This is a genomic window from Pseudomonas sp. SIMBA_068, from assembly GCF_046534705.1.
Taxonomy (GTDB): domain Bacteria; phylum Pseudomonadota; class Gammaproteobacteria; order Pseudomonadales; family Pseudomonadaceae; genus Aquipseudomonas; species Aquipseudomonas putida.
Genome location: NZ_JAWRYI010000013.1, coordinates 57,672 through 113,846, shown reverse-complemented (window position 1 = coordinate 113,846; position 56,175 = coordinate 57,672). Strand labels below are relative to the sequence as shown.

Sequence of the window (56,175 nt, the reverse complement as noted above, 5' to 3'; positions counted from 1 at the left end):
AGATGGCCGTCTGCGGGAGTGGTCGATGGTTCAGGCAAGCAGTCACGCCGAGGGCGGGCACGCGGGGAAGCAGGGGGCGGCGCGGTCGCTGGGCCTGCTCGTGGCGGCGGTCGGGGTGGTTTATGGCGATATTGGCACCAGCCCGTTGTATACCCTCAAGGAAGTCTTCACCGGCGGCTACGGGGTGCCGGTCAACCATGATGGCGTGCTGGGGATCCTGTCGCTGATCCTGTGGTCGCTGTTATGGGTGGTGTCGTTCAAGTATGTGATGTTCATCCTGCGCGCCGACAACCAGGGCGAGGGTGGCACCATGGCGCTGACCGCGCTGGCGCGGCGGGCTACGGCCGCCTACCCGCGGTTGCGTACGCTGATGGTGATCTGCGGTTTGATCGGCGCTTCGCTGTTCTATGGCGACAGCATGATCACCCCGGCGGTATCGGTGCTCTCGGCCGTGGAGGGCATGGGCCTGGCGTTTGACGGAATCGACCACTGGGTGGTGCCGATTTCGCTGGTGGTGCTGGTGGCGCTGTTCCTGGTGCAGAAGCACGGCACCGAGAAAATCGGCAAGCTGTTCGGCCCGATCATGGTCACCTGGTTCGTGGTGCTGGGCGCATTGGGCGTGCACGGCATCTCACAGAGCCCGGAAGTGCTCAAGGCCTTCAACCCGGGCTGGGCGGTGAACTTCTTCGTGGTTCACCCAGGCATGGGCGTAGCCATCCTCGGTGCCGTGGTGCTGGCGCTGACCGGTGCCGAGGCGCTGTATGCCGACATGGGGCATTTTGGCCGCAAGCCGATTGCCCGGGCCTGGTTCATCCTGGTGCTGCCCGCGTTGGTACTCAACTATTTCGGCCAGGGTGCACTGCTGCTGCAAAACCCGGAGGCGGCCCGCAACCCCTTCTACCTGCTGGCGCCGAGCTGGGCGCTGTTGCCGTTGGTCGGGTTGGCCACAATGGCCACTGTGATCGCCTCGCAGGCGGTCATTTCCGGGGCCTTTTCCCTGACCCGCCAGGCCATCCAGCTGGGTTACATTCCGCGCATGCAGATCCAGCACACCTCCAGCGACGAGCAGGGGCAGATCTACATTGGCGCCGTGAACTGGACGCTAATGGTGGGCGTGGTGCTGCTGGTGATCGGCTTCGAGTCGTCCGGCGCCCTGGCGGCGGCCTACGGCGTGGCAGTAACCGGCACCATGCTGATGACCACCATTCTGGTGTCGGCGGTGATGCTGCTGTTGTGGAAGTGGCCGCCGGTGCTGGCAGTACCGATCCTGGTGGGCTTCCTGTTTGTGGATGGGCTGTTCTTCGCCGCCAACGTGCCGAAAATCTTCCAGGGCGGTGCCTTCCCGGTGCTGGCTGGCGGTGTGCTGTTCCTGCTGATGAGCACCTGGAAGCGCGGTAAGCAGATCCTGGTGGAGCGCATTGACGAAGGTGCGCTGCCATTGCCGCTGTTCATCAGCAGTATCCGCATTCAGCCGCCGCACCGGGTCGAAGGGACGGCGGTGTTCCTCACTGCCCGGTCGGATGCCGTGCCCCACGCCTTGTTGCACAACATGCTGCATAACCAGGTGCTGCACAGCCAGGTGGTGTTGCTGACTGTGGTCAGCGAGGACCGGCCGCGGGTACCGGAGCAGGAGCGCTTCGAGGTGGAGGCTTATGGTGACGGGTTCTTCCGAGTGCTGTTGCACTTTGGCTTCATGGACGAGCCCGACGTGCCGGCGGCATTGAAGCTGTGCCATCTGGACGATCTGGACTTCACCCCGATGCGCACCACTTACTTCCTCAGCCGCGAGACGGTAATCGCTTCGCGGCTGGAGGGGATGTCGCGCTGGCGGGGCAACCTGTTCGCGTTCTTGCTGAAGAATGCCAACGGGAACCTGCGCTTCTTCAACCTGCCGCTGAACCGGGTGATCGAACTGGGGACCCAGGTCGAGATCTGAGTTGGCAAGACTCGACGCGGTCCTACATTGACCGCGTCAATCTTCCAACGGTGAGAGCTCAGTTCTGTTCAGCGACGCTGGACTTGCCCTGGCGTGTCTCGATCTCACCAATCAAGCGCTTGGCCAGCGCCGGGTAGTTCTCATCAAAGTGGTGCCCCCCAGGCAGCTTCAGGCGCTCACCCACCGCGGTCTTTTCGGTGCAACCGCTTTCGTCGGTCTCTTCCACGCCATACACGCACACCACCTTGGCGGCCGGCAGCCTGGCCATTTCCGGACCGGTTGGGGCTTCCTGGCCTTCCTTGCCCAGCCAGCCCTCGACCTCGATCTCGAAGCTGCCGCTGCGGGCAAAGGCCAGCAGCATCACCGCGTCGATGCGTTGCTGGTCCTCCACCGGCAGGCGGTTGTAGATTGCCGGCAGCACATCGGCACCGAACGAATAGCCGGTCAGTACAAAGCGCTTGGTACCCCACTTCTGCCGGTAATGTTGCATCAGCTCGGACAGGTCGGCCGCACTTTGCTCCGGGGTCTTGTGCTGCCAGTAATAGCGCAGCGTGTCGATACCCACCACCGGGTAGCCCAGCTTGGCCATTTCCCCGGCGACATCGCGGTCCAGGTCACGCCAGCCGCCGTCACCGGAGAGGAACAGGGTGACTGTGTCGGTGGTCTGCCCGGCCGGCACTTCGACCACGGGGATGGCCAGGGCGTTGCCATCGTGGCCTACCAGGGCCTGGGTCAGCTGGGCCTTGAGCACTTGTGGCAAGTGGATGTCGTAGTCACTGATGCTGGTTTCGGCATTGGCCTGGTCGCGCACGAATGCGGCACTGGCGTCATCCGGGTTGTCGTTCCAGGCGACGTTCCAGTGGCCATGGGCAGCCGCTTTGGGCAGCGGTGCCTGGCAGCCGGGTTGCTCGACGGTGAAGTCCACGGAAATTGCCCGGGCCTTGTCATCGTTCTGGCTGGCCAGCCAGCGCCAGGCCTGGGCGGCGCCAGGGCCGATACCAGCGACCAATGTCGGCTTGTCCGACAGCTCGGCCAGGGCCTGGTCCATGACCTGTTGCTGCTTGCTGCAGTCGTTAGGCGGCAAAACCACCTGCACCAGCTGGGCTTCACCGGCCTGGCTCAGGTCGAGCAGCTGCTTGTCCGTCAGCGCCTGATCCTGTGGCACACCGATGGCCACCCGGGCCTTCGGGTGCACGCCTGGGGTCACGCGGGTGATGCTGGCGCCATTGCTGCTCAATTGCTCCAGGCGCGCCTCGGGGGCCGGGCGCGTCCACAGCCAGAATGCCAGCACCCCTCCCAGGGCGGCCAGCAGCAGAGGAACCAGCAGGTACAGCCAAAAGCGTCGGGTCATCAACGTTTCACCAATCCAGTCAGGCCGCCTGCAATCAGGGCGGCAGTATCGGCCAGTGCCACAAGCGGGTCGAGCCCGGCCGGCACGGCCATGTAGCGGGGTTCCCAATCCGGTTGGAATTTGTCCTTGAAGCGTCGAAGCCCCTGGAAGTTGTAAAGCTGTTCGCCACGGCGGAACACCATCGAGCCCAGGCGCTGGGTCAGGGGCGCGCCACGCCGCGGCTGCAGGCCTGAAAGCGGCACCATGCCCAGGCTGAAGCGGGAATACTCATGGCTTTTGTAGTGCAGGATCAGGCCGATCATCATGAACTCCATGGTCAGCTTCGGTGCCTCGGGGTGCGCACGCATCAGGTCGAGGCTGGCCAGCTCGTTGCTGTGGGTCTCCAGCAGGTTGGCGAACGCCACCGGCCGGCCCTGGAAGCGGATCAGTGCGATGCGGAAGTGCTGCAGGTACTCCGGGCTAAAGCGCCCCAACGAGAAGCCTTTTTCGCGCACGTTTTTACCGTCGAGCCAGGCATCGGAAATTTCCTTCAGCTCTGCCAGCGGGGCGTGGCCAGGTTCGTGAATTTCCAGGCTCAGGCCATCGCGGCCACCGCGGTTCCACGTGTAGCGCAGGTCCTTCATCTCTTTGCCCTTGGCTTCGAGGTCGAAGCGGCGCAAGTCCACCCGGGCTTCTTCGCCCAGCTTCAGTGCGGTCAGGCCAATGTCCATATAGAACGGCAGGTTTTCGGCGCGCACCTGGTAGAACACTGGCCGGGCGTGGTGCAGGTCGCACAGGTCACGGAACTGCCAGATCATTTCGGCGCGTTCCTGGGCCGGGCCGATCGGGTCGTACAGGGCCACCAGGCTACGGCCGCGACGGGCGTACATAAGGAAGGCATTGTCGCGTGGGTGAAACAGCAACGCCTTGTCGCCGGTCAGGGCCAGGCCGCCGTCGGGCTGGTCGGAGGCCAGCAGGATACGGTTGGCGCGCTGCAGTTCTTCGTCGTCGGGCAGGTGGATCACCGGCGGCGCGGTGCGCAGCAGCCAGGTCAGCGCCAAGGCAGCCAGCAGCAAGGCGCTGCCCATGGCGGCGCGCAGGCCGCGCGGGGCATCGGCGTCGAGGGTGAACTGCCACCACAGCTGATGGCTGTAGGGCACATCCTGGTAGGCAAACAACAGCAGCCACACCGATGCGCCGACCGCACAGGCACTGGCCACCAGGAACACTGGCGAAAATGGCAGCTCCAGCAGGCGGCTGGGGCGGTAGAACGAGCGACGGAACAAGGCTAGCAGGGCTGCGGTGAAGGTCAGCAGACAAGCCTCTTCCCAGTCAAAGCCCTTGAGCAGCGACAGCAGGGCACCGACCAAGAGCAGCACGGTGGTCAGCAGCCAGGCCGCGGACAGCCGCCGGCGCAGGCCTTGGGCCAGCAACAGGCACAGCACGCCGATCAGGCTCGCGCCAAAGTGCGAGGCATCGATCAGCCGGTGCGGCACCAGGAAGCCCATGTGCTCCAGGCGCGTGTCGATCTCGGGCGTGACGCCGGAAAACAGCAGCACCACCCCAGACAGGAATACCATTATCGACAGGATGGGGGCGGCCATCCCGGAGGCGGCCTTGATGGCCTGCTGTGCGAACAGCAGGCGCCGGGCTTCATTGGCCAGTAGCAGTACGCAGGCCAGCAGCAGGGGCAGCACCACATAGATCAGCCGGTAAAGCAGCAGGGCGGCCGCCAGCGGCGCGGCACCGAGCTGGTCGGCAAAAGCCGCCAGCAGGATGGCTTCGAACACCCCGACGCCGCCCGGTACGTGGCTGAGCACGCCTGCGGCCAGGGCTAGCAGGTACACCAGCACAAACGCGCCAAAGGGTGGTGCTTCAGGCAGCAGCAGATACAGTACGGTGGCGGCCGCTGCCACATCCAGCGCGGTAATCAGCAATTGCAGGGCGGCCAGGCGCGCGCCCGGCAGCCGCAGTGTACGGCGGCCCAGTTGCACCAGCAGGTTATTGGCCAGCGGTTGTTCGGCCAAGCGCCGGCGGTACAAGCCGAACACCAGCAGGGCGGACGCCACCAGCACGGCGGCGGCGATACCTGCCAGCAGGCCAGGCGCCAACCCCAGTGCGGTCGAGGCTGCCGGCAGGTCGCTCAAGGTTGCCAAGGCGGCGAGGGGGGGCAGCGCGCAGCCTAGCGACAGGCTGGCAAACACGGTCATGCGTGCGACTTCGCCAGCGCCCAGCCCCTGGCGTGCATACAGGCGGTAGCGCACCGAGCCACCCGAAAGCATCGACAGGCCGATGGCGTTGCCAATGGCAAAGGCGCTGAAGCCGCCAAGCATCAGGCTGCGTGCCGGCAGTTTCACGCCGGCATAGCGGCTGGCCGACCACTCGTAACCCAGCAGGATCACGAAGCCGATCACGGTCGCCAGCAAGGCGCCCAGCACTGACTGGGCCGGTACGCTGAGCATGGCACCGTGCAAGGCATGGATGTCCAGCTCGCTCAGCAGGTGGCGGCAGGCAATCAACGCCATGGTGAACAGCACCAGGGTCACTGCCAGGCCGATGGGCTGGCGGTAGCGGCTCACGCGTTCGAGCAAGGGCAGACGCTGCACGGCACCGGGTAGCGCCGAGGCCAGTGGCACCGGAGGTTCGGGGTTGTGAGAAGTCATGGGGTGCCTCGGGCCTGCAGCGCGAGGTTGAGGGGAGGTACGGCCAAGTGAAAGTCCCTTAGGAAAACGTACCCAATGTTACTCCGGCCTCAGGCGCTTTCAGCGGCTTGGCAGGGTTAAAGATAGTTCATCCTGGGCACGATGCCTCAAGCCTGCGGGTTGGCTGGAGGGCGGGGAAAATCGATGCGACGAAAAGCAGGGAGGGCAGAAGCAACAAACCCCGCGCTGCTGTTAAACAGGCGGGGTTTGTTCTGACGAATATGGTTGCGGGAGCCGGATTTGAACCGACGACCTTCGGGTTATGAGCCCGACGAGCTACCAGGCTGCTCCATCCCGCGTCAGTGGGGCGGATTCTACAGCGTGTGGTTTGTATGTCAAGCGCTAAGCTTTGATTTGTCGATGTTTTTCCGATGGCACTTTTCAGCCGACAAAGAAAAAGGCCACTGCGTTAACAGTGGCCTTTTCTTGAACTTGGTTGCGGGAGCCGGATTTGAACCGACGACCTTCGGGTTATGAGCCCGACGAGCTACCAGACTGCTCCATCCCGCGTCTGTGGGGCGCATTCTACAGTTTGCTGAGGGTGTGTCAAGCGCTAAGCTTTGATTTATCAAAGGTTTTTCGGTTTTACTTTTTTTAAGGCAAAGAAAAAGGCCACTGTATGAACAGTGGCCTTTTCTTGAATCTGGTTGCGGGAGCCGGATTTGAACCGACGACCTTCGGGTTATGAGCCCGACGAGCTACCAGGCTGCTCCATCCCGCGCCTGTGAGATCGAATTCTACGGATTTACGCCACAGTGTCAAGCAGTTTCATTGAAAAACCCTTTTTTGTTCAAACCCTTAGCGCTCGTCAGCAGCAAGCGGCTCAGGCGTGACGGGGCTTTCAGGCAGATTGTCGGGTGATGCAGCGGGTGAGGTGTTTCAGGTAGGTCGCATGCGATACTATCTGTATGAATTTACAGTGCTGACGGCCATCCATGTCTTTGCGCAAGATCATCCACGTCGACTGCGATTGCTTCTACGCCGCGATCGAGATGCGTGACGACCCCCGCCTGGCCGGGCGGCCCATGGCGGTTGGGGGCTCGCCTGAGCACCGTGGGGTGATCGCTACCTGCAACTATGAAGCGCGTGCCTATGGTGTGCGCTCGGCCATGTCGTCACGGCATGCACTAAAGCTGTGCCCCGACCTGTTGATCGTCAAGCCGCGCTTCGAGGCCTACCGTGAGGCCTCGCGGGAAATCCATGCGATCTTCCGCGACTACACCGAGCTGATCGAGCCTTTGTCGCTGGACGAAGCCTACCTGGATGTAAGTGACAGCCAGTGGTATTCGGGTAGTGCCACGCGCATCGCCGAGGATATCCGCCGGCGTGTCGCCCGCACCCTGCATATCACCGTGTCGGCGGGCGTGGCGCCAAACAAGTTCCTGGCCAAGATTGCCAGTGACTGGCGCAAACCCAACGGGCTGTTCGTGATTACCCCGGGCGAGGTGGAGGCCTTTGTCGCCGCTTTGCCGGTGGCCAGGCTGCATGGGGTGGGCAAGGTGACGGCAGATAAACTGACGCGGCTGGGCATCGAAACCTGCCTTGACCTGCGTGAATGGTCGCGCCTGGCACTGGTGCGTGAGTTTGGCAGCTTTGGCGAGCGTTTGTGGGGGCTGGCGCGGGGTGTAGATGAGCGTGCAGTACACAATGACAGCCGCAGGCAGTCGGTCAGCGTGGAAAACACCTACGACACCGACCTGCCGGACCTGGCCAGTTGCCTGGCGCGGTTACCCGAGCTGCTGGAGAGCCTGAACGAGCGCATCGCCCGTATGGACAGCAGTTATCGGCCGGACAAGCCGTTCGTCAAGGTCAAGTTCCATGACTTCAGCCAGACCACCATGGAGCAGGCAGGGGCCGGGCGGGACCTTGAAAGTTATCGGCAGCTTCTGGGGCAGGCGTTCGCCCGGGGTGGCAAGCCGGTGCGCTTGCTGGGGGTAGGGGTGAGGTTGCGCGATTTACGCGGAGCGCATGAGCAGTTGGAGCTGTTTACGCCTGAATGAAAAGGGGCCGCATAGCGGCCCCTTCTTTTACTGCACGCCCGGATCTGCCACCAACCGGCCAGTGGCCTTGGTCAGCGATTGCAGAAATTCCTGCTGCAGCTCCGGATCGTTGCGAGTCAGCTCGATCAGGCTTTGTTCCATTTCACTGGCTTCTTCTTCAAGGCCCAGCTCCGACAGACGCTTCACCCGATGTACCCACTGGCCGACATCATCATCTTCGAGGTCGTCGAAGATCAGCTCATGGGCTTCGAGCAGCTTGTTGCGCAAGGTGGCGCTGACCAGCAGGCTGGCATCACCCCGCACCGCGTTGTCCTCGTCGAGTACCTGAAGGTGCAGGGTGCCGACGTGGTTGAGGTTCTGCTCGGAGAACGGGCTGTCGAGCAGGTTCAGGCGCAGCACGCCGTTCCTGTCGGTGGTCAGCTCGTGGGTCATCTTGCCGGCCTTGACCTCGACCAGGCGTTCGCTCCAGGGCACGCTGGTCGATTCCTCGCGCTTGCCTTTCTGCACTTCGCTGATCCCGGCCAGGTTCTGCTGGGCACGCCCGTTGGACGGCACGTTCATGAACGGGTTAAGCCCGTCCACGCCATAGCTCAGCCAGTCATGGGTGATGCTTTCCGGCAGGTTGCCCAAGGCGAAGACGTTGACCACGTTGGCGCCGACGCCCGCTACCACGGCCACTGCACCCAGCGGGATCTCGTAGACCTCCCGCCAGGGCTGGTAAGGCGTGTAGCGGTCATAGCGACGGGTGACTTCGAACTCGGTGACTTCGAAGCGCTTCTGCTCATGCACGCGCACACGTCGTTGCGGCAGCTCCATCACCTTCGGCTCGCCGACATCGATCTGCAGGGTGTGCTCGAGCAATTTGCGCTCGACGCGCTCCTCGTGGTCGCTGCGCTGGGACATCTGGTTGGCGCAGCCGCTGACGAGCAGGGCGCCGCACAGTGCGGCGCCCCCCAGGGTAAAGGTACTTCGCTTGAACATGATCACTCGTGCATTGGTTATCAGCGGCGAACGCGGGCCTGCAGGAAGCTCAGCACTTCATTGAGCGGCAACGCCTGGGCGTCCTGCTCGGTGCGGTGCTTGTACTCCAGGTTGCCTTCGGCCAGGCCGCGATCGCTGACGACGATGCGGTGTGGGATGCCGATCAGCTCCATGTCGGCAAACTTGATGCCTGGGCTGGTCTTCTTGTCGCGGTCGTCCAGCAGCACTTCGAAGCCGGCGGCGGTCAGTTCGGCGTACAGCTTGTCGGTTGCCTCGCGAACCACCTCGGTTTCGTAGCGCAGCGGTACCAGAGCGATCTGGAACGGGGCCAGGGCATCGTTCCAGATGATGCCTTTGTCGTCATAGCTCTGCTCGATGGCAGCGGCGACGACGCGGGACACACCGATACCGTAGCAGCCCATCGACAGAACCACCGGCTTGCCGTTCTCTCCCAGTACCTGGCACTTCAGCGCTTCGCTGTACTTGGTGCCCAGCTGGAAGATGTGGCCCACTTCAATGCCGCGCTTGATCACCAGGGTGCCCTGGCCATCCGGGCTTGGGTCGCCTTCGACCACGTTACGCAGGTCGGCGACCTGTGGAACCGGCAGATCGCGCTCCCAGTTCACGCCGAAGTAGTGCTTGTCGTCGATGTTGGCGCCGATGCCGAAGTCGCTCATCAGGGCAACCGAACGGTCGATGATGCATTCCAGCGGCAGGTTCAGCGGGCCGAGCGAGCCGGCACCGGCGCCAATGGCGTCGCGCAGTTCGGCTTCGGTGGCCATGACCAGAGGGTCGGCAACCTGTTCCAGCTTGGTGGCCTTGATTTCGTTCAGCTCGTGGTCGCCGCGAACGATCAGGGCAATCAGCTTGCCTTCTTCAGCGCCGCGCACGATCAGGGTCTTGACGGTCTTCTCGATCGCCAGGCCGTGGTTTTCAACCAGTTGTGCGATGGTCTTGGCATCTGGCGTGTCGACCAGGCGCAGCTCCTCGGTAGGGGCAGGGCGCACGGTTTCACGCGGGATGGCCTCGGCCTTCTCGATGTTGGCGGCGTAGTCGGAACTGTCGCTGAAGATCACGTCGTCTTCGCCGGATTCGGCCAGCACGTGGAATTCGTGCGAGTAGCTGCCACCGATCGAGCCGGTGTCGGCCTGCACTGGGCGGAAGTCCAGGCCCAGGCGGGTGAATACGTTGCTGTACGCCTGGTGCATGCGGTCGTAGGTTTCCTGCAGGGAAGCCTGGTCGGCATGGAACGAGTAGGCGTCCTTCATGATGAACTCGCGGCCGCGCATCAGGCCGAAGCGCGGGCGGATCTCGTCACGGAACTTGGTCTGGATCTGGTACATGTTGAGCGGCAGCTGTTTATAGCTGGACAGCTCGTTACGGGCCAGGTCGGTGATGACTTCTTCGTGGGTCGGGCCAACGCAGAAGTCGCGCTGGTGGCGGTCCTTCAGGCGCAGCAGCTCAGGGCCGTACTGTTCCCAGCGGCCGGACTCCTGCCACAGCTCGGCAGGCTGGATGCTTGGCATCAGCACTTCCAGGGCGCCGGCGGCGTTCATTTCCTCACGCACCACGGCCTCGACCTTGCGCATTACCCGCAGGCCCATCGGCAGCCAGGTATACAGGCCGGAGGCCAGTTTGCGGATCATGCCGGCACGCAGCATGAGCTGATGGCTGATGACCACTGCGTCGGCAGGGGTTTCTTTCTGGGTGGCGAGCAAATATTGACTGGTGCGCATGGTTAGCCGTGTCGATTGCCTAAGACGTTGAAATAGCCCCGCATTGTACGGGGGCGAAACGAAGGCGTACAGGATGCCCCAGGGCGGGCCGCTTGTCAGCCAAGAAAAAGCCCGGCGAGATCGCCGGGCTTTTTCAAGTGCGGGGCACTGCAAGCCAGGCTTACAGGATGCTCAGCGGGTACTCCACGATCAGGCGCAGTTCGTCGATCGATGGGGAACCGTAGTAGACGCCATCGCCCGAACGGTAGGTGGCCTGACGTACGCGCAAGCTCAGGTCCTTGGCAGGGCCGCTTTGCAGCACGTACTTCACGTCGATGTCGCGTTCCCATTCCTTGCCGTCGTCGGTGGTGCGGGTAGTTGCACCAGTACCGCGCACGTAACGGGTCATGAAGGTCAGGCCTGGTACGCCGAATTCGGCGAAGTTCAGGTCGTAGCGTGCCTGCCAGGACTTTTCGTCTTCGGCGTTGAAGTCGGAACGGGCCACCGAGTTGGCCAGGAAGACCGTACCGCCACCGTCGACGCCGTAGGCGTAGTCGCCGTCGCCGCTGACTTTCTGGTAGGCCAGGGTGAAGGTGTGGGCGCCAATGTTGTAGGCGGCCGAGAGGCTGGCTGCAATGTTGTCGAGTTCGTTGCTGCCGTCGGCCTTGCTGACGAATGCGCCGGTCAGGTTGTTGCCGATGGACTTGGTGTCATAGATGTTGAAGTCGAACACCAGGCCTTGCTTGTCGCTGATCGGCAGCGCCCAGTTGATGTTGCCGTACCATTTGCGGAAATGGTCTTCGATGTGCGAGTAGTAAACGCTGGTGCTGAGGTTGTCATTAATGGCGTAGGTGCCACCAAAGACGTTGGCCTCGGTCATGTTCAGGCTGTCGTGGTAAGTCTGTGCCTGGGCGTTCATGGCAGTGAAGTGACCCGCGTGCAGGGTCAGGCCATCGATCTCGTTGCTGGTGATCAGGCCGCCTTCGGCAACTTCCGGCAGCAGTCGGCTGTCGTCGGTAGCCAGCACTGGCAGGGCGGTGAACTGGTCACCCCATTTGAGCACAGTGTTGGAGATGCGCATTTTCACTGCGCCGCCGCCTTCGGAGTAGTCATCCTGCGAGCGACCGTCGGAACCTGTCGGGAACAGGCCGGTGCCGGCACGGCCCCTGCCGCTGTCCAGTTTGAGGCCCAGCATGCCGATGGCGTCGACACCGAAGCCTACGGTGCCTTGGGTGAAGCCCGATTCGAAGGTGCCGAGGAAACCAAGGCCGGTTTCTTCAACGCGGCTCTGGGTGCCAGGCGCGTTGTTACGGAAGTCACGGCTGAAGTACAGCATGCGGGTCTTGACGTTCAGCTTGCTGTCTTCGATGAAACCTTTGGACTCGTCTTGTGCCGAGGCCATTGCCAACTGCGAGGTCCCTGCCGCAACGGCCAGGGCGATCATGCTCCACTTCATCACGCGCATCGTGATTTGCTCCTTTGGTTTTTAGGAAGAGTACCGCCGCGCCCAAGTGTTTTAGTTATAGGGTGCAGCTCTTTCTTGTTATGTCGGCGAAAATGTATAGCACGCTGACTGTTGTTGGCGATATGGCTATATAAACTCTTTGCGGAACTTTTTTGCCATGTCGCTTTTAGGTATTTCCATGTCGCAAATCACGCCCCGGTTTATGGGCCGTATAACGCCAGCGCTGTTCCTGTCACCGTAACGAATCTGTAACTACGGATTCTGGTTGAGGAAACTCCCTGGTAACCAATGCCGCTGTTGTTATTTGTCGCGTACACCTGCCACTGCAGATGTCGTGCCGACTTGGCGTGAAGGGAATGCAACAAGCGTGCTCAAAATTCGCAACACTTCATGAAATTTTCACAAAATCTGCTACCGAGGGTCGGAAAGTGCCGTAAACACGGGGCGAAGGCTACCTCAGGGCATGATGGAGTCGAGAATCATTAAAATTTGAAAGGCTGTCATGAAAGTCAATGTGTTACCGCAACTTGTTCATCCAGAGTCGTTTGTGGGGTGACAAGTGTGGTGGCGGCGCGCAGACGGCCTCATTTTGGTGCGAAAAGTAGCGCTGTGTTACCGGGAATGTGCAAGGTATCCTTGCAGGCCTGTTTTCCGCTTGAAAGCGGGTTGTTTTTGCCTGAAGGAGATATGCCGTGTTCGTCCTGGATTCGCGTTTGCAGCAGGATTCCCTGGTGCTGGGGGAGTTTGCGTTATGCCAGCTGTTGCTGAGCAAGGATGCCAACTACCCATGGTTCATCCTGGTGCCCAAGCGCGCCGGCATCAGCGAGCTGTTCGAGCTGGAAGCGGCAGAGCAGCAGCAGTTGTGGCAGGAAACCACCCTGCTGGCTGAAGCACTGAAGGCCAGCTACGGCGCCGACAAGATGAACGTGGCCACCCTGGGCAATGTGGTCAGCCAGTTGCACATGCACGTGATCGTGCGCCAGCGTGACGATGCCGCCTGGCCAGCACCGGTGTGGGGCAAGTGCCCGGCCGTGGCCTACCGCGACGACCAGTTGCAAGCCATTCGCCAGCGCGTGCGTGGGCTGCAGCTTGCTGGCTATCAGGAGGCCTGACATGTCGCTGGAATTGCGAATCGTCGAACTGGAAACCCGCCAGGCGTTCCAGGATGACACCCTGCAGGCGTTGAATGATGTGGTGGTCGAGCAGGCGCAGGTGATCGAGCGGCTGAAATTACAGGTGGCCGAATTGATCAAGCGCCATGAAGAGATGGTCGGCCAGTACGGCACCGAGGGGGAAGAGGCGCCGCCGCCTCATTACTGATCACACGAATCCTTGTGGGCGCGGGCCTGCCCGCGGCCACAAGGAGCGCTATCGCAAGACAATCAGCGGCGGGTAACTGCCACCACATCTTCGGCCTGCAGGCCCTTGTCGCGGTGCATCACCGAAAACTCCACGCGCTGGCCTTCGACCAGGATGCGGTGGCCTTCGCCGCGTATGGCACGAAAGTGCACGAAGATGTCATCACCCGAATCGCGGGAGATGAAACCAAAGCCTTTCGAGGTGTTGAACCACTTCACCGTGCCGGTATCACGGTTGCCAGTATCCTGGGCGGCATGCTGGATGCTGCGTGCCTTGCGCGGGCTGCGGGCAAAACCCACCGCCAGGTGCAGGGCCACGGCCAGTACCGCACAGACCAGCGCCGCGAGGTTGCCCATTTCCGGGCGAGCCAGCAGCGTCAGGGTCTGCAGCACCACCGCCACCACCAGCAGGGCGCAGGCAAGGTGCTGCAACTGCTGCCGGGCGCCGCGGTAGTACAGCGGCACGACCGGGGCCAGGACCAGGTTGAGCAGGCCGAGCAGGGCAAGGTAAACCGCGTCGGGTTGTTGCAGGAAGGGTGTTGCATCGGTTTTCAGGCTCGGTATGAGCGATAGCAGCAAGGCTGCCACGCCCGTCACCAGATGGACGATCTTGAACATGGGGTTGGCTCACAGTTGAGAAGGCCGATCACAGGAAGAGCTGGCAGCACGGTGCGCATGAGGTGTAGGGCGCGAACACGTGACAAGCCAGCCTATGCACCCGGCAATAACAGTCCGCACGGGTGGCACGGTGCCTATTTAACAGCAAAGGCGAAGGCTACTCAAACCGCAGGCCTCAGTGGGCGATGTGTTGCGCCATGTCACAGGCGGTGTGGGTCAAGTGTTGCTACAGTGGTCGGCGTCCGCTTGAGTCTCAAGCCTTATGGAAAGGGGAACTTCAATGGCAATCGATATCGGTATCAGTGAAGAAGATCGCAAGTCCATCGTCGATGGGCTGTCCCGCCTGTTGTCGGATACCTACGTGCTGTATCTGAAAACCCATAATTTCCACTGGAACGTCACCGGTCCGTCGTTCCGCACCCTGCACCTGATGTTCGAGGAGCAATACAACGAACTGGCACTGGCAGTCGATTCGATTGCCGAGCGCATCCGTGCCCTGGGCTTCCCTGCGCCGGGGTCTTATGCATTCTATGCACGGCATTCCTCTATCCAGGAGGAGGAAGGCGTACCCCCGGCGGACGAGATGATCCGCCAGCTGGTTCAGGGCCAGGAGGCCGTGGTGCGTACTGCGCGCAGTATTTTCCCGGTAGTGGACAAGGTCAGTGACGAGCCGACTGCCGACTTGCTGACCCAGCGCATGCAGGTGCACGAGAAAACCGCGTGGATGCTGCGGGTATTGCTCGACGGCAAGTAATCAACAGGCGGCGCGTCCCCGGCAGGTGCAGCACAAGGCTGCGCCTGTCGGTAACTGTGCGGGAAGACTTTGCCGCTGCTCTAAACCTGCTGCCCAGCGCTTCATTGGTCACCTGTTACCGGTGACGAGGAAGTAGGGCGCATGATGCAAGCGAGCAAGCGTGTGGCTGGCCAAGGGAGCTGGCCAGGAAGACAGTGCATTGATCCGTTCAAGGCAGATTTCGATATGTTGCAGACGCAGCCGGTATCACGTTCGGTGCGGCTCAACGGTTTTTCCACCTGCCTGCGTCTGGAGGCCGTCTACTGGGGCATCCTGGAACGCATCGCTGCCGCCAACCGCTGTTCGGTCAGTGCGGTGTTGTCCTACGTGGACCGCGAAGTGCACCTGCGCCAGGGTGGAGTGCGCAACTTCAGTGGGCTGATTCGGGTAATCTGCGTTGCCTGGCTGCAAGACCCGCCAAGTGTGCGCTGATCGCCTGGCGGGCTGCGCAGTGCTTGCTAACCATATATAATCCCGCTTTTTGCTGCCCTGGCAGCGAGCGTTGTGGTTGACGAGAGACACCCATGCCCCTTTATGACTATCAATGTGCATCCTGCGAGCACCGCATGGAAGCACTGCAGAAGATCAGCGCCGCGCCGCTGACCGATTGCCCGGCCTGCCAGGCGCCGGCGCTGAAGAAGCTGCTGTCGGTGCCAGGCTTCCGCCTGAGCGGTAATGGTTGGTACGAAACCGACTTCAAGACCGGGGCGAAAAAGAATCTTGCAGGCGGCGACAAGGCCGACTGAGTTGAATGCTGTGACCGGGTCTTGCAGTATTAGCCCTCCGGGCGGCCAAGGCCTCCACCGAATACACGAATCACGAGAAGCGAAACCACCATCATGATGCGCAGCCATTATTGCGGCCAACTGAACGAGAGCCTGGACGGCCAGGAAGTCACCCTTTGCGGCTGGGTCCATCGTCGCCGCGACCACGGCGGGGTGATCTTCCTCGACATCCGTGACCGCGAAGGCATGGCCCAGGTCGTGTTCGACCCGGATCGCGCCGAAACCTTCGCCGCCGCCGACCGCGTGCGCAGCGAATACGTCGTGCAAGTCACCGGCAAGGTGCGCAAGCGCCCTGACGGCGCGGTGAATGCCAACATGGCCTCCGGTGCCATCGAGATCCTTGGCTACCAGCTGACCGTGCTCAACGAAGCAGAAACCCCGCCGTTCCCGCTGAACGAATACTCCGACGTCGGCGAGGAAACCCGCCTGCGTTATCGCTTCATCGACCTGCGTCGCCCGGAAATGGCCGAGAAGCTGCGTCTGCGTTCGCGCATCACCACCAGCATCCGTCGCTTCCTCGATGAAAACGGCTTCCTCGACGTCGAAACGCCGATCCTGACCCGTGCCACCCCGGAAGGCGCGCGTGACTACCTGGTGCCAAGCCGTACCCACGCCGGTAGCTTCTTCGCCCTGCCGCAGTCGCCCCAGCTGTTCAAGCAGCTGCTGATGGTCGCTGGCTTCGACCGCTACTACCAGATCGCCAAGTGCTTCCGTGACGAAGACCTGCGTGCTGACCGCCAACCGGAATTCACCCAGATCGACATCGAGACCAGCTTCCTCGATGAAAGCGAGATCATGGGCCTGACCGAGAGCATGATCCGCAAGCTGTTCAAGGAAGTGCTGGACCTGGAATTCGGCGAATTCCCGCACATGACCTTCGAAGAAGCCATGCGCCGTTACGGCTCCGACAAGCCAGACCTGCGTAACCCGCTGGAACTGGTCGACGTTGCCGACCAGCTGAAGGATGTCGACTTCAAGGTATTCGCAGGCCCGGCCAATGATCCGAAGTGCCGCGTTACCGCCCTGCGCGTGCCTGGCGCCGCCAGCATGCCGCGCAGCAAGATCGACGAGTACACCAAGTTCGTTGGCATCTACGGTGCCAAGGGCCTGGCGTACATCAAGGTCAACGAGCGCGCCAAGGGCGTCGAAGGCCTGCAGTCGCCGATCGTCAAGAACATCCCTGAAGCCAACCTCAACGTGATCCTCGATCGCGTTGGCGCGGTCGATGGCGACATCGTTTTCTTCGGTGCCGACAAGTTCAAGATCGTCAGCGAGGCCCTGGGCGCACTGCGCATCAAGGTCGGCAACGACTTCAACCTGCACACCTGCGAGTGGGCACCGATGTGGGTCGTCGACTTCCCGATGTTCGAAGAGAACGAAGACGGCAGCTTCACCGCGCTGCACCACCCGTTCACCGCGCCGAAGTGCTCGCCGGAAGAGCTTGAGGCCAACCCGGCCACAGCGCTATCCCGTGCCTACGACATGGTCCTGAACGGTACTGAACTGGGTGGCGGTTCGATCCGTATCCACCGCAAAGAGATGCAACAGGCTGTGTTCCGCCTGCTGGGCATCGAAGCGGCGGAACAGGAAGAGAAGTTCGGCTTCCTGCTCGACGCCCTGAAGTTCGGTGCGCCGCCGCACGGTGGCCTGGCCTTTGGTCTCGACCGCTTGGTCATGCTGATGACCGGCGCCCAGTCGATCCGTGAAGTGATCGCCTTCCCGAAAACCCAGAGCGCCGCGTGCGTCATGACTCAGGCCCCTGGCCTGGTCGACGCCAAGGCCCTGCGCGAGCTGCACATCCGACTGCGCGAACAGACCAAGGTCGAGTAAGCGGTCCCCGGGCGCATCCACATGGATGCGCCTTTGCGTTTCGGCGCAGGTATTTTCCCGCCCCGCCCCGTACAGGGGCGGGGCTGTTTGTGATTCAAAGTATTCGGAGTCGTTATGGCTGGTCATTCCAAGTGGGCGAACATCAAGCACCGCAAAGAGCGCCAGGATGCCAAGAGAGGCAAGGTCTTCACCAAGTGGATCCGCGAGCTGACGGTCGCTGCCAAGCAGGGCGGCCCTGACCCGGCATCCAACCCGCGCCTGCGTCTGGCGCTGGACAAGGCCTTGGGCGCCAACATGAGCCGCGACATCATCGATCGCGCCGTGGCCCGTGGTGCCGGCACCAACGAAAGCGACAACGTCGAAGAGCTCAGCTACGAAGGTTACGGTCCGGGTGGCGTGGCGATCATGGTCGAGACCATGACCGACAACCGCAACCGCACCGCCGCCGCCGTGCGGCATGCCTTCACCAAGTGTGGCGGCAACCTGGGTACCGACGGCTCGGTGGCCTACCTGTTCGAGCGCAAGGGGCAGATCAGTTTTGCCCCGGGCGTGGATGAAGACGCGCTGATGGAAGCGGCGATGGAAGCCGATGCTGACGACGTGGTAGCCAACGATGACGGCTCGTTCGACGTGTTCACCTCGTTCAACAGCTTCTATGCCGTGCGTAACGCCCTGGAAGAGGCTGGTTTCAAGGCCGATGACGCAGAAATCGTCATGCAGCCGACCACCAGTGCCGAGCTCGACCAGGACGGTGCTGAAAAGGTGCTCAAGCTGATCGACATGCTCGAAGACCTGGATGACGTGCAGAACGTCTACTCCAATGCCCAGATTTCCGACGAGATCATGGAAAATATCGGCTAAGGTCTCCTGACCCTTCGCGTCAAGGCTGCTATTGGGGCCGCTGCGCAGCCCATCGCCGGCAAGCCAGCTCCCACAGGTACAGTGCATTTCTTCAGGCCTGCACTGTACTCGTGGGAGCTGGCTTGCCGGCGATAGGTCGCGCAGCGGCCCTAATGGTCTTGAACCGTGAGCTTTGAACGACAGGCACTATGACTCTGATTCTTGGTATCGACCCCGGTTCGCGCATCACCGGCTACGGCGTAGTACGCCAGACCGCCCGTGGCTGTGAGTACGTGGCGTCGGGCTGTATCCGCACCGGCAGCGGCGAGCTGCACGAGCGGCTGCAGATCGTTTTTCGTGGTGTCAGTGAAATCATCGCCCAGCACGAACCGGTGACCATGGGCATCGAGCGGGTGTTCATGGCGCGCAACGCTGACTCGGCGCTGAAGCTCGGCCAGGCCCGCGGCGCGGCTATCGTCGCTGCCGCCGAAGCCGGCCTGGAAATCGCTGAATACAGCGCCACACAGGTCAAGCAAGCGGTGGCCGGCACTGGTGGGGCCAACAAGGAGCAGGTGATGATGATGGTCATGCACCTGCTGAAACTGACGCAAAAGCCGCAGATCGACGCCTCCGACGCCTTGGCCATCGCGTTGTGCCACGCCCACACCCGTTCCAGCCTGGTGCCCCATGGCCTGGCAACGGCGCGGCGGCGCGGCGGGCGCTTGCGTCTGTAGGCGCTTCATGCGCTGATACACATTTTGTTCGGGTGATGCGTTCACCCGTTGCATTTGCTGATAGGGTTGAGCGGTCTTTGACCGGCTCCCCGAGAGGAAGGATCGGAACGTGATTGGACGTTTGCGCGGCACCCTGGCGGAGAAACAGCCGCCGCACCTGATTATCGACGTCAACGGCGTGGGTTACGAACTGGAAGTTCCCATGACCACGCTGTACCGTCTGCCCAAGGTGGGCGAACCCGTCACCGTGCACACCCATCTGGTCGTGCGCGAAGACGCCCACTTGCTCTATGGTTTTGCCGAAAAGCGCGAGCGCGAGCTGTTCCGCGAGCTCATCCGGCTTAACGGCGTGGGCCCGAAGCTGGCACTGGCGCTCATGTCCGGCCTGGAAGTCGATGAGCTGGTGCGCTGCGTGCAAGCCCAGGACACCTCGGCCCTGGTACGCGTGCCCGGTGTCGGCAAGAAAACCGCCGAACGCCTGCTGGTCGAGCTCAAGGACCGCTTCAAGGCCTGGGAAACCTCCCCGGCCATGTTCACCCTGGTGTCCGATGGCCCGCTGCCGGCCGCCAGCGAGTCCAGCGCCGAGGCTGATGCCGTCAGCGCCCTGGTCTCGCTGGGCTACAAGCCGCAGGAAGCCAGCAAGGCGATCGCCGCGATCAAAGACAAGGCCGGCCTGAGCAGTGAAGAGCTGATCCGCCGCAGCCTTAAAGGGATGATTACCAAGTGATCGAAGCCGACCGCCTGATTGCCGCCAGTGGCCGCGACCGCGAAGAGGTCCAGGACCGTGCGATTCGCCCGCTTAGCCTGGACGACTACATCGGCCAGCCGGTGGTGCGCGAGCAGATGGCGCTGTTCATCCAGGCCGCCCGTGGCCGCAGCGAGTCGCTCGACCACACGCTGATCTTCGGCCCGCCGGGGCTGGGCAAGACTACCCTGGCCAACATCATTGCCCATGAAATGGGTGTGTCGGTGAAGAGCACCTCGGGGCCGATCCTGGAGCGCCCGGGCGACCTGGCGGCCATGCTGACCAACCTCGAACCGCACGACGTGCTGTTCATCGACGAGATCCACCGACTGTCGCCGGTCGTCGAAGAGGTGTTGTACCCGGCCATGGAGGACTTCCAGCTCGACATCATGATCGGCGAAGGGCCGGCGGCCCGTTCGATCAAGCTCGACCTGCCACCGTTTACCCTCGTGGGGGCTACCACCCGTGCCGGCATGCTCACCAATCCGTTGCGTGACCGCTTCGGTATTGTCCAGCGCCTGGAGTTCTACAGCGACAAGGACCTGGCCACCATCGTCAGCCGTTCGGCCAACATCCTTGGCCTGGTCATCGAAGACCAGGGCGCCTACGAGATTGCCCGGCGTGCCCGTGGCACTCCGCGTATCGCCAACCGCCTGCTCCGCCGCGTGCGCGACTACGCCGAGGTGCGCGGCAAGGGCCAGATCACCAAGGCCGTGGCCGACATGGCGCTGAACCTGCTGGATGTCGACGAACGTGGCTTCGACCATTCCGACCGCCGCCTGCTGCTGACCATGATCGAGAAGTTCGATGGCGGCCCGGTAGGGGTGGACAACCTGGCTGCGGCCATCAGCGAAGAGCGTCATACCATCGAAGATGTGCTGGAGCCGTACCTGATCCAGCAGGGCTACATCATGCGCACGCCGCGCGGTCGCGTGGTCACCCGGCATGCCTACCTGCACTTTGGCCTGAATATTCCCGGGCGTTTGGGGGAGGGTGGTGATTTTTCCGAGCCAGGCGATGAATGACAGATCAAAAGCGACTTTTCGTGGTCCTACCGCTGGCATGCCAAGGGTGCGCTGGCAATAAGACATTAATGAAGAAAAAACAGTTGCCACAGCGGATTGGCAAGCTGAGGAGTAAGCACTAGAGTATGCGCGCGCAAAATCAGCTCGAACCGTTCGCACACCGTTGTCGCGTCTATTACGAAGATACCGATGCGGGCGGCGTGGTGTACTACGTCAACTACCTGAAATTCATGGAGCGCGCGCGCACCGAACGTCTGCGGCATCTGGGTTTTTCCCAGTCGCAGCTGGCCGAAGACAACCTGCTGTTCGTGGTCCATTCCAGCGAAGCGCGCTACCACGCGCCGGCGCGGCTGGACGACGCGTTGCGGGTGACCGCGCAAGTACTTGAACTCAATCGCGCCAGCCTGCGCTTTGTACAGCAGGTCTGGCGGGAAAAGGATGAAACGCTGCTCTGCGAAGGGCAGTTCCTGGTGGCCGCCGTGCGCGCCGACACTTTCAAACCCCGAGCCATACCCCCCCAGCTGCGCGACGCCTTGGCGGCGGACGGCTCGGGTAATCAATCGAATGCAGGAGAATAAGCGTGGAAGCTAACGTCGTCGACCATACCTCCATGTGGAGTCTGGTCAGCAATGCCAGCGTAGTGGTACAGCTGGTAATGCTGATCCTGGTGGCCGCCTCGGTCACCTCATGGATCATGATTTTCCAGCGCAGCACCATGCTGCGCGCCGGTCGTCGTGCACTGGATGCCTTCGAGGAACGCTTCTGGTCGGGCATTGACCTGTCCAAGCTGTACCGTCAGGCAGGCAGCAACCCAGACCCGGATTCCGGCGTCGAGCAGGTGTTCCGTGCCGGCTTCAAGGAGTTCTCGCGCCTGCGTCAGCAGCCGGGCGTTGACCCGGACGCCGTCATGGAAGGCGTTGGCCGTGCCATGCGCGTAGCCATTTCGCGCGAGGAAGAAAAACTCGAGCAGAGCCTGCCGTTCCTGGCCACCGTCGGTTCCACCAGCCCGTACATCGGCCTGTTCGGTACCGTATGGGGGATCATGAACTCCTTCCGCGGCCTGGCCAGCGCCCAGCAGGCCACCCTGGCAACCGTTGCCCCGGGTATCGCCGAAGCGCTGATTGCCACCGCCATCGGCCTGTTCGCAGCAATCCCGGCGGTAATCGCCTACAACCGTTTCGCCGCGCGCAGCGAAGTGCTGATCGGTCGTTACTACACCTTCGCCGACGAGTTCCAGGCGATCCTGCACCGCAAAGTGCACACCAGCGAAGAGTAATCAGGTAGAAGCCCATGGCCCGAGTTCGCCACAAACGCAAGCCCGTCGCCGAGATGAACGTGGTGCCCTACATCGACGTGATGCTGGTGCTGCTGGTCATCTTCATGGTGACGGCGCCCATGCTCAACCAGGGCGTGAAAGTCGACCTGCCCAAGGTTTCCAGTGAAGCCTTGCCGCAGGACAACAACGTCCAGATTCTCACCATCTCCATCAAGGCCGACAAGACCTACTACTGGAACCTTGGCAGCGAAGTCGATACCGACAAGCAGATGGACAAGGCCATGACCTTGCCTGACATGACCAATGCAGTGACCAAGATCATTGCTGCCGGCCGTGACCAAGGCAAGCAGACCCAGGTGTTCATTCGTGGCGACAAGGCTGTCGACTATGGCGCGGTCATGGGTGCCATGGGCGGGTTGCAGAAGGCCGGTGTCGGTAACGTTGGCCTGATTACCGAGGCGCCCTGATGCAACAGCGAGAGCCATCCGCCTCGGAAAGCTACTTCTGGCCCAGTGTCTGGGCCATTGGCCTGCATGTGCTGGTGTTTGCCATGCTGTTCGTCAGTTTCGCCATGACGCCTGAGCTGCCGCCTTCCAAGCCGATCGTTCAGGCTACCCTGTACCAGCTCAAGTCCAAGAGCCAGGCGACCACCCAGACCAATCAGAAGATTGCCGGGGAAGCGAAGAAAACCGCTTCGCGCCAGACCGAAGTCGAGCAGCTGGAGCAGAAGAAGGTCGAGCAGGAGGCCGTGAAGGCCGCGGAACAAAAGAAGGCCGACGCCGCTCAAAAGGCCGAGGAGGCTCGCGAAGCCGCCGAGGCGAAAAAAGCCGAGGACGCTGCCAAGGCTGCCGAAGCCGCCAAGGCTAGCGAGGCCAAGAAAGCCGCAGAAGCCAAGAAGGCCGATGAGGCGAAGAAGGCCGCCGAGAAGCAGCAGGCCGACATCGCCAAGAAGAAGGCCGAGGAAGAAGCCAAGAAAAAAGCCGAAGAAGAGGCCAAGAAAGAGGCCGCTGAAGAGGCGAAGAAACAAGCCGCCGAGGACGCCAAGAAAAAGGCAGCCGAAGAGGCCAAGAAAAAAGCAGCCGAGGACGCCAAGAAGAAAGCGGCGGCCGAGGACGCGAAGAAGAAGGCAGCTGAAGAGGCCAAGAAAAAGGCCGCTGCAGACGCCCAGAAGAAAAAGGCACAGGAAGCGGCCCGCAAGGCGGCAGAAGACAAGAAAGCCCAGGCCCTGGCCGAGCTGTTGTCCGACACCACCGAGCGGCAGCAGGCGCTGGCCGACGAGCAGGGTGACCAGGTGGCCGGCGACTTCGACGACCTGATCCGTATGCGCGCGGCCGAGGGCTGGGCACGTCCGCCTTCCGCGCGCAAGGGCATGACGGTGGTCCTGCAGATCAACATGTTGCCGGACGGTACCATCACCAGTGTCAGCGTGGCCCGTTCCAGTGGTGACGGCCCGTATGACAGTTCGGCGGTGGCTGCGGTGAAGAACATTGGTCGTTTGACCGAGATGCAGGGTATGAAGCCGAGCGATTTCAACCAATATCGTTCGTTCAAGATGACATTTACACCTGAGGATCTAGCGTTGTGATTAAACGTCTGAGAGGACTGCTGGTCATGCTGTGCTGCGTGGCAGGCATGGCCGTGGCAGAGGAAAAGAACATCCTGGTCACCAGCGGCAGCGACCGGGCAACGCCCATCGCGGTAGTGCCGTTCGGTCTGCAAGGTGGTAGCGTGCTGCCCGAGGACATTGCCGACATCATCGGCAACGACCTGCGCAACTCCGGCTACTACTCGCCGATTCCACGGCAGAACATGATCAGCCAGCCATCGCAGGCCAGCGAAGTCATCTTCCGTGACTGGAAAGCGCTGGGTGCCCAATACGTGATGGTCGGCAGCATCGTGCCATCGGGCGGTCGCCTGCAGGTGCAGTACGCACTGTTCAACGTCGCCACCGAGCAGCAAGTGCTGACCGGCAGCGTCGCGGGCAGCACCGACCAGTTGCGTGACATGGCGCACTACATCGCCGACCAGTCGTTCGAGAAGCTCACCGGCATCAAGGGTGCGTTCTCTACCCGCATGCTGTACGTGACGGCCGAGCGTTTCTCCACCAACAACACCCGCTACACCCTGCAGCGTTCGGACTACGACGGTGCGCGTGCGGTCACCCTGCTGCAATCGCGTGAGCCGATCCTGTCGCCACGCTTTGCGCCAGATGGCAAGCGTATCGCCTATGTGTCGTTCGAGCAGAGACGCCCGCGCATCTTCATTCAGAACATCGATACCGGCCGCCGTGAGCAGGTGACCAACTTCGAAGGCCTGAACGGCGCGCCAGCCTGGTCGCCGGACGGTTCGCGCCTGGCGTTCGTGCTGTCGAAAGACGGCAACCCGGACATCTATGTGATGAACGTGGCGTCGCGCCAGATCAGCCGGGTTACCGCAGGCCCAGGTATCAACACCGAGCCGTTCTGGGGTAAGGATGGCAATACCCTTTACTTCACCTCCGACCGTGGCGGCAAACCGCAGATCTACAAACAGTCGGTCAGCGGTGGTGGTGCCGAGCGCGTAACCTTCGTGGGCAACTACAACGCCAACCCGAAACTGTCCGCTGACGAAAAGACCCTGGTGATGATCCATCGCCAACAGGGCTTTACCAACTTCAAAGTGGCGGCACAGGACTTGCAGCGCGGAAGTGTAAAGATTCTCTCGGAAACAAGTCTTGATGAGTCTCCCACTGTTGCGCCAAACGGCACCATGCTAATCTACGCCACCCGCCAGCAGGGCCGGGGAGTCTTGATGCTCGTGTCGCTTAATGGCCGCGTGAGGCTCCCACTTCCTACCGCTCAAGGCGAAGTCAGAGAACCGTCCTGGTCCCCTTACCTGAACTGATTGCGGCGTAATACGTTTTGCTTAACACACTGGGGTTTCATTAGGAGTTTCACGATGGAAATGCTGAAGTTTGGTAAATTCGCTGCGCTGGCTCTGGCCATGGCCGTAGCTGTAGGTTGCTCCTCGAAGGGCGGTGACAACGCAGGCGAAGGCGCTGCTGTAGATCCGAACGCTGGCTACGGTGCCAACACTGGCGCTGTTGACGGTTCCCTGAGCGAAGAAGCCGCCCTGCGCGCAATCACCACCTTCTACTTCGAATACGACAGCTCGGACCTGAAGCCAGAAGCCATGCGCGCTCTGGACGTTCACGCCAAGGACCTGAAGTCCAACGGCAACCGCGTTGTCCTGGAAGGCAACACCGACGAGCGCGGCACCCGCGAGTACAACATGGCTCTGGGTGAGCGTCGTGCCAAGGCCGTTCAGCGTTACCTGGTTCTGCAGGGCGTTTCCCCTGCTCAGCTGGAACTGGTCTCCTACGGTGAAGAGCGTCCTGTTGCCACTGGCAACGACGAGCAATCCTGGGCTCAGAACCGTCGCGTAGAACTGCGTAAGTAAGTTCTTATGCGTATGTGCCGCCGTGTAGTAACCGTCCTCGCACTCAGCCTGCCGCTCGCGGCCTGGGCTGAGGTCCCTGTAGTAGATGACAACGCAGGCAGCTATCCGCCTGTGGGTTATGGCACGAGCGGCGCCTATGCCGGGTCAGGGGCTTCGGCCCCTGCCTCTGCACAAGGCCAGCTGTTCATGCAGCTGCAACAGATGCAGGACCAGCTTTCCCGCCAGCAAGGCATCATCGAAGAGCTGCAGAACGATGTGTCGCGCATGAAGCAGGAAAACCTGGAGCGATACCAGGACCTGGACCGTCGCATCAACAGTGGCGCTGCACCTGCCGCGACCCCTGACAATTCCTCCGGTGGTGGTGCTTCAAATGCCGCCCCCGATGCAGCAGCCGGTGCTGCTGCGCAACAACCGGCCGCCAGTAGCGAGCCCGGCGATCCAGCGAAAGAGAAGCTCTACTACGATGCTGCTTTCGACCTGATCAAACAGAAAGACTTTGACAAGGCCAGCCAGGCGTTCAATGCCTTCCTGCGCAAGTACCCCAACAGCCAGTACGCCGGCAACGCGCAGTACTGGCTGGGTGAAGTGAACCTGGCCAAAGGCGATCTGCCAGGTGCCAGTCAGGCCTTCGCCCAGGTCAGCCAGAAGTATCCCAAGCACAGCAAAGTGCCGGATTCACTCTACAAACTGGCCGACGTCGAGCGCCGCATGGGCCATACCGACAAGGTCAAGGGCATCCTGCAGCAGGTCATCACCCAGTACCCCGGCACCTCCGCCGCGCAGCTGGCCCAGCGTGACCTGCAGAAGCTCTGAGCCCTGTAGCTGTACCGCTCGAAAGAAACCCGCGCCAGTCGCGGGTTTTTTCGTTAGAATCACTGCCCTTTTTTCGTAAACACGCTGCTGCGGATAACGCCATGTCGAGTCCGCGACAGTGCCTGACGGAGGCGGACAGCCTGTTTAGCTGTCACGCCCGTGGCGAGCATGCAAGACACATTACGCATCACAGAAGTCTTTTACTCTTTGCAGGGTGAAACGCGAACGGCTGGCTTGCCCACCGTATTCGTGCGCCTTACCGGCTGCCCCCTGCGCTGCCAGTACTGCGACAGTGCCTATGCCTTCACTGGCGGCACTATTCGTACCCTGGATTCGATCCTTGAGCAGGTTGCCGGCTTCAAGCCCCGCTACGTCTGTGTCACCGGTGGCGAGCCACTGGCTCAGCCCAACGCCTTGCCGTTGCTGCAGCGCCTGTGTGATGCCGGTTACGAGGTGTCGCTGGAAACCAGTGGTGCGCTGGATATCGCGGGCACCGACACCCGCGTCAGCCGCGTTGTCGACCTGAAGACCCCGGGTTCCGAAGAATCGCACCGTAACCGCTACGAGAACATCGAGCAGCTGACCCGCAACGACCAGGTCAAGTTTGTCATCTGTTCCCGTGAGGACTATGACTGGGCGGTTTCCAAGCTGATCCAGTACAACCTGGCTGAGCGTGCCGGTGAGGTGTTGTTCTCGCCGAGCCACCACCAGGTGAGTGCCAGCGACCTGGCCGACTGGATCGTTGCCGACAACCTGCCTGTACGTTTCCAGCTGCAGTTGCACAAGCTGCTGTGGAACGACGAACCCGGACGTTGATTGAGAGTTAAAAAAGCACATGACTGAGAAACGCGCGGTAATCCTGCTGTCTGGCGGCCTTGATTCGGCCACCGTTGTAGCCATGGCCAAGGCCGAAGGCTACAGCTGCTACACCATGAGCTTCGACTATGGCCAGCGCCACCGGGCCGAGCTGAATGCGGCTGCCCGTGTCGCCCGGGACCTGGGCGTGGTCGAGCATAAGGTCATCGGCCTGAACCTGGACGGTATCGGTGGTTCGGCGTTGACCGACAGCAGCATCGACGTGCCGGAAGCCCCGAGCGAAGGCATCCCGGTCACCTACGTGCCGGCGCGTAATACCGTATTCCTGTCGCTAGCCCTGGGCTGGGCAGAAGTGCTGGAGGCGCGTGACATCTTCATTGGCGTCAATGCCGTGGATTACTCCGGTTACCCCGATTGCCGCCCCGAGTTCGTCGAAGCCTTCGAGCGCATGGCCAACCTGGCAACCAAGGCCGGTGTAGAAGGGCAGGGCTTCCGTATTCAGGCGCCGCTGCAGAACCTGAGCAAGGCGCAGATCGTGCAGGCCGGCATGGCCCGTGGCGTGGATTACAGCCTGACCGTTTCCTGCTACCAGGCCGACGATGACGGGCGCGCCTGTGGCAAATGCGACAGCTGCCGCCTGCGCGCCGACGGCTTCAAGGCGGCCGGTGTAGCAGACCCGACGCGGTATTTTTGAAGATTTTTTGATGGAGTGTTGATTTCTCGTTAGAAATCAGTATTATACGCGCCATCAATCGGGTCGTTAGCTCAGTTGGTAGAGCAGTTGGCTTTTAACCAATTGGTCGTAGGTTCGAATCCTACACGACCCACCATACGCAGTACGTAAAGCCCGCTACCAGAAATGGTCGCGGGCTTTTTCGTTTTCGGGATCCTTGGGGGCGCAAAGCGCCCCCAGCTTACTCAGCCCATTCCGGGTCGCCGGTGAACACCACCGTCAGCCAGCGGTCCGGCCCTTCGCCGCCTACCGCATCACCAATCTCGTTGCGCCACGTATCCCATTCATCGATGGTCTTCGCGGCCATTGTCTTTGGCACGATGAAATACAGCTCGATCTCCCGTGAGCGCCCGACCTTGGCGACATAGGCGCGGTACGACTGCAGCCCGTGGCGGGCGACGAAGGCCTTGGCCACTTCATCGACGTGCAGCTTGAGGTCGCCGGGGGTAACCAGAAAGATTTCAGATAGCGCCTGACGGACCACCGACAGCGGCAGCGGAATGATCACCAGGCACACCAGCGCCAGTACCGCCGGGTCGATGTACGGCGACACCCACTCCAGCGACGTGCCTTGCACCGCGTAACCAAAGCAGAAGGCGATCAACAGCGCGGCAGTGATGCTGGCCGACATCACCCAGCCCTTGACGTCCATGCGCACGAAGTCTGACTTCAGCTTGCGATTGGCGCGGGCTTCGACGACGGCGATGGTGACGCAGGTGATCACGGTCAGTACCGCATAGACCATGGCAATGCCGAACTCCAGGTGGCGGCCGCCTTCCAGCAGGCTGCTGACGGCGTTGATCAGCGCGTAGATGGCCACACCGCTTAGCAGGATGCCATTGAGTGCCAGCACCATCGGTTCCAGGTGCCAGAAGCCCATGGTGAAGCGCTCGCGCAGCTTGCGCGACATTTGCACGCTGGTGGTGTGCGAGGTGATCAGCTTGACCACGACCAGCGACAGGCCGCTCATGCTGGCGTCGACCAGCGAGTACACGCCGTCGAAGACGATGGAGAACGACCCGGAAGCCAGGCCGAAGGCGATACCGATGGTGGCGATGAACAGGGTGACGGCAATCGAGGTGCGTAACAGGCCCTGTTCGCTGGTGATGTCGAAGAAGGTGGATCTGGTTGCGGTTTGCATGACGTGTGCTCAGTAAAAACGATAATGCTGTGGTGTCTGTACGGGCTTCCTCGCGGGCACGCCCGCTCCCACCGGGTCTGCGTTGGCCTGGAAGGCGACCACGCACCTGTGGGAGCGGGCGTGCCCGCGAAAGGGCCCTTGCAGGTTAGACGCGGAATTGCTCCATCAACGCCTGTTGCTGGTTGGCCAGCCGGTTCAGTGCCTGGCTGATGCGCGCCGATTCGTCAGCCTGGCCAGCCAGTGATTCTGTCACATCCCGGATGCCCGCCACGTTGCGGTTCACTTCCTCGGCCACCGCGCTCTGCTCTTCGGCCGCTGAAGCGATCTGCAGGTTCATGTCGCTGATCACGGTCACCGCTTCGCCGATGCGCTGCAGCGCTGGCAGCGCCTGTTCCATGCGTGCCGCGCTGGCCTGGGCCTGACGCTGGCCTTCGTGCATGGCGCCCACGACATCCTGGGTACCTTGTTGCAGGCCTTCGATGACCTGGCGAATTTCCTCCACCGACACCTGCGTGCGCTGTGCCAGGCCGCGCACCTCATCGGCGACCACGGCAAAACCACGGCCGGCTTCGCCAGCGCGCGCAGCTTCGATGGCAGCATTGAGTGCCAGCAGGTTGGTCTGCTCGGCGATGGTGCGAATCACCTCCAGCACCGAGCCGATCTGGCCGCTGCGGCCTTCCAGTGCTCGCGCCTCGTCCATGGCCGTGTTCATGCCGGCAGCCAGGCGATCGATGCCCTCGCGGGTGCTGTCGATCAGTTGCAGGCCTTCGCGGCTGGCCTGGTCGGCGGCACGTGCGGCCTGGGCTGCTTGCGATGCGTTGTGGGCGACATCCAGGGCAGTGGCGCTCATCTCGTTGGCTGCCGTGGCTACTTGTTCGATTTCACGGTGCTGCTGCTGCATGCCATTGCTGGTCTGGCTGGCGATGGCGGCCGACTGGTCGGCGGTGCCGCGGGCCTCCTGCAGCGAGCCTTTGACCTGGGCAATGACCGGCTGCAGCTTGTCGAGGAAGCGGTTGAACCAGTGGGTGAGCCGGCCCAGTTCGTCCTGGCGGGCGTAGTCCAGGCGGCGGGTGAGGTCGCCTTCACCGCTGGCGATGTCTTGCAGGCGTGCGGCCACGGCCAGGATTGGCCGGGTAACGCCGCGTGCGGTCAGCCACACCAGCAGCAAACCTGCGATGGCGGCGCCAAGGCCGATCAGCAGGCTGGTGAGGTTGGCATTCTGGTTGTGCGCATCCAGGCGCTGGTTGAGGGCCACGGCGGGAGCCTGCAGCACGCTTTCTGGCAGCTCCAGCAACACCTGCCAAGGCGCGGCGTCAGGGATGGGGGCGAAGGGGTGGGCTACGCGCAGCAGGCCGTCGGCCACCTTAGTGTCCATGGGTTTGCCGAGCGCGCTGACATCGCGGCTGTTGCCTGCCAGCAGGCCGGCTGCGCTGGCGATGCTGACATGGCCCTGGCCATCAAACAGCTCGCGGCGGCCGTCCAGGCTCAGTTGCTGCAGGTTGGCCAGACCGATGTCCAGGCCGACCACGCCGACCACCTTGCCATGCTCCAGCAGCGGCAGGGCAATGCTGGTCATCAGCACTTGGCGGCCATTGACCTCGTCGAGGTAGGGTTCCAGCATGCAAGTACTGGCGGTGTCTTGCGGGCAGGTCAGCCAGCGGTTCTTCGCCGCGCCGTTGCTGCCGACGCTGGCATCGCCGAGCATCGCTTCCGGCATGGCCTCAAGCTCCAGGGTGCCGGGGCGCGGCTGCGACCAGTACAACGAGAAACGCCCGCTTTCGTTGCTGCCCACGGCGTCCTGGCCGAGGTACTGGCTGTCCTGCTGGTCCAGCGCGTTGGGCTGGAACACCAGGTACAGGCCGATCACATCCGGGTTGCCGGCCAGGCTGGCACGGGCCTGGCGTGTCAGCTCGGCGCGCAGGTCACTGCCGCCTCGGGCTTTGAGCACCTGCACCATGCGGGCAAAGCCATTGCCGTACTGGTAGGCGTCCATGAAGTAGCGCTGCACCCGCAGGGCCTGGGTTTCGGCGTGGGCCTGCAGGCGCTGGCGCGCGCTGCTGTCGAGCATGGCGGTGTTGGCCTGGTTGACCAGCGCAGCGCTACGCCGAGCCTGGGTCAGTGACGTGGCCACCAGCAGGGCGACGATGGCCAGCAGGCACAGGCCGGCGAGCAGGGTTATCTTCCACTGGATGGAGAGGCGACGCAGCGGCATGAGGGCTTTCCTTTTCGATCAAGTACAACGCCCGCGGTCTGGCGCGGGCGTTGTTGGCAGCGTGGTTCATTCGGCGACGTAGTTGGGCGGTGCCGACCGGAAGGCTTTGGTCAGCCAACCCAGGTAGATCAATCCGACCGCCGCCCAGATGCCGCCGAACATCAGCGAATGCGCGTTCAGGTCCAGCCACAGCGAGACGATGATGCAGAAGCCTATGGTCGGCAGCACCAGGTACTTCAGCTGGTTGGCCAGGCCCCGGCGGTTGCCTTCGCGCAGGTAGCAGTGGTTGATCACGGACAGGTTGACGAAGCTGAACGCAACCAGCGCACCGAAGTTGATGATGGAGGTGGCGGTGACCAGGTCGAAGAAGATCGCCGAAAGTGCAACCAGCCCCACCACCGCAATGTTCAGCACCGGCGTCTTGTAGCGCGAGTGCAGGCGAGCAAAGAGGCTGGCCGGGATCACGTTGTCGCGGCCCATCACGTACAGCAGGCGCGACACGCTGGTCTGCGAGGCCAGGCCCGACGCAATGGTGTTGATCACGGTGCAGGCGATGAAAATCGACTGGAACAGCTTGCCGCCAACGTACAGGGCTATTTCAGGCAGGGCCGCTTCCTGGTCGTGGAAGCGCGCCATGGTCGGGAAGTAGGCCTGGATGAAATACGACACGGTAATGAACACCACGCCACCGATCAGCGCGGTGAGGAAGATCGCCCGCGGGATGGTCTTGGCCGGGTCGCGGGTTTCTTCGGACAGGCAGGTGACCGCGTCGAAGCCCAGGAACGAGAAGCACAGGATGGTCGCACCGGCAGCCAGTGCACTCAGGTGCGTCTGGTTGTCGGCGAACGGCAGCAGGCTCCAGGTGGTACCCAGCCCTTCACCCTGGCCCAGGCCGCGCACGCACAGGTAGATGAACACGGCGATGATCGCCACCTGCACGCCCACGAACAGCAGGTTGAAGTGCGCCACCAGGTTTACGCTGCGCATGTTGATCAGGCTGATCAGGCTGACGAAGCCGACCACCCATATCCACTCCGGTACTTCGGGGAACATGGCCGAGAGGTACAACTTGGCCAGCAGCGCGTTGACCATTGGCAGCAGCAGGTAATCCAGCAGCGACGACCAGCCGACCAGGAAGCCCACATGCGGGTTGATCGCGCGTTGGGTGTAGGTGTACGCCGAGCCCGACTGCGGAAAACGCTTTACCAGGGTGCCGTAGCTCACGGCGGTGAACAGGATGCCCGCCAGCGCCAGGATGTAGGCGCTGGGCACATGGCCGGCGGTGATCCCGCTGACGATGCCGAAGGTGTCGAACACGGTCATCGGGGTCAGGTAGGCCAGGCCGATGATGATCACGTGCCAGAGGCGCAGGGTTTTGCGGAGTTGGCCGTTGCCGGAAGCGCTGTGATCAGGCTGCATGCTGGCATGGCTCCTGGGCGTAAACGGCGGGCACGGTGTATTGCGCATGCGGCAAGGGCGAGCGGGTGGGCTCCATGTTGTTCACCTTTTTTGTAGGAGCGGCGGAAGGCGCGGGGGGAGACGCGCTAAGTGGTGAAAATAAAAAACGATGGGTAGGTTGGTGTCAAGTTAAACATGACAAGATGTTACAAAATTGAAATATTTATCGATTTAAAGGGGGGGTTGTTCGGTTTTTGCGCGGTTTTTTGCGGTTTTGATCAATTCGAATGTTCGTAAAAATTAACGAGTGATGCTCTCTTTGAGGGGTGTCAGTCGCCTCTGAAAAAATGTGTTTTCTCTTTTCCGATCGGCCATCGTGTTCTGTCGCAGTGGTACTCTTCGTCTCCTGCGTGGCCTTTGTCGCCCAAGAAGCCCTTACGGACAATCGGTTCTATTCATGAAGAAATCAGTTGGTATCCTTTCCGGCCTGGCGATTGCCATTGCCGTCGCATCCACCGCTGGTGCCTGGTACACCGGCAAGCAGTTGCCTGCCGAGCTGGACAATGCCCTTGTCCGCAGCAACACCGAGCTCAAGAAGGCCCTGGTGACCACCGGCGGCAGCATGAGCATCGAGCGGGTGTCGCTGGAGCAGCATTTCTTCAGCAGTACCGCCCAGTACCGGCTCAAGGCCCGCGATATCAACGTGGGTGAAGGGGAGGTAGTGAGTTTCGACGTGGGCGTGACGGACCAGATCGAGCACGGGCCGTTTCCCTGGTCGCGGGTCAAGGCGTTGAAGCTGATGCCGGTGATGGCGGTCAGCAACAGCACCTTGCAGAAGGACGATGCCACCGCAGCGTGGTTCGCCGCTGCAGGTGAGCAGGCCCCGGTCAGCGCACAGACCAGCCTGGGTTACGGCGGCAGTGTGGTCAGCCAGGTCCGGCTCGCGCCGGTCAAGCTCGACGAGGCTGACGGCAATAGCCTCGACTTCTCGGGCATGCAGCTGGAAGTCAGTGGCGACAAGGAAGGCAAGGCGTCGAAGTTCCACGGCCAGGCCGACCGTTTCGTGATGAAGCTTGTGCGCGAGGACCAGCCGCCTGCCACGTTCGAACTCAAAGGCCTGAAGGTGGGCGGCAACCTTCAGGCCACCGCGCACGACGCCATCTATGTGGGCAATGTCGACCTGGCGCTGGCCGAAACCAAGGTCACCCTGGGGCCGAAGCAGCAAGTGCTGCTGATCAACGGCCTGGAGCAGAATGTCCTGCAAACCCTGGACGGCCCGGATGCCGTGGGCGGTCGCGTGGAGTACAAGGTCGGCGACATCACCTGGGATGGCCGCGCGGTGGGCAAGGCGCACATGCTGGTGAGTGTGAATTCGGTCAACGCACCGGCATTGCAGGCGTTGTCGAAGTGGTACCAGGCGCACCTGCCGGAGTTCGAGGCGGCCGCTGCAGCCGGTCAGCCTGTGCCGCAGATCCAGATGGACGACGCAGAGAAGGCCCGGTTCCAGGGTGACCTGCGGCAGCTGCTGGCCGCCAAGCCCAAGGTGGCGATAGAAAACCTGTCGTTCAAGACCGCCAATGGCGAGAGCCGTTTCAACCTGTCGATGGACTTCGCCGCCCCGGCCAGCTTCGACTTGCCGCCGGACCAGTTGAGCAAGCAACTGATCACCGAGGTGAAGGGCAAGCTGACCCTGTCCAAGCCGATGATGGGTGACCTGGCGACCTTGCAGGCGCTGCTGGACGGCCAGACCGACGCCCAGGCGATTGCCATGCAGTCGAGCCAGGCGGGGGAGATGGTCGGCATGATGGCGCTGCAGAGTGGCCTGGCCACCGTTGAAGGCAATGATGTGGTGAGCAGCCTGCACTATGCCGATGGCATGGTTGATTTCAACGGCAAGAAGATGACCGTGGAAGAGTTCGCCATGCTAATGGCAGCGCACCTGGCAGCACTGTCGCCGCAGGGTTGATTGATTGAACCTGTACCGGCCTTTTCGCGGGCACGCCCACTCCCACAGGTTACTCATTGCCCCTGAGGGCAGCGTAGTACCTGTGGGAGCGGGCATGCCCGCGAAGAGGCCAGCACAGGCAACACAAAAACCACTTTAGTAATCGCTGGATTGTCTGTAGCCTTCGGCCTCCGATAATAATCCGCGCCCGCAGAGGGCCGTGGCGGCCTGCGTACCGTCCGGCACCCTTAGCCGATCTGCCAGGGCCGGGTGATACACTCGATTTGACGCGCACGCGCGCCTGCAGGTCCAGCGATCATGACCCAGATTTCCGAACGCCTGTTGGTTCAGGCTCACCTCGACGCCAAGCAGCCCAACCCGCTGACAGCCGAGCAGGAGGCCGAATACCGTGCGGCCATCGCTGCCGAGCTCAAGGCTCAGAATGCCGTGCTGGTTGCCCACTATTACTGCGACCCGGTCATCCAGGCCCTGGCTGAGGAAACCGGCGGCTGCGTGTCCGACTCGCTGGAAATGGCCCGCTTCGGCAAGAATCACCCGGCCGAAACGGTGATCGTGGCCGGTGTGCGCTTCATGGGCGAGACCGCGAAAATCCTCACCCCGGAAAAGCGCGTGCTGATGCCAACCCTGGAGGCCACCTGCTCGCTTGACCTGGGCTGCCCGGTAGAAGAGTTCTCAGCCTTCTGCGACCAGCACCCTGAGCGCACCGTGGTGGTGTACGCCAACACTTCCGCTGCCGTGAAGGCCCGTGCCGACTGGGTGGTGACTTCAAGCTGCGCGCTGGAAATCGTCGAAAGCCTGATGGACAACGGCGAAACCATCATCTGGGGCCCGGACCAGCACCTGGGCCGTTATATCCAGAAGCAAACCGGTGCCGACATGCTGCTGTGGGACGGTGCCTGCATCGTCCACGAAGAGTTCAAGTCGCGCCAGCTGGCCGATATGAAGGCGCTGTACCCGGACGCAGCGATCCTGGTGCACCCTGAATCGCCAGAAGCGGTGATCGAGTTGGCCGATGCAGTGGGTTCCACCAGCCAGCTGATCAAGGCGGCGCAGACCCTACCGAACAAGACCTTCATCGTCGCCACCGACCGCGGCATCTTCTACAAGATGCAGCAGTTGTGCCCGGATAAAGAGTTTGTCGAAGCCCCTACCGCCGGCAACGGCGCGGCATGCCGCAGCTGTGCACATTGCCCGTGGATGGCGATGAACACCCTGGAGCGGGTGCTGGATTGCCTGCGTAATGGCAGCAACGAGATTTTTGTCGACCCGGCGCTGGTGCCCAAGGCGATCAAGCCGCTGAACCGCATGCTGGACTTCACCCAGGCGGCGCGCCTGAAGCTTTCCGGTAACGCCTGAAAATGCTGGGGCCGCTCTGCGGCCCATTCGCAGCACAAGGCTGCTCCTACAGGGGAATGCGATCTCTGTAGGAGCAGCCTTGTGCTGCGAATGGGGCGCAAAGCGCCCCCAGATTCTCAGCGCCCCATCATTTCCCGAACCATACGCTGCTGCTCCAGGATCTCGCGCTGGCGCTGGTCGATCTGCGACGCCAGCGGGAAGTTGCCACCCGCCCGGCGCTTGGCGTAATCCAGCTGCTGGATCGCCTGGTCAAAATCCCCTACCAACGTGAAGAACTCGGCACGTGCCCGGTGCAGGCCGATGGTATTGCCCGACAAACCCCGCACTTCTGCCATGTCGTACCAGACGTCCGGGTCATCCGGCCGGCTCTTGATCAACTCGTTCAATATCTTCTCCGCCTCGGCCGGCTTGCTCTGCTTCACCAGCAGATCGGCACGCACCTGTTTAAGCGGGTAGTTACCCGGGTACAGCCCCTGCATCCGCTCGGCCCGCTGCTGTGCGTCGGCCAGGCGGTTGTTGGTGATGTCCAGGTCGATCTGCGCCAGGTTGTAGGTGATGTCGTTGGGGGCCTTGGCCAGCAACGGCTTCAGGTTTTCGCGTGCTTCGTTCAGCTGGCCGCCCTTGATTTGCGCCAGGGCCAGGCCATAGCGTGCAGCGTCAAGTTTCGGGTCTTCGTCGAGCTGGGAGCGGAAGCGCTTGGCTGCCAGACCGGGTGTTTCTTCATAGGTCAGGGCCACGCGCGCGCGAATCAGCTGATAGCGCTGGCTGTCCTCGACACCGCCCTTGGGCGCCTGTTCGGCACGGTTGCGGGTGTCGGCGATACGCGATTCGGTCACCGGGTGAGTCAGCAGAAATTCCGGCGGCTTGGCGCCGTAGCGGTACTGCTGCGCCAGGCGTTCGAACATGGTGGGCATGTTGCGCGGGTCGTAACCGGCCTTTTCAAGGTTCTGGATGCCGATGCGGTCGGCTTCCTGTTCGTTCTGCCGCGAGAAGCGCCTCTGTTCCTGGATTGCCGCCGCCTGGGTGCCGGCAATCATGCCGATACCCGCATCGCCAGCGCCACCGGCAGCCAGCACGATACCCGCGAGCAAAGCCGCCATCATCGGCAGTTGCATGCGTTGCTGGGCTTCGACGCCACGGGCGAAGTGGCGTTGCGACAAGTGCGCCAGTTCGTGCGCCAGCACCGAGGCGTACTCGCCTTCGGTGCGGGCATTGAGGAACAGGCCGCCGTTGACCCCGACGATGCCGCCGGGGGCCGCGAAGGCGTTGAGTTCACGGCTGTCGATCAGGATGAATTCCAGGCGCCGGTCCTGCAGCTGGCTGGTTTCGGCCAGGCGGTACACGGTAGTCTCTACGTAGTCCTTGAGCTGAGGGTCGTTCAACTGGTTGACCTGGCCACGCAGCAGGCTCAGCCAGGCACGGCCCAGTTGGTGTTCCTGTTGCGGCGAGACGATCGCAGAGCTGGCGTCACCCAGTGATGGCAGGTCGTCAGCATGGCCGGGAAGGGCCATCAGGCAGGCCAGCGTCAGCAGGGTAGGGCGCAGTAGATTCATGCACGAAGCTCGCGTCGGTCAAAGATACCTACTGTAGCGGGCTCACACGTTGGCGACCAGTGGCGCTATCCTAGCCGACCCTGTGAAGCAGCAACCCGGCAATGCCTTAGGAGAGCCCCGCGATGAGTGACACCCTGACCTGCGACGCCGAACTGGACGCCAGCGGGCTGAATTGCCCTTTGCCGCTGCTCAAGGCCAAGATGGAGCTCAATCGCCTGGCCAGCGGCGCGGTGCTGAAGGTGATCGCCACCGACGCCGGTTCCCAGCGCGACTTCCGCACTTTCGCCAAGCTGGCCGGTCATACCCTGCTGCAGGAAACGGCTGAGGCCGGCACCTATACCTACTGGCTGCGCAAGGCCTGAGTCTTTTCCAAGGATCGTCAATGTTCAAAGTGCTTCGCGACTGGATGCACCGCTACTTCTCCGATGAAGAAGCGGTGGTGCTGGCGGTGCTGCTGTTCCTGGCTTTTACCGCTGTGCTCACCCTGGGCGGCATGCTCGCGCCGGTGCTGGCGGGCATGGTGCTGGCGTTCCTGATGCAGGGGCTGGTCAATGCCCTGGAGCGGCTGCGGGTACCGACCCGGCTGGCAGTGATGCTGGTCTTTGCCCTGTTTATGGGGGCGCTGGCGGTGTTCATGCTGGTGCTGGTGCCGCTGCTGTGGCACCAGCTGATTACCCTGTTCAACGAGCTGCCGGGCATGCTCGGCAAGTGGCAGTCGTTGCTGTTGCTGTTGCCCGAGCGCTACCCGCACCTGGTGTCGGACGAGCAGGTGCTGCACGCCATCGAGTCGGTGCGCGGGGAAATCGGCAAGTTCGGGCAGTGGGCGTTGACCTTTTCGCTGTCGAGCCTGCCGTTGCTGGTCAACGCCATGATCTACCTGGTACTGGTGCCGATTCTGGTGTTCTTCTTCCTCAAGGACCGCGAACTGATCGGCCGTTGGGTCAGTGGCTACCTGCCCACCCAACGCACCTTGCTGAACCGGGTGGGCAGCGAGATGAACCGGCAGATTGCCAACTACATTCGCGGCAAGGGCATTGAAATCCTGATCTGCGGCATTGCCACCTACATCGCCTTCATCAGCCTGGGGCTCAACTATGCCGCGCTGCTGGCGCTACTGGTGGGGCTGTCGGTGGTGGTGCCGTATGTGGGCGCGGTGGTGGTGACGGTACCGGTGACACTGATTGCGCTGTTCCAGTGGGGCTGGGGCGACCAGTTCATCTACCTGATGACGGTGTACGCGATCATCCAGGCGCTGGACGGCAACGTGCTGGTACCGCTCCTGTTCTCCGAGGCCGTGAGCCTGCACCCGGTGGCGATCATTTGCGCGGTATTGCTGTTTGGCGGGTTGTGGGGGTTCTGGGGGATCTTCTTCGCCATCCCGCTGGCGACGCTGATCAAGGCCGTGCTGGATGCCTGGCCGCGGCAGGAGCCTAGCGTTTCGCCGTTGCTTTGATGCAACTGGGGCCGCTTTGCGGCCCATTCGCAGCACAAGGCTGCTCCTACAAGGTCATGCGCAGTCCCTGTAGGAGCAGCCTTGTGCTGCGAATGGGCTGCAAAGCGGCCCCCGTCAATCTCAAGCCTTGTTCAAGGCCTGGGCAGCCGCCAGCACGGCATCCACATGCCCCGGCACCTTCACCCCACGCCATTCCTGGCGCAGCACACCGTCCTTGTCGATCAGGAAGGTGCTGCGGTCAACGCCCATGTATTCCTTGCCGTACAGCTTCTTCAGCTTGATCACGTCAAACAGCTGGCACAGGGCCTCGTCCTTGTCGCTGATCAGCTCGAACGGGAAGCCTTGCTTGGTCTTGAAGTTCTCGTGCGACTTGATGCCATCGCGCGATACCCCGAACACCACGGTGTTGGCTGCGGCAAAGGCGTCGTGCTGGTCACGGAACCCCTGGCCTTCGGTGGTGCAGCCCGGCGTGCTGTCCTTCGGGTAGAAGTACACCACCACTTGCTGGCCCTTGAGCCCGGCCAGGCTGACGGTCTGCCCGCTGGTGGCCTGGGCCTGGAAGTCGGCAACGGGTTGGTCGAGTGCTACAGCCATGGTCGGTTTCCTTACATTGGGTTCTGTGGACGCCAAGGCTCGATCAGCGCATCGAGGTTCAGGGCGTCGGCAAAGTCCAGGAACTGGTCACGTAGCCAGCTGATCTGGGTGCCGGCCGGCAAGATCACCGTGAATTGGGCGTTGAGCATGCTGCTGCCGGTCTGCGGCGCCAGGTAGGTGTCGCAGGTCATGGCTTCAAGCTCGACGCGGTGGTCGAGGAAGAACTGGCACAGCTCGTTGATGATGTCCGGGCGGTAGGCGGCGCTGACATAAGCCACGTACGGCAGGGCCTGCGGGCGCACTTCCTGGTCGGCGCTGCGCACTACGTCCAGGGTCAGGCCGTGCTTCTTGCCCAGGCCCGGCAGGGTGGATTCGAGGCGCGCCAGGGCGTCCCAGCTGCCGCCCACTTGCAGCACCAGGGCGCTGGTCTCGCCATGGCGGCTCAGGCGCGAGGTGACCACCGCGCAGCGGTTTTCGAAGGCGGCGCGGCTGAGGACGTTGGCCAGCTCCATGGGATTCGGTCCCAGGGCACTGATGACAAGGAATTGTTCGCGAACAGTGGTGGGGGTGGACATGCAGCATTCCTAAAGCGATGAGCGGTCGGTGCAGGACGGTCAAAAGCCTCCTGTCGGCAGGGCCCGGGGCTCGCATGCGAGGTCTTGGACGCTGGCGGGGAGCAAGGTCGACGGCCCGGCGGGCCGCGCTGCACCGATCAAAGGGTCAAGGGTAGCGAAATAAGGCGCCGAGGGGAATGCTCCGCCCGCCTGCTTCGCTTGTGCAAGGTCGATGCCCCCAGTACCATTACCGCTCTCTTTTTCCGGCAGGAGCAGTTACATGATTGCGGGCAGTATGGTGGCATTGGTCACACCCATGGATGCACAAGGGCGTGTTGACTGGGGCAGCCTCGACAAACTTGTAGACTTCCACCTGGAAAACGGCACCCATGCGATCGTCGCTGTCGGCACCACCGGTGAGTCCGCCACACTGGATGTCGAAGAGCACATCCTGGTCATCAAGCACGTGGTCGAGCGCGTCAAGCGCAGCAGCCGCAGCGTACCGGTCATCGCTGGCACCGGTGCCAACTCCACTGCCGAAGCCGTGCACCTGACCCAAAACGCCAAGAGCGCCGGTGCCGACGCCTGCCTGCTGGTCGTGCCTTATTACAACAAGCCGACGCAAGAAGGCCTGTACCAGCACTTCAAGCACATTGCCGAAGCCGTCGACATCCCGCAGATCCTCTACAACGTACCCGGCCGTACCTCCTGCGACATGCAGGCCGAGACCGTGATTCGCCTGTCGACCGTGCCGAACATCATCGGCATCAAGGAAGCCACCGGCGACCTGGTCCGCGCCAAGGCAATCCTCGATGGCGTCAGCAAAGATTTCCTCGTCCTGTCCGGCGATGACCCGACTGCCGTCGAGCTGATCCTGATGGGCGGCAAGGGCAATATCTCCGTTACTGCCAATGTCGCCCCCCGCGAAATGGCCGACCTGTGCGAGGCCGCCCTTGCGGGCGATGCCGAGAAGGCCCGCGCAATCAACGAAAAACTCATGCCCCTGCACAAAGACCTGTTCTGCGAAGCCAACCCGATCCCTGTGAAATGGGCGCTGGTCGAAATGGGCCTGATGCACAAAGGCATTCGCCTGCCACTGACCTGGCTGAGCGAAAGCTGCCACGAAAAAGTCCGTACTGCCTTGCGCCAGTCCGGCGTACTGGTTTAAGAGGAAGTACACCGCATGAAGCGATTGGCTGGTCTTTCCGCCCTTGCCCTGATTATCTCCAGCACCAGTGGGTGTGGCTGGCTGTGGGGCGAGGATGGCTATTTCCGCGACCGCGGCAGCGATTACCTGCAGGCGCACCCGACCGCGCCGATGCAACTGCCGCCGGACGCTAGCAACGTCAAACGCCTTGACCCGCTGCTGCCGATCCCGCGTAACGTCGCTGACGACAACGTCGCTGGCGAGTTCGAAGTGCCGCGCCCGCAGCCGCTGACCGGTGGCGCCGCCCAGGTAACCGACTATAGCCTGCAGCGCAGCGGCAGCAGCCGTTGGGTACTGGCCCAGCATTCGCCTGCCGAGGTGTGGCCAGTGGCCCGCCAGTTCTTCGAGGATAACGGCTTCCGCATTGCTGAAGAGCGCCCGCAGACCGGTGAATTCAACACCACCTGGCAGCGTTTCGACGAACTGTCGGCATCGCTTGGCCAGCGCCTGGCCAGCACCGCCAGCAGCGGTGACAGCGAAGTGCGCGTCCGTGTGCGCATGGAGCCTGGCGTGCAGCGCAACACCTCCGAGGTATACGTGGTCAGCGTCGAGCGCCCGGCCGGCAGCACTGCCGAGCCAGGGTTCCCGTCCACGTCCAGCAACACCGGCGCCGATGCCCTGCTGGTCGACGAAATGCTTGCCAGCATGAACCGCAGCGCCGAGAAAGGCGGTTCGGTGTCGCTGTTGGCCGCGCGCGATTTCGACGCGCCAAGCCGCGTCAGCCTGAGCGAAGACGGCAGCGGTAACCCGGTGCTGTACCTGGGCTCCGACCTGGATCGCGCCTGGTCTGGCGTGGGCCGTGCCCTGGAGCAGGGTGGCGAGTGGCGTGTCGAAGACATCAACCGCAGCCTGGGCCTGTACTACATCAACCTGTCGGAAAAGCCTGATGACAAGCAGAACCAGCCTGGCTTCTTCGGCCGCATGTTCGGCAGCGAGCCGACCAAGGAAGAGCGTGAAGCCCGTGCCGAGCGCTATCAGGTTCGCCTGAGCAAGGTGGGTGAGAGCGTGCAGGTCACGGTCGAGAAAAACATCAACACCGTGGCTCCGGCCGATGTCGCCCGCCGCGTGCTGAGCGCCATTCAGGACCACCTGGGCTAAGTGCGCTTCGCGGTACTCGGAAGCGGCAGCCAAGGGAACGGCACGCTGATCGCCAGTGGTGACACGTTCATCCTGGTTGATTGCGGCTTTTCCCTGCGTGAAACCGAGCGGCGCCTGGCGCTGCTCGGCGTTTCGGCGGCCCAGCTCAGCGCGGTACTGGTCACCCACGAACATGCCGACCACGTGCATGGGGTCGGCTTGCTGTCACGGCGCTACAATGTACCGGTCTACCTCAGCCAAGGGACGTTGCGCGGCATGCGCAAGCCGGTGGAGGTGGCCGGTTTTCTCGCGTGTGGCCAAAGCCTGCGTATCGGCAGCCTGGAAGTGACCGCAGCGCGGGTCGAGCACGACGCCTACGAGCCGCTGCAATACGTGATCAGCGACGGCCAGCGGCGCTTCGGCATGCTGACCGACCTGGGCTCGTACGACGCGCTGTTGCTGGAGCGTTATCAGGGCCTGGATGCACTGCTGATCGAGGCCAACCACTGCCGCGACCTGCTGGCACGCGGTCACTACCCGGTCTTCCTGAAGCAGCGGGTAGGTGGCATGCAAGGGCATTTGAACAATCACCAGGCCGCGCGCCTGGTGCACGAGTTGGGCTGGAGCAACCTGCAACACCTGGTGCTGGCCCACCTCAGCAGCAAGAACAACCTGCCACACTTGGCCCGCCAGTGCTTCGTCGACACCTTAGGGTGCGACCCGGACTGGCTCCAGGTGGCGAATCAGGAACACGGGCTCGACTGGCGCGAAATCGCCTAGCCCAACACCTCAAGCAAGCGGAGCCCAATCATGGAAAAACGCGACGAACTCTACCGCGGCAAGGCCAAATCGGTTTACAAGACCGACGACGCCGACCGCTTGATCCTGCTGTTCCGTAACGACACTTCGGCGTTCGACGGCAAGCGCATCGAACAACTCGACCGCAAAGGCACGGTGAACAACAAGTTCAACGCCTTCATCATGCAGAAACTGGAAGAAGCCGGCGTGCCGACCCAGTTCGACAAGCTGCTGGGCGACAACGAGTGCCTGGTGAAGAAGCTGGACATGATCCCGGTCGAATGCGTAGTGCGTAACTACGCTGCCGGCAGCCTGGTCAAGCGCCTGGGCGTGGAGGAGGGCATCAAGCTGGAGCCGTCCACCTTCGAACTGTTCCTGAAGAACGACGAGAAGGGCGACCCCTTCATCAACGAATCCCACGTTGTCGCGTTCGGCTGGGGCACCGCCGAGCAGCTGGTCGAAATGAAAAAGCTGTCGCTGAAGGTCAACGAGGTGCTGACCAAGCTGTTCGATGACGCCGGCCTGCTGCTGGTCGACTTCAAGCTGGAGTTCGGCGTATTCCACGGCCAGATCGTGCTGGGCGACGAGTTCAGCCCGGACGGCTGCCGCCTGTGGGACAAAGAAACCCGCAAGAAGATGGACAAGGACCGTTTCCGTCAGGGCCTGGGCGACGTGATCGAAGCCTACGAAGAAGTTGCCAAGCGCCTGGGCGTGCCTCTGTAAGCGGCGCGTTCACGCAAGCGCCTGATACCACGCGATTTTTTTTAAAAAAAGGTTTGCGTTTTAAAAGAACGCTGGTATGATGCGCGGCATTGGAGAGATGCCGGAGTGGTCGAACGGGACGGATTCGAAATCCGTTGTACTGGCAACAGTACCTAGGGTTCAAATCCCTATCTCTCCGCCATACAAGATAAAGCCCCTGGAAGCGAAAGCTTTCAGGGGCTTTTTCGTTGTGCCTTACTTTTTCATCATTCCCAATTCAGCATCATCCAGCAGCGCCTTGGCCATCGCGCTGAGGTAGTGCGAGGCCCAGATCAGTTTCTGGTCGCCGTCCATCAGGCCGGTGATGATCAGGTCGCGCACGTACCCCATCAGTTCGGAAGCCTGTTCGCGGGCTTCCTGGCAGGGGATGCCGGGTTCGATGCGGAACAGCGGGTGGGTGTTGTTTTCGCCTTGGTAGAAGCAGGTCTTGCCGACTGTGGTGGGTTCTTGTGTGTTGTCGGTGGGCATTGATTTGTTTCCCTGGGTTCTGGGTTGCCTGGGCTGGCCTCTTCGCGGGTGAACCCGCTCCCACAGGTGCTGTGCAGTGCCTGAGGGCGGAGATAACCCTGTGGGAGCGGCTTTAGCCGCGAAGAGGCCTGGCCTGCTAGTGCAAGGTGTACGGCTCACTGGGTAAGTGCGGCCGCATCTGCAATTGCATCAATGCCGACTCGACCAGGCTCTGTACCTCCTCCATTTCATGGATGACGGCCTGCATCACAATCGAACTGTGGGCAGTAGGCTTGAGTTGCACAGATTGGCGGGCGACGGACAGGGCGCAGAGTACGTACTCTGAGGACTGGACCAGGGTGTCTTGCAGGACCTGCGTGGAATCGAGGGTGTAGGGTGGATCGGGGACCATCTTGCGCATGTAAGCTCCTTGGGTAGTGGAGCCGCCTGGCAACGCTGTCAAACGAATGGAGGCAGCTATACATGGGTTGACAGACCGGTACCCAAGGACCCGGCGCACACGAATGTGCCCCATGCACAGCTGCCATTAAGCGCTGCAACGGAAACTTGAGTAGTCGGCCTGTCAAAGCCGGTCGCTGATTTCACAACGACAAGCCGAGACTAGAGCGCGACCGGATCCGTCGCAACAGTTTGAGCGGGTTGGCAGTATGTTTGGGAAACGCCCTACAAGGAAGGGAATAATTCTGAGTTCAAGTTGTAGAACATGGTCTGGCCTTGCTCAGCGCATCGCCGCCAACTTGATACCAAACCCTATCAGACAAGCCCCCGCCAGCCGCTCGAACAGGTTGCTGATTCGTGGGTTGGCGCGCATGCGTTCAGCCAGCTGATGGGTCAGCACCACGGCAATCAGCCCATACGCGAAGGTCACCACCGCCACCGTCGCAGCCATGAAACCGAACGTCACCAGCCCCTGGTGCTTCACCGGGTCGACGAACAGCGGGAAAAACGCCATGTAGAACATGATCGCCTTGGGGTTGAGCAGGGTGATCATCATGGTCTGGCGCAGGTACTGGCCGTTGTCCATGCGGCAGGCGTGGGCAGCGCCACCGGGTTTGCTCAGGAGCATGCGCAGGCCCAGGTACGCCAGGTACGCAGCACCGGCCCATTGCACCATGTGGAAGGCCGTGGGGTAGGTGGCCAGCAGGGTGGCGACACCGGCTACCGCCAGCCACAGCAGCACCTGGTCACCCACGATCACCCCAAGTGTCGCGGCCAGGCCAGCCTTGATACCGCCCTTGCCGGTGGCGGTGATCAGGGCGAAATTGCCTGGGCCGGGGATGGCCAGCAGAATGATGAAGGCGATGACGAATGCGCCGTAGTCGGTAACGCCGAGCATGGTGAGTTCCTGTTGGGCAATACGAAGGCAGTGCCCTGAACTATCGTCGGCGAAGGCGCGCTTTACAACCTGTTGTTGCACAATTGCAACGAACTTGTGCCAGGTACGACTTGGATCCAATGGGAGGAGTCTGTATCATCCCGCGGCCATCAGACGATGGTCGAAGATGATTCATTTAAAGGACTTAGTATGAAAAAGCTGTTCAAGGCCACCGTAGCCGTTGCCGTTGTTTCGGGTGTTGCCCTGCTGTCGGGTTGCACTGGCCAAGTTTACAACCAACCGAAAAACTGCACTTACGACTACCTGTTCCACCCTTCGGTTTCCATCTCCAAGATCATCGGTGGCTGCGGCCCGATCGATAAACTGCCTCAGCAGCAGTAATCTTGGCGGTACCCTGATCGCGACGCTTGCGACGGGATCCAGGGCCCCCGGTCATGTAAATGGCCGGGGGCTTTTGTTTGTGGGCCACTTACCAGCGCAGCGACACGGTTCCCAGCAGCGTGCGCTCTTCACCCCAGTAGCAACGGCCGGCGTTGTTGCAGCCTGCCACATACTCTTTGTCGAACAGGTTGCGGGCGTTGACTTCGACCGACCAGTTTTCGTCGATTTCATAGCCCACCTTGGCATCCACCAGCGTCACGTCACCGGTATCCAGCTTGCCGTACAGGCTTGCCGGGGTATAGGCGAAGGTACTGTCGAAGTGGCGTACGCCGCCCCCGATCTGCAAGCCTTTGAGCAGGCCGTCACGGAAGCGATACGTGCTCCACACCGACGCCTGGTTGCGTGGCACGCCGGTCATCTGGTGGTCTTCATACAGCGACCCGGCCGCGTCCTTGGTAATGCGCGAATCGGTGTAGGTGTAGGCAGCGGTGAGGTTGAGGTTTTCGCTCAGGTCGCTGTTAAGTTCCAGCTCCACGCCCTTGGCCCGGCTGGCACCGATCTGGCGGTAGTCACCCACGGCGGAATCGAACAGCACATCGTCCTTCTTGCGCAGGTCGTACACCGATGCGGTGAAGGCGGTGTTCCAGCCTTTGGGCTCGTACTTGATACCCACTTCGTACTGCTCGCTGGTGGTCGGGTCCAGCGGGCCGCTCTTGCTTTCGGTCTGTTGGGTAGGGGCAAAGGCGGTGGAGTAGCTGAAGTACGGCGACAGGCCGTTCTCAAACTGGTACATCACCCCGGTCTGCCAGGTGAACTTGCTGTCCCAACTGTTCATGTCGGCTTGTGCGTTAAGGGTGCCGGCTTTGTTGCGGAACTGGCTGTTGACCCGGTCCAGTCGCCCGCCCAACAGCAGTACCCAGTTGTCGACCTTGGTTTGCAGCTGGCTGTAGAGGCCGTACATGGTCTGATCGAGCAAGGCGTTCTGCACATGCAGGGGCGTGCTTGGCTTGCCGTTCCAGACCGGGTCGAACACATTGATGGTGCCGCCATTGCCCGCGTCCCAATCCTGGTTGAACGATGTGCGGTCCAGGCTTGCCCCCACCAGGAAGGTATGGTCGAACGCGCCGCTGCTGAAGTGGCCTTCGAACTGGTTGTCCAGCGAGTAGGCGATGGACTTGTTGTAGCGGTCGTACGCGGTGTTGCTCAGGGTGGTGCCGAAGCCACCGTTGTTCAGGCTGCCTGGCCACATTTCCTGGCGGTCGATGCGCGACTGCAGGTAGCGCGAGTTCTGGCGGAACTGCCAGGTGTCGTTGAAACGGTGGCTGAACTCGTAGCCCAGGCTCCAGGTTTCCCGTTCGAAGTTGTCCCAGTCCGGGTTGCCGGACAGCTGGTCCTTGTCGATCTTGCCGTTGGGGTTGTGCAGCAGGGTGCCGGCGGCCGGGTAACCGAGCTCCATCAAGGTGCGGTCGCGCTGGTAGGTGGCCAGCACGGTCAGGCTGTTGAAGTCGTCGAAGTTCAACGTCAGCGATGGCGCGATGTACATGCGGTCGTCGGGCTGATGGTCGACCTGAGTGTCAGACTTGCGCCCCAACATCACCAGGCGGCCGAGAACATTGCCCTCATCGGTTAGCGGGCCGGAAACGTCGACACCCAACTGGCGGCGGTTGTGCGAGCCATAGCTCATTTGCACTTCGCCGCGCGCGTCGGCAGTAGGCCGTTTGCTGACCAGGTTGACCACGCCACCCGGGGCGTTTTCGCCATACAGGATCGAAGTCGGGCCGCGGAACACTTCCACCCGCTCCAGGCCGTAGGGCTCGCTACTGGTGTCATACCGGTTGCCCTGCACCCGCAGGCCATCGCGCAGCAGGCCATAGCCATAGTCGGTGGCGTTGAAGCCACGGATGAAGAACAGGTCACCCGCTTGGCCGTCACCGCCGGCAAACGGCGGGGAGAAAATGCCTGGGACATAGCCCAGCACCTCGGTAAGGGTTTGCGATTGCTGGTCATCCATGCGCTGGCGGGTTACCACCGAAACCGAGCGCGGGGTGTCAGCCAGGGCGCTGCTGGTTTTGCTGGCGGTGGCACTGGCGACGGCGCGGTAGCCGCTATCGCCCTGGCCGTTGCTGGCGACCAGGGTAGCGGCGCTGATCGACGTGGCATCCAGTTGCAGGGCGGTGCCATCGGCAAGCGGTTGCAGCACATAACCCGTGCTGCCTTGGGGCACGGCTTGCAGGCCGCTGCCCTGTAGCAGCCGGGCCAGGCCTTGGGCGACGCTGAAGCGGCCTTGCAGCCCCAGGCTGGTCTTGCCGGCGGCCAGTTCGTTGCTGCCGGCCAGGTAGATACCGGCCTGGCTGCTGAACTGGTTGAGGGCGCTGGTGAGCGAGCCGGGTGCGATGTTGAAGCGGGTTTCGGCGTTGGCCGCCTGTTCGGCGTGGGCCAGGGTTGCCGGCAACATCAGTGGCGCGGCGGCAAAAAGCGAAAGTGGCGCGGCAAGCGCCAGGCGGAGCGCGGGGTGGAAGGGCGTCGGCATGCTGGTCTCTGGAATCGGTAGGGTGAGTTGGAAGCGCTATGCCGGGTTAACCGAACGAGATTGGAAAAAGGGAACTGATTTGGCAGATTTTTTATGGGTTGGCGCTGATGGACGTGGGTAGCACCATCACTCAGGCTACCGCGTCCCTGTGTAGGACCAGCCTTGTGCTGCGAAGAGGCCACTGCAGCCGAAGATAATCTTTAGCCTTACCGGCCTCTTCGCAGCACAAGGCTGCTCCTACAGGGCTTGTGTTTGCCTTGAAACAGGTGCCAATCAGGCAGGCTCGACTGTGACCCACCACGGCGTCAGCCGCTGCACCCGCACCGGCAACGCGGCTTGCAACAAGGCCAGCGCGCGGTCGGTATCGTTGAGCGGGAAGGCGCCCATCACCGACAGCTTGGCGACATCCGGGTGCCAACCCAGGTGCCCGTGGCGATAGCGCCCCAGCGTTTGCAGCAAATGCGCCAATGGCATGTCTTCGGCATTGAGACGGTGATAAATCCACGACTCGCCGGCGCTTTGGGCTGGGCGGGTGTTGCTGATTGCCTGAGCGCTGAAGTCCACCTGCTGGCCTGCTGGCACGATGCAGCGCTCGCCGTTTTGAGCCGTGCACACCTCGACAGCGCCGGCGTATACAGCCAGCCGGGTATTTTCGCCCAGCTGGCAAGCTGCAAAGCGTGTTCCCAGCGCCTGCATGCGCCCTTGCGCAGTGTCGACGAAGAACGGGCGGCGCGGGTCGTGGGCAGTTTCCACCAGCAGCTCGCCAAAGCGCAGCCGCAGTACCCGGCTGAGGGTGGAAAACTCCATGTCCACGGCGCTCTGCGCCCCCAGCCACAACTGGCTGCCATCGGCCAGCCGGGTTTGGCGAGTTTCACCGATGCCGGTGGCCATGTCGGCATCCCAGCCCGACAACGGGGCACCGTGCCACGCCCGCCAGCCAAGCAGCGAGCTGGCGCCAAGCACCAGCAGCGACTTGAGCCCGGTGCGCCGGCTGAAGCGACGCGCGTCGTGCTCACGCAGTGCCCGGCCCGCAGCGGCGCCTTCGGCCTGCAACGGGGCAAAACGCTGGCCGACCCGTTGCACATAGTGCCAGGCCGCCTGATGGTCGCCGTGCTGGTCAAACCAGTGTCGCCACTGCGTGTGCAACTGCGGTGCGGCGTTTTCGTCCTGTAACTGCACGTACCAGTGCGCGGCCTGCTGCAGGCTGGCGTGGCTGAGTTTTTGCGCGGGCGCGGTCATGGCGTCACTCCACCAGCAAGCCGTCGAGTTCGGCTTCAAGAATGGCGCAGTGCAGAAACGCCTGGGCCAGGTACTTCTTGATCATGCGTTCGCTCACGCCAATGTGCGCGGCGATATCGCGGTAGGCCAGGCCATCGATCTGCGCCAGCAGGAATGCCTGGCGCACCTTGCTCGGCAAGCGCAGCAACATGGCGTCCACCTCGTGCAGGGTCTCGACAATGATCGCGCGCTGTTCGGGGGAGGGTTGCAACGCCTCGGGCTGCAAGGCCAATTGCTGCAACCAGGCCTGTTCCAGCTTTTGCCGGCGCCAATGGTCGACGCACAGGCCGCGGGCGATGGTCGCCAGGTACGAGCGTTCGCCGCGGTCGCCGTCAAACTGCCGTGGGCGCTTGAGGATGCGCACGAAGGTATCCTGCACCAGGTCGGCGGCATCGCAGCGGCTGCCCAGCCGGCGGTACAGAAAGCCGAGCAACCAGCGCGAGTGGCTGTGGTACAGGGTATGGAGCGAGGTGTTCAACTCTGGGATCGAAACCACGGCGGCATCCGGCGCGAGCGCATACTGGTGCGAATGAGAAATGATCGCAATGTTAGGGGCGCCGGAAAAATACTGCAATCACTGCACAGCGTGCGGGTATCCCCTGGGACAACCCGTCACCTTGACGCGAGGACCGGCAATTTGTTTGCGCTGGCATTTCGGATACAATCAGAAAAACGATTCAGCCCTGTCGGTCAATTCGACAAAAGGCCGAGTCGTTTTCTGGTTCTCTGGCTGCCGAACAATGATCAACAACAAGCCTGCGCTGAAGAACACGGAACACCTGGGCCAGCCACAGGCCCTCCCTCCGTTCTCCTGACTGGAATAGATCAATGTTCAAGAAAGCTGGCAAGACCTTGCTGGGTCTGGCTGTCGCTGCGAGCTTCATGCAAGCGCACGCCGCAGAAACCAAAAAAGTAGACGTGCTGCTGGTCGGCGGCGGCATCATGAGCTCCACCCTGGCTGTGTGGCTGCACGAGCTGGAGCCAAGCTGGTCGATGGAGATGGTCGAGCGCCTGGACGGCGTGGCTGAAGAAAGCTCCAACGGCTGGAACAACGCCGGTACCGGCCACTCCGCGCTGGCCGAGCTGAACTACACCCCGGAAGACAAAGACGGCAACGTCAATATCTCCAAGGCCATCGAAATCAACGAAGCCTTCCAGATTTCCCGTCAATTCTGGGCCTGGCAGGTTCGCCAGGGCGTGCTGAAGAACCCGCACTCGTTCATCAACACCACCCCGCACATGAGTTTCGTGTGGGGCGATGACAACATCAAGTTCCTGAAAAAGCGCTATGACGCGCTGCAAGCCAGCCCGCTGTTCCGCCCGATGCAATACTCCGAGCACCACGCGCAGATCGCCAAATGGGTCCCGCTGATGATGGAAGGGCGCGACCCGAACCAGAAACTGGCCGTGACCTGGACGCCAATCGGCACCGACGTCAACTTCGGCGAGATCACCCGCCAGATGGTTGGCCACCTGAAGACCCAGGACAAGTTCGACCTGAAGCTGTCCAGCGAAGTGCAGGACATCACCCGCAACAAGGACGGCTCCTGGCACGTCGAGTACAAGAACCTGAAGGACGGTACCGAATCGGCTACCGACGCCAAGTTCCTGTTCATCGGTGCCGGCGGCGGCGCGCTGAAGCTGCTGCAGAAGTCGGGCATTCCTGAAGCCAAGGAATACGCAGGCTTCCCGGTGGGCGGCTCGTTCCTGGTGACCGAGAACCCGACCATTGCCATGCAGCACATGGCCAAGGCGTACGGCATTGCCTCGACTGGCGCGCCACCCATGTCGGTGCCGCACCTGGACACCCGCGTGCTGGACGGCAAGCGCGTGATCCTGTTTGGCCCATTTGCCACCTTCTCGACCAAGTTCCTGAAGAACGGTTCGTACCTGGACCTGCTGAGCAGCACCACCACCCACAACGTGTGGCCGATGACCAAGGTCGGTATCGAGCAGTACCCGCTGGTGGAGTATCTCGCTGGCCAGCTGATGCTGTCTGACGATGACCGCTTCGAAGCCCTGCGCACCTACTTCCCGAATGCCAAGAAGGAAGACTGGCGCCTGTGGCAGGCCGGCCAGCGTGTGCAGATCATCAAGCGTGATGCCGAGAAGGGCGGCGTGCTGAAGCTGGGCACCGAAGTGGTCGCGTCCGAAGACCGTACCATTGCCGGCCTGCTGGGTGCATCGCCAGGTGCTTCGACTGCTGCGCCGATCATGCTGACCGTGCTGGAAACCGTGTTCAAGGAAAAGGTCGCTACCCCAGAGTGGCAGGCCAAGATCAAGCAGATCGTGCCGAGCTACGGCACCAAGCTGAACGATTCGGCGGCGGCCACCCAGAAAGAGTGGAACTACACCGCTGAAGTACTGCAGCTGGAGAAACCGCCAGTGATCGACGCCAGCGTCGATTTCGGTGGCGCGGCCAGCGAGCCGGTTGAAAGCAAGCCTGAGAACGACATGGCGCTGTAATCGGCCATTGTCGTGAAAGAAGCCACGGGGGAAACCTCGTGGTTTTTTTTTGCCTGTTCGGGCCTTTGCGCGGCGGTTCTACGCATTGATGGGCCCACGGGTTCATCACTATCCCCAGGGGCCTGCGGCAAAAATCATCTCTGGCGCAGGATGCACTCCAGCAGCCCGGGAAAACGCTCGCCCAGCATTTCGCTGCGCAATGAATTCATATGGGTCGTCCCCACATTGCGGGTATGCACCAACCCCGCATCACGTAGCACGCGGAAGTGGTGCGACATGCTCGACTTGGGCCGCCCCCCGTCCAGCTCGCCACAGCTGGCCTCGGCAACGCCGGCCAGGTGGCGGACGATTTCCAGGCGCACGGGGTCGCTGAGCGCATAGAGCAGGCGTTCAAGGATCAGGTCTTCAGCGTTGGGGTGTTTATAGGCTCGCATGGCCGACATGATAACGGGGGTTTCACTAATTGCCATAGTTCGATTATGATCGAACAACAGTATTCAAATGAACCCGGAGTTTCCCATGTCCGCCCTGTTCGAACCCTACACCCTCAAAGACGTCACCCTGCGTAACCGCATCGCCATTCCGCCGATGTGCCAATACATGGCCGAAGACGGCATGATCAACGACTGGCACCACGTGCACTACGCTGGCCTGGCCCGTGGCGGTGCCGGTCTGCTGGTGGTCGAGGCCACTGCGGTGGCACCGGAAGGGCGCATCACCCCCGGTTGTGCCGGTATCTGGAGCGATGCCCACGCCCAGGCTTTCGTACCGGTGGTACAGGCCATCAAGGCTGCAGGTTCGGTGCCGGGCATCCAGATCGCCCACGCCGGGCGCAAGGCCAGCGCCAACCGCCCGTGGGAGGGTGACGACCACATTGCCGCCGACGACGCGCGTGGCTGGGAAACCATCGCCCCGTCCGCCATTGCCTTTGGCGCGCACCTGCCGAAAGTGCCACGCGAAATGACGCTGGGCGACATCGCCCGGGTCAAACAGGATTTCGTCGATGCCGCCCGCCGCGCGCGTGATGCCGGCTTCGAGTGGATCGAGCTGCATTTTGCCCATGGCTACCTGGGCCAGAGCTTCTTCTCCGAGCACTCCAACAAGCGGACCGACGCCTACGGTGGCAGCTTCGACAACCGCAGCCGCTTCCTGCTGGAAACCCTGGCCGCGGTGCGTGAAGTATGGCCAGAAAACCTGCCGTTGACCGCGCGCTTTGGTGTGCTGGAATACGATGGCCGCGACGAGCAGACCCTGGAAGAGTCGATCGAACTGGCGCGCCGCTTCAAGTCAGGCGGCCTGGACCTGCTGAGCGTGAGTGTCGGTTTCACCATTCCCGAGACCAACATCCCGTGGGGCCCGGCGTTCATGGGGCCGATTGCCGAGCGTGTGCGCCGTGAGGCGAAGCTGCCGGTGACTTCGGCGTGGGGCTTTGGCACACCGCAGCTGGCTGAGGCCGCGTTGCAGGCCAACCAGCTGGACCTGGTTTCGGTAGGGCGTGCGCACCTGGCCGACCCGCACTGGGCGTACTTTGCCGCCAAGGAGCTGGGGGTGGAGAAAGCCTCCTGGACCTTGCCGGCGCCGTATGCGCACTGGCTTGAGCGCTATCGCTGAGAATGCCGGGGCTGCTGCGCAGCCCATTCGCGGCACAAGGCCGCTCCTACAGGATAGCGTGCTCTTTGTAGGAGCGGCCTTGTGCCGCGAATGGGCCGCACAGCGGCCCCCGAATCTAGAACCGATCCAGACGGTAGGCTGCCGTCCCAGGCCCACCAACCTGCTCAGCCAACCGCCCCACCCATTCCGCCGTCACCGCCGCCTGGGTCAACCCCAGGTGCTGATGCCCAAACGCCAACAGCACCCGCCCATCACACACCCTGTCGATCACCGGCAACGAGTCCGGTAACGAAGGCCGGAAGCCCATCCACGGCGTCGCCCCTTCGACGCTCAAGTCTTGCCGGAACAACCCCTTGCTCAACCGGTGCAACTGCCAAGCCCGTTGCATGCTCGGCGGTGCCTCCAGCCCGGCGAACTCCACCGTGCCAGCCAGGCGCAAGCCTTCGGCCATGGGCGTCATGATGAACTTGCGCTCCAGCGAGGTGACTGCAAACGGCAGGCGCTGGTGTTCACCCGGCAACATCAGGTGATAACCGCGTTCTGTGTCCAGCGGCACCCGCTTGCCCGTCAGCGCGGCGGTCAGTTTCGCAGAATGGGCACCACAGCTGATCAGCACCTGGCGGGCATTGAGCGTGCCCTGGTCGCTGGCCAGGCTCACGCCCGCACTGTGCAATTGCCCGCCATCGACCTGCGCCTGAACAAAGCGCACACCGCTGGCCTTGGCCGCTTCGAACAATTCGCACACTACCCGGTAAGGGTCGATGAAGTGCCCGGTGCGCGGAAAGAACAGCCCACCCAGCAGTGACGGGCTCAGTTGCGGCGCCGCCTCGCGCACGGTGTCGGCCGACCAGACGTCCACCGGCACCGCCTGCTGTTGCATGCGGGTGCGCAACGCCTCCAGTGCCTGGCGTGACTCAGGCTTCTCGAACACCAGCAACGAACCATCCTCCTGGAACAGGTCGCTGCGCCCGATCGAGCCCAGCAGGCGCTGCCATGCACCCAGGCTGCCTTCGTTCAGCGTGCGGATTCCGGCCACACTGCGCTGGAACGGGGCGGGGCGCAGGTTGAGCAGCAGGCGTGTGAACCAGGGCATGGCCGTGGGCAGGTACTTCCAGTCCAGGCGCAGCGGGCCCATCGGGTCCAGCAGCATGCGCGGCAAGCGCTTGAGGATCGACAGGTCGGCAATCGGGAACACCTGCTCGGTGGCCAGGTGCCCGGCGTTGCCATAGGACGCCCCATGGCCGGGTGCCTGGCGGTCGACCAATAGCACCCGGCGGCCCTGGCGGGCCAGTTGCAGGGCACAGGCAACGCCGACAATGCCGGCGCCCACCACGGCGATATCGGCTTCAGGGTTTTCGACCATACTCAGCCTTCCCGTTTGCCGTCGAGCAGGCGCCGCAGTTGCAGCGGGTTGCCGTGCTGCAAGGCCTGCGGCAGAAGGGCATTGGGGAAGTCCTGGTAGCACACCGGCCGCAGGAAGCGCAGGATCGCCGCCGTGCCCACCGAGGTCGTACGGGCATCGGAGGTGGCCGGGAACGGCCCCCCATGGACCATGGCATCGCACACCTCGACGCCGGTCGGCCAGCCATTGACCAGAATGCGCCCAGCCTTGCGTTCAAGGGTCGGCAGCAGCGCACGGGCGCGGTCGATGTCGGCATCGTCCAGTTGCAGGGTAGCGGTCAACTGGCCTTCCAGGTGCTCGGCCACTTGGTGTACCTGTTCATCGCTGGCGCACGCCACCACCAGCGACGCCGCGCCAAACATTTCAGCTTGCAACGCCGGGTCGGCGAGGAAGGCTTCGGCTTGGGTGACGAACAATTGCGCCTGGCATTGGTTGGGGCCTTGCCCGGCCTGGCCGCTGGCTGCAGCCTGGGCATTGGCGTTTTCTGCCAAGGCACCGACACCGGCTTGGTAAGCACTGAAGATGCCCGGGGTGAGCATGGTTTGCGCAGCGGCCTGGCGCACGTGCTCGCTGGCAGCGTCGATAAACCGCTGTAACGCTGGCCCTTGCGGGGCAATCACCAGCCCGGGGTTGGTGCAGAACTGGCCGGCACCTTGGGTCAACGAGGCGACGAAGCCTTGCGCCAACGTTTCGGCACGG

53 protein-coding genes and 5 tRNA genes (1 of these 58 cut by a window edge) are annotated in these 56,175 nt (G+C 62.3%); 34 read left to right on the top strand and 24 right to left on the bottom strand.

Annotation, left to right across the window (positions count from 1 at the left end; translation table 11 throughout):
• Positions 1-25: 25 nt before the first annotated feature.
• Entirely contained in the window at positions 26-1,936 is a 1,911-nt protein-coding gene (locus SB756_RS25030; protein WP_063427441.1) for a potassium transporter Kup, read from the top strand.
• 58 nt (positions 1,937-1,994) lie between these two features.
• Here SB756_RS25030 and SB756_RS25025 read toward each other — a convergent pair whose 3' ends face one another.
• The 5 genes from SB756_RS25025 to SB756_RS25005 all read right to left on the bottom strand — a co-directional run bounded on the left by SB756_RS25025 (position 1,995) and on the right by SB756_RS25005 (position 6,689).
• Entirely contained in the window at positions 1,995-3,287 is a 1,293-nt protein-coding gene (locus SB756_RS25025) for a virulence factor family protein (RefSeq protein ID WP_016498312.1), read from the bottom strand.
• Positions 3,287-5,929, bottom strand: a complete 2,643-nt coding sequence (mprF, locus tag SB756_RS25020) for a bifunctional lysylphosphatidylglycerol flippase/synthetase MprF (protein ID WP_410912328.1) — start codon at positions 5,927-5,929, stop codon at positions 3,287-3,289. The genes SB756_RS25025 and mprF overlap by 1 nt, the downstream gene beginning before the upstream one ends.
• Positions 5,930-6,190: 261 nt before the next feature.
• A tRNA-Met gene (locus tag SB756_RS25015) sits at positions 6,191-6,267 on the bottom strand.
• Positions 6,268-6,401: 134 nt separating this feature from the next.
• Positions 6,402-6,478 (bottom strand) — tRNA-Met (locus tag SB756_RS25010).
• 134 nt (positions 6,479-6,612) lie between these two features.
• Positions 6,613-6,689: transfer RNA gene (locus SB756_RS25005), tRNA-Met, on the bottom strand.
• A 220-nt stretch (positions 6,690-6,909) separates the two neighbouring features.
• Between SB756_RS25005 and dinB the strand changes: the two genes are divergently transcribed.
• Complete coding sequence (gene dinB, locus SB756_RS25000) at positions 6,910-7,968, top strand: DNA polymerase IV (protein WP_162471781.1); 1,059 nt, start codon at positions 6,910-6,912, stop codon at positions 7,966-7,968.
• Positions 7,969-7,995: 27 nt separating this feature from the next.
• Here dinB and SB756_RS24995 read toward each other — a convergent pair whose 3' ends face one another.
• The 3 genes from SB756_RS24995 to SB756_RS24985 form a co-directional block, all read right to left on the bottom strand.
• The gene (locus SB756_RS24995) at positions 7,996-8,949 is read right to left on the bottom strand and encodes a hypothetical protein (RefSeq protein WP_016498315.1); all 954 of its coding nucleotides are present in this window, start codon (positions 8,947-8,949) and stop codon (positions 7,996-7,998) included.
• A gap of 20 nt (positions 8,950-8,969) precedes the next feature.
• Positions 8,970-10,685 (bottom strand): proline--tRNA ligase, encoded by a 1,716-nt coding sequence (locus SB756_RS24990; protein WP_341796557.1) that lies wholly within the window; start codon positions 10,683-10,685, stop codon positions 8,970-8,972.
• A gap of 160 nt (positions 10,686-10,845) precedes the next feature.
• Complete coding sequence (locus SB756_RS24985) at positions 10,846-12,129, bottom strand: OprD family porin (RefSeq protein ID WP_338744939.1); 1,284 nt, start codon at positions 12,127-12,129, stop codon at positions 10,846-10,848.
• Positions 12,130-12,821: 692 nt separating this feature from the next.
• Between SB756_RS24985 and SB756_RS24980 the strand changes: the two genes are divergently transcribed.
• Both SB756_RS24980 and SB756_RS24975 read left to right on the top strand, forming a co-directional pair.
• A complete protein-coding gene (locus tag SB756_RS24980) occupies positions 12,822-13,241 on the top strand; it encodes an HIT family protein (RefSeq protein ID WP_016498317.1) in 420 nt (139 codons plus the stop codon).
• 1 nt (position 13,242) lies between these two features.
• Positions 13,243-13,449, top strand: a complete 207-nt coding sequence (locus tag SB756_RS24975; protein WP_016498318.1) for a SlyX family protein — start codon at positions 13,243-13,245, stop codon at positions 13,447-13,449.
• Between the two features lie 62 nt (positions 13,450-13,511).
• On the opposite strand, the gene SB756_RS24970 is transcribed toward SB756_RS24975, so the two are convergent.
• The gene (locus tag SB756_RS24970; protein WP_341796555.1) at positions 13,512-14,105 is read right to left on the bottom strand and encodes a cold-shock protein; all 594 of its coding nucleotides are present in this window, start codon (positions 14,103-14,105) and stop codon (positions 13,512-13,514) included.
• A 280-nt stretch (positions 14,106-14,385) separates the two neighbouring features.
• Here SB756_RS24970 and SB756_RS24965 point away from each other — a divergent pair, with 280 nt between their 5' ends.
• The 18 genes from SB756_RS24965 to SB756_RS24880 all read left to right on the top strand — a co-directional run bounded on the left by SB756_RS24965 (position 14,386) and on the right by SB756_RS24880 (position 28,030).
• Positions 14,386-14,859, top strand: coding sequence for a Dps family protein (locus SB756_RS24965; RefSeq protein ID WP_341796554.1), 474 nt, complete (start codon positions 14,386-14,388; stop codon positions 14,857-14,859).
• A gap of 141 nt (positions 14,860-15,000) precedes the next feature.
• Positions 15,001-15,330, top strand: coding sequence for a ribbon-helix-helix domain-containing protein (locus SB756_RS24960; protein ID WP_410912325.1), 330 nt, complete (start codon positions 15,001-15,003; stop codon positions 15,328-15,330).
• Positions 15,331-15,422: 92 nt separating this feature from the next.
• A complete protein-coding gene (locus SB756_RS24955; protein WP_016498320.1) occupies positions 15,423-15,644 on the top strand; it encodes an FmdB family zinc ribbon protein in 222 nt (73 codons plus the stop codon).
• 93 nt (positions 15,645-15,737) lie between these two features.
• A complete protein-coding gene (gene aspS / locus SB756_RS24950; RefSeq protein WP_016498321.1) occupies positions 15,738-17,513 on the top strand; it encodes an aspartate--tRNA ligase in 1,776 nt (591 codons plus the stop codon).
• Between the two features lie 114 nt (positions 17,514-17,627).
• Entirely contained in the window at positions 17,628-18,374 is a 747-nt protein-coding gene (locus SB756_RS24945; RefSeq protein WP_059394726.1) for a YebC/PmpR family DNA-binding transcriptional regulator, read from the top strand.
• Positions 18,375-18,562: 188 nt separating this feature from the next.
• On the top strand, positions 18,563-19,087 hold the full coding sequence (ruvC, locus tag SB756_RS24940) for a crossover junction endodeoxyribonuclease RuvC (protein WP_016498323.1): 525 nt from the start codon (positions 18,563-18,565) through the stop codon (positions 19,085-19,087).
• Between the two features lie 109 nt (positions 19,088-19,196).
• A complete protein-coding gene (ruvA, locus tag SB756_RS24935; protein WP_016498324.1) occupies positions 19,197-19,814 on the top strand; it encodes a Holliday junction branch migration protein RuvA in 618 nt (205 codons plus the stop codon).
• Positions 19,811-20,857 (top strand): Holliday junction branch migration DNA helicase RuvB, encoded by a 1,047-nt coding sequence (gene ruvB, locus SB756_RS24930; RefSeq protein WP_016488653.1) that lies wholly within the window; start codon positions 19,811-19,813, stop codon positions 20,855-20,857. The genes ruvA and ruvB overlap by 4 nt, the downstream gene beginning before the upstream one ends.
• Before the next feature lie 125 nt (positions 20,858-20,982).
• Positions 20,983-21,435 (top strand): tol-pal system-associated acyl-CoA thioesterase, encoded by a 453-nt coding sequence (gene ybgC / locus SB756_RS24925; RefSeq protein ID WP_016498325.1) that lies wholly within the window; start codon positions 20,983-20,985, stop codon positions 21,433-21,435.
• 2 nt (positions 21,436-21,437) lie between these two features.
• Entirely contained in the window at positions 21,438-22,133 is a 696-nt protein-coding gene (gene tolQ / locus SB756_RS24920) for a protein TolQ (protein ID WP_008090219.1), read from the top strand.
• Positions 22,134-22,147: 14 nt separating this feature from the next.
• Complete coding sequence (tolR, locus tag SB756_RS24915; protein WP_012273765.1) at positions 22,148-22,600, top strand: protein TolR; 453 nt, start codon at positions 22,148-22,150, stop codon at positions 22,598-22,600.
• On the top strand, positions 22,600-23,718 hold the full coding sequence (gene tolA / locus SB756_RS24910; RefSeq protein WP_016498326.1) for a cell envelope integrity protein TolA: 1,119 nt from the start codon (positions 22,600-22,602) through the stop codon (positions 23,716-23,718). The genes tolR and tolA overlap by 1 nt, the downstream gene beginning before the upstream one ends.
• Positions 23,719-23,744: 26 nt before the next feature.
• Complete coding sequence (gene tolB / locus SB756_RS24905; RefSeq protein WP_341798919.1) at positions 23,745-25,016, top strand: Tol-Pal system beta propeller repeat protein TolB; 1,272 nt, start codon at positions 23,745-23,747, stop codon at positions 25,014-25,016.
• 54 nt (positions 25,017-25,070) lie between these two features.
• On the top strand, positions 25,071-25,571 hold the full coding sequence (gene pal, locus SB756_RS24900; protein WP_012273762.1) for a peptidoglycan-associated lipoprotein Pal: 501 nt from the start codon (positions 25,071-25,073) through the stop codon (positions 25,569-25,571).
• A 6-nt stretch (positions 25,572-25,577) separates the two neighbouring features.
• On the top strand, positions 25,578-26,384 hold the full coding sequence (gene ybgF / locus SB756_RS24895) for a tol-pal system protein YbgF (RefSeq protein ID WP_016498328.1): 807 nt from the start codon (positions 25,578-25,580) through the stop codon (positions 26,382-26,384).
• A gap of 168 nt (positions 26,385-26,552) precedes the next feature.
• Positions 26,553-27,200: a 7-carboxy-7-deazaguanine synthase QueE gene (gene queE / locus SB756_RS24890; protein WP_041167623.1), complete on the top strand. Its 648-nt coding sequence runs from the start codon at positions 26,553-26,555 to the stop codon at positions 27,198-27,200.
• Positions 27,201-27,219: 19 nt separating this feature from the next.
• Complete coding sequence (gene queC / locus SB756_RS24885) at positions 27,220-27,894, top strand: 7-cyano-7-deazaguanine synthase QueC (RefSeq protein WP_049276760.1); 675 nt, start codon at positions 27,220-27,222, stop codon at positions 27,892-27,894.
• Positions 27,895-27,954: 60 nt separating this feature from the next.
• Positions 27,955-28,030, top strand: a tRNA-Lys gene (locus tag SB756_RS24880).
• Positions 28,031-28,114: 84 nt separating this feature from the next.
• Here the strand turns inward: SB756_RS24880 and SB756_RS24875 are convergent.
• The 3 genes from SB756_RS24875 to SB756_RS24865 form a co-directional block, all read right to left on the bottom strand.
• A complete protein-coding gene (locus SB756_RS24875) occupies positions 28,115-29,074 on the bottom strand; it encodes a cation diffusion facilitator family transporter (RefSeq protein WP_019472560.1) in 960 nt (319 codons plus the stop codon).
• 145 nt (positions 29,075-29,219) lie between these two features.
• Complete coding sequence (gene mcpU, locus SB756_RS24870; RefSeq protein ID WP_410912319.1) at positions 29,220-31,286, bottom strand: methyl-accepting chemotaxis protein McpU; 2,067 nt, start codon at positions 31,284-31,286, stop codon at positions 29,220-29,222.
• A 66-nt stretch (positions 31,287-31,352) separates the two neighbouring features.
• Positions 31,353-32,705: an APC family permease gene (locus SB756_RS24865; protein WP_016498333.1), complete on the bottom strand. Its 1,353-nt coding sequence runs from the start codon at positions 32,703-32,705 to the stop codon at positions 31,353-31,355.
• Positions 32,706-33,141: 436 nt separating this feature from the next.
• Here SB756_RS24865 and SB756_RS24860 point away from each other — a divergent pair, with 436 nt between their 5' ends.
• Complete coding sequence (locus tag SB756_RS24860) at positions 33,142-34,650, top strand: YdgA family protein (RefSeq protein ID WP_410912317.1); 1,509 nt, start codon at positions 33,142-33,144, stop codon at positions 34,648-34,650.
• A 297-nt stretch (positions 34,651-34,947) separates the two neighbouring features.
• Positions 34,948-36,006: a quinolinate synthase NadA gene (gene nadA, locus SB756_RS24855; protein ID WP_019472564.1), complete on the top strand. Its 1,059-nt coding sequence runs from the start codon at positions 34,948-34,950 to the stop codon at positions 36,004-36,006.
• A 116-nt stretch (positions 36,007-36,122) separates the two neighbouring features.
• Here the strand turns inward: nadA and SB756_RS24850 are convergent, their stop codons facing one another.
• Complete coding sequence (locus SB756_RS24850; protein WP_049278115.1) at positions 36,123-37,559, bottom strand: M48 family metalloprotease; 1,437 nt, start codon at positions 37,557-37,559, stop codon at positions 36,123-36,125.
• Positions 37,560-37,681: 122 nt separating this feature from the next.
• Between SB756_RS24850 and SB756_RS24845 the strand changes: the two genes are divergently transcribed.
• Both SB756_RS24845 and SB756_RS24840 read left to right on the top strand, forming a co-directional pair.
• Positions 37,682-37,921 carry a sulfurtransferase TusA family protein gene (locus SB756_RS24845; protein WP_016498337.1) on the top strand — a complete coding sequence of 80 codons (240 nt, stop codon included), beginning with the start codon at positions 37,682-37,684 and terminating at the stop codon, positions 37,919-37,921.
• A 20-nt stretch (positions 37,922-37,941) separates the two neighbouring features.
• A complete protein-coding gene (locus tag SB756_RS24840; protein ID WP_341796550.1) occupies positions 37,942-39,012 on the top strand; it encodes an AI-2E family transporter in 1,071 nt (356 codons plus the stop codon).
• 120 nt (positions 39,013-39,132) lie between these two features.
• On the opposite strand, the gene SB756_RS24835 is transcribed toward SB756_RS24840, so the two are convergent.
• Positions 39,133-39,606 carry a peroxiredoxin gene (locus SB756_RS24835; protein WP_410912314.1) on the bottom strand — a complete coding sequence of 158 codons (474 nt, stop codon included), beginning with the start codon at positions 39,604-39,606 and terminating at the stop codon, positions 39,133-39,135.
• An 11-nt stretch (positions 39,607-39,617) separates the two neighbouring features.
• Entirely contained in the window at positions 39,618-40,181 is a 564-nt protein-coding gene (locus tag SB756_RS24830) for a glycine cleavage system protein R (RefSeq protein WP_016488638.1), read from the bottom strand.
• Positions 40,182-40,440: 259 nt separating this feature from the next.
• Here SB756_RS24830 and dapA point away from each other — a divergent pair, with 259 nt between their 5' ends.
• The 5 genes from dapA (at position 40,441) to SB756_RS24805 (ending at position 44,146) form a co-directional block, all read left to right on the top strand.
• The gene (gene dapA / locus SB756_RS24825; protein WP_410912312.1) at positions 40,441-41,328 is read left to right on the top strand and encodes a 4-hydroxy-tetrahydrodipicolinate synthase; all 888 of its coding nucleotides are present in this window, start codon (positions 40,441-40,443) and stop codon (positions 41,326-41,328) included.
• Between the two features lie 15 nt (positions 41,329-41,343).
• Positions 41,344-42,465 carry an outer membrane protein assembly factor BamC gene (gene bamC / locus SB756_RS24820; protein ID WP_016498341.1) on the top strand — a complete coding sequence of 374 codons (1,122 nt, stop codon included), beginning with the start codon at positions 41,344-41,346 and terminating at the stop codon, positions 42,463-42,465.
• Positions 42,466-43,224 (top strand): MBL fold metallo-hydrolase, encoded by a 759-nt coding sequence (locus SB756_RS24815; protein ID WP_016488635.1) that lies wholly within the window; start codon positions 42,466-42,468, stop codon positions 43,222-43,224.
• A 30-nt stretch (positions 43,225-43,254) separates the two neighbouring features.
• The gene (purC, locus tag SB756_RS24810; RefSeq protein ID WP_016498342.1) at positions 43,255-43,965 is read left to right on the top strand and encodes a phosphoribosylaminoimidazolesuccinocarboxamide synthase; all 711 of its coding nucleotides are present in this window, start codon (positions 43,255-43,257) and stop codon (positions 43,963-43,965) included.
• A 91-nt stretch (positions 43,966-44,056) separates the two neighbouring features.
• A tRNA-Ser gene (locus SB756_RS24805) sits at positions 44,057-44,146 on the top strand.
• 53 nt (positions 44,147-44,199) lie between these two features.
• On the opposite strand, the gene SB756_RS24800 is transcribed toward SB756_RS24805, so the two are convergent.
• The 3 genes from SB756_RS24800 to SB756_RS24790 form a co-directional block, all read right to left on the bottom strand.
• Positions 44,200-44,472, bottom strand: coding sequence for a DUF3077 domain-containing protein (locus SB756_RS24800; RefSeq protein ID WP_061203443.1), 273 nt, complete (start codon positions 44,470-44,472; stop codon positions 44,200-44,202).
• Between the two features lie 136 nt (positions 44,473-44,608).
• Positions 44,609-44,872, bottom strand: coding sequence for a hypothetical protein (locus SB756_RS24795; protein ID WP_410912309.1), 264 nt, complete (start codon positions 44,870-44,872; stop codon positions 44,609-44,611).
• 318 nt (positions 44,873-45,190) lie between these two features.
• Positions 45,191-45,808, bottom strand: a complete 618-nt coding sequence (locus SB756_RS24790; RefSeq protein ID WP_410912307.1) for a LysE family transporter — start codon at positions 45,806-45,808, stop codon at positions 45,191-45,193.
• A gap of 189 nt (positions 45,809-45,997) precedes the next feature.
• Between SB756_RS24790 and SB756_RS24785 the strand changes: the two genes are divergently transcribed.
• Positions 45,998-46,189: a YhfL family protein gene (locus SB756_RS24785; RefSeq protein ID WP_003254720.1), complete on the top strand. Its 192-nt coding sequence runs from the start codon at positions 45,998-46,000 to the stop codon at positions 46,187-46,189.
• A gap of 88 nt (positions 46,190-46,277) precedes the next feature.
• On the opposite strand, the gene SB756_RS24780 is transcribed toward SB756_RS24785, so the two are convergent.
• The 3 genes from SB756_RS24780 to SB756_RS24770 all read right to left on the bottom strand — a co-directional run bounded on the left by SB756_RS24780 (position 46,278) and on the right by SB756_RS24770 (position 50,493).
• Positions 46,278-48,719, bottom strand: a complete 2,442-nt coding sequence (locus SB756_RS24780) for a TonB-dependent siderophore receptor (protein ID WP_410912306.1) — start codon at positions 48,717-48,719, stop codon at positions 46,278-46,280.
• A 273-nt stretch (positions 48,720-48,992) separates the two neighbouring features.
• Positions 48,993-49,958: a FecR domain-containing protein gene (locus tag SB756_RS24775; protein WP_410912304.1), complete on the bottom strand. Its 966-nt coding sequence runs from the start codon at positions 49,956-49,958 to the stop codon at positions 48,993-48,995.
• A 4-nt stretch (positions 49,959-49,962) separates the two neighbouring features.
• Complete coding sequence (locus tag SB756_RS24770; protein ID WP_341796544.1) at positions 49,963-50,493, bottom strand: sigma-70 family RNA polymerase sigma factor; 531 nt, start codon at positions 50,491-50,493, stop codon at positions 49,963-49,965.
• A 332-nt stretch (positions 50,494-50,825) separates the two neighbouring features.
• On the opposite strand from SB756_RS24770, the gene mqo reads away from it, so the two are divergent.
• Positions 50,826-52,463 (top strand): malate dehydrogenase (quinone), encoded by a 1,638-nt coding sequence (gene mqo, locus SB756_RS24765; RefSeq protein ID WP_410912302.1) that lies wholly within the window; start codon positions 50,826-50,828, stop codon positions 52,461-52,463.
• A gap of 134 nt (positions 52,464-52,597) precedes the next feature.
• Here mqo and SB756_RS24760 read toward each other — a convergent pair whose 3' ends face one another.
• The gene (locus SB756_RS24760; protein WP_016488623.1) at positions 52,598-52,933 is read right to left on the bottom strand and encodes an ArsR/SmtB family transcription factor; all 336 of its coding nucleotides are present in this window, start codon (positions 52,931-52,933) and stop codon (positions 52,598-52,600) included.
• A gap of 49 nt (positions 52,934-52,982) precedes the next feature.
• Between SB756_RS24760 and xenA the strand changes: the two genes are divergently transcribed.
• The gene (xenA, locus tag SB756_RS24755) at positions 52,983-54,074 is read left to right on the top strand and encodes a xenobiotic reductase XenA (RefSeq protein WP_341796543.1); all 1,092 of its coding nucleotides are present in this window, start codon (positions 52,983-52,985) and stop codon (positions 54,072-54,074) included.
• A gap of 115 nt (positions 54,075-54,189) precedes the next feature.
• Here the strand turns inward: xenA and SB756_RS24750 are convergent, their stop codons facing one another.
• Together SB756_RS24750 and SB756_RS24745 are read right to left on the bottom strand one after the other, a co-directional pair.
• Positions 54,190-55,437, bottom strand: coding sequence for an NAD(P)/FAD-dependent oxidoreductase (locus SB756_RS24750; RefSeq protein WP_341796542.1), 1,248 nt, complete (start codon positions 55,435-55,437; stop codon positions 54,190-54,192).
• Between the two features lie 2 nt (positions 55,438-55,439).
• Positions 55,440-56,175: the 3' end of an aldehyde dehydrogenase (NADP(+)) gene (locus SB756_RS24745; RefSeq protein WP_341796541.1), read on the bottom strand. It continues 842 nt past the right edge of the window; only the last 736 of its 1,578 coding nucleotides appear in the window; its start codon lies beyond the right edge, outside the window; it ends in the stop codon at positions 55,440-55,442.

Coding starts and splice junctions, on each gene's coding strand:
- SB756_RS24750 (WP_341796542.1), bottom strand. CDS start 55,437: ATGGTCGAAAACCCTGAAGCCGATATCGCCGTGGTGGGCGCCGGCATT.
- SB756_RS24840 (WP_341796550.1), top strand. CDS start 37,942: ATGTTCAAAGTGCTTCGCGACTGGATGCACCGCTACTTCTCCGATGAA.
- SB756_RS24795 (WP_410912309.1), bottom strand. CDS start 44,872: ATGCGCAAGATGGTCCCCGATCCACCCTACACCCTCGATTCCACGCAG.
- SB756_RS24865 (WP_016498333.1), bottom strand. CDS start 32,705: ATGCAGCCTGATCACAGCGCTTCCGGCAACGGCCAACTCCGCAAAACC.
- tolA (WP_016498326.1), top strand. CDS start 22,600: ATGCAACAGCGAGAGCCATCCGCCTCGGAAAGCTACTTCTGGCCCAGT.
- SB756_RS24945 (WP_059394726.1), top strand. CDS start 17,628: ATGGCTGGTCATTCCAAGTGGGCGAACATCAAGCACCGCAAAGAGCGC.
- xenA (WP_341796543.1), top strand. CDS start 52,983: ATGTCCGCCCTGTTCGAACCCTACACCCTCAAAGACGTCACCCTGCGT.
- tolB (WP_341798919.1), top strand. CDS start 23,745: ATGCTGTGCTGCGTGGCAGGCATGGCCGTGGCAGAGGAAAAGAACATC.
- SB756_RS25030 (WP_063427441.1), top strand. CDS start 26: ATGGTTCAGGCAAGCAGTCACGCCGAGGGCGGGCACGCGGGGAAGCAG.
- SB756_RS24975 (WP_016498318.1), top strand. CDS start 13,243: ATGTCGCTGGAATTGCGAATCGTCGAACTGGAAACCCGCCAGGCGTTC.
- SB756_RS25025 (WP_016498312.1), bottom strand. CDS start 3,287: ATGACCCGACGCTTTTGGCTGTACCTGCTGGTTCCTCTGCTGCTGGCC.
- ruvC (WP_016498323.1), top strand. CDS start 18,563: ATGACTCTGATTCTTGGTATCGACCCCGGTTCGCGCATCACCGGCTAC.
- SB756_RS24850 (WP_049278115.1), bottom strand. CDS start 37,559: ATGAATCTACTGCGCCCTACCCTGCTGACGCTGGCCTGCCTGATGGCC.
- SB756_RS24965 (WP_341796554.1), top strand. CDS start 14,386: ATGGCAATCGATATCGGTATCAGTGAAGAAGATCGCAAGTCCATCGTC.
- purC (WP_016498342.1), top strand. CDS start 43,255: ATGGAAAAACGCGACGAACTCTACCGCGGCAAGGCCAAATCGGTTTAC.
- queE (WP_041167623.1), top strand. CDS start 26,553: ATGCAAGACACATTACGCATCACAGAAGTCTTTTACTCTTTGCAGGGT.
- SB756_RS24985 (WP_338744939.1), bottom strand. CDS start 12,129: ATGCGCGTGATGAAGTGGAGCATGATCGCCCTGGCCGTTGCGGCAGGG.
- SB756_RS24790 (WP_410912307.1), bottom strand. CDS start 45,808: ATGCTCGGCGTTACCGACTACGGCGCATTCGTCATCGCCTTCATCATT.
- SB756_RS24775 (WP_410912304.1), bottom strand. CDS start 49,958: ATGACCGCGCCCGCGCAAAAACTCAGCCACGCCAGCCTGCAGCAGGCC.
- aspS (WP_016498321.1), top strand. CDS start 15,738: ATGATGCGCAGCCATTATTGCGGCCAACTGAACGAGAGCCTGGACGGC.
- nadA (WP_019472564.1), top strand. CDS start 34,948: ATGACCCAGATTTCCGAACGCCTGTTGGTTCAGGCTCACCTCGACGCC.
- SB756_RS24970 (WP_341796555.1), bottom strand. CDS start 14,105: ATGTTCAAGATCGTCCATCTGGTGACGGGCGTGGCAGCCTTGCTGCTA.
- SB756_RS24995 (WP_016498315.1), bottom strand. CDS start 8,949: ATGTTCAAGCGAAGTACCTTTACCCTGGGGGGCGCCGCACTGTGCGGC.
- tolR (WP_012273765.1), top strand. CDS start 22,148: ATGGCCCGAGTTCGCCACAAACGCAAGCCCGTCGCCGAGATGAACGTG.
- bamC (WP_016498341.1), top strand. CDS start 41,344: ATGAAGCGATTGGCTGGTCTTTCCGCCCTTGCCCTGATTATCTCCAGC.
- ybgF (WP_016498328.1), top strand. CDS start 25,578: ATGCGTATGTGCCGCCGTGTAGTAACCGTCCTCGCACTCAGCCTGCCG.
- dapA (WP_410912312.1), top strand. CDS start 40,441: ATGATTGCGGGCAGTATGGTGGCATTGGTCACACCCATGGATGCACAA.
- SB756_RS24760 (WP_016488623.1), bottom strand. CDS start 52,933: ATGGCAATTAGTGAAACCCCCGTTATCATGTCGGCCATGCGAGCCTAT.
- pal (WP_012273762.1), top strand. CDS start 25,071: ATGGAAATGCTGAAGTTTGGTAAATTCGCTGCGCTGGCTCTGGCCATG.
- SB756_RS24860 (WP_410912317.1), top strand. CDS start 33,142: ATGAAGAAATCAGTTGGTATCCTTTCCGGCCTGGCGATTGCCATTGCC.
- SB756_RS24785 (WP_003254720.1), top strand. CDS start 45,998: ATGAAAAAGCTGTTCAAGGCCACCGTAGCCGTTGCCGTTGTTTCGGGT.
- mqo (WP_410912302.1), top strand. CDS start 50,826: ATGTTCAAGAAAGCTGGCAAGACCTTGCTGGGTCTGGCTGTCGCTGCG.
- SB756_RS24835 (WP_410912314.1), bottom strand. CDS start 39,606: ATGGCTGTAGCACTCGACCAACCCGTTGCCGACTTCCAGGCCCAGGCC.
- SB756_RS24845 (WP_016498337.1), top strand. CDS start 37,682: ATGAGTGACACCCTGACCTGCGACGCCGAACTGGACGCCAGCGGGCTG.
- SB756_RS24800 (WP_061203443.1), bottom strand. CDS start 44,472: ATGCCCACCGACAACACACAAGAACCCACCACAGTCGGCAAGACCTGC.
- SB756_RS24875 (WP_019472560.1), bottom strand. CDS start 29,074: ATGCAAACCGCAACCAGATCCACCTTCTTCGACATCACCAGCGAACAG.
- ybgC (WP_016498325.1), top strand. CDS start 20,983: ATGCGCGCGCAAAATCAGCTCGAACCGTTCGCACACCGTTGTCGCGTC.
- SB756_RS24955 (WP_016498320.1), top strand. CDS start 15,423: ATGCCCCTTTATGACTATCAATGTGCATCCTGCGAGCACCGCATGGAA.
- mcpU (WP_410912319.1), bottom strand. CDS start 31,286: ATGCCGCTGCGTCGCCTCTCCATCCAGTGGAAGATAACCCTGCTCGCC.
- SB756_RS24830 (WP_016488638.1), bottom strand. CDS start 40,181: ATGTCCACCCCCACCACTGTTCGCGAACAATTCCTTGTCATCAGTGCC.
- mprF (WP_410912328.1), bottom strand. CDS start 5,929: ATGACTTCTCACAACCCCGAACCTCCGGTGCCACTGGCCTCGGCGCTA.
- SB756_RS24780 (WP_410912306.1), bottom strand. CDS start 48,719: ATGCCGACGCCCTTCCACCCCGCGCTCCGCCTGGCGCTTGCCGCGCCA.
- SB756_RS24990 (WP_341796557.1), bottom strand. CDS start 10,685: ATGCGCACCAGTCAATATTTGCTCGCCACCCAGAAAGAAACCCCTGCC.
- SB756_RS24960 (WP_410912325.1), top strand. CDS start 15,001: ATGATGCAAGCGAGCAAGCGTGTGGCTGGCCAAGGGAGCTGGCCAGGA.
- queC (WP_049276760.1), top strand. CDS start 27,220: ATGACTGAGAAACGCGCGGTAATCCTGCTGTCTGGCGGCCTTGATTCG.